Origin of the sequence: Burkholderia sp. IDO3, assembly GCF_003366075.1 — a bacterium.
GTDB classification, from domain to species: domain Bacteria; phylum Pseudomonadota; class Gammaproteobacteria; order Burkholderiales; family Burkholderiaceae; genus Burkholderia; species Burkholderia anthina.
Map to the genome: position 1 here is coordinate 2,689,373 of NZ_CP028962.1, position 57,671 is coordinate 2,747,043.

General features: G+C 66.6%; 42 protein-coding genes (2 of these 42 running past the window's edge). 20 read left to right on the forward strand and 22 right to left on the reverse strand.

What is annotated here, in order from left to right; translation table 11 throughout:
- The 7 genes from DCN14_RS12380 to DCN14_RS12415 form a co-directional block, all read left to right on the forward strand.
- On the forward strand, nucleotides 1-10,990 hold the 3' portion of the coding sequence (locus DCN14_RS12380; protein WP_115531409.1) for an ESPR-type extended signal peptide-containing protein. The gene continues 587 nt to the left of window position 1, outside the view; only the last 10,990 of its 11,577 coding nucleotides appear in the window; its start codon lies beyond the left edge, outside the window; its stop codon occupies nucleotides 10,988-10,990.
- 124 nt (nucleotides 10,991-11,114) lie between these two features.
- Nucleotides 11,115-11,786, forward strand: a complete 672-nt coding sequence (locus tag DCN14_RS12385) for an OmpA family protein (protein ID WP_096507698.1) — start codon at nucleotides 11,115-11,117, stop codon at nucleotides 11,784-11,786.
- Nucleotides 11,787-12,203: 417 nt separating this feature from the next.
- Nucleotides 12,204-13,349: a DUF2827 domain-containing protein gene (locus tag DCN14_RS12395; RefSeq protein ID WP_096507699.1), complete on the forward strand. Its 1,146-nt coding sequence runs from the start codon at nucleotides 12,204-12,206 to the stop codon at nucleotides 13,347-13,349.
- Nucleotides 13,350-13,363: 14 nt separating this feature from the next.
- Nucleotides 13,364-14,518, forward strand: coding sequence for a DUF2827 domain-containing protein (locus tag DCN14_RS12400; protein ID WP_096507700.1), 1,155 nt, complete (start codon nucleotides 13,364-13,366; stop codon nucleotides 14,516-14,518).
- A 25-nt stretch (nucleotides 14,519-14,543) separates the two neighbouring features.
- Entirely contained in the window at nucleotides 14,544-15,011 is a 468-nt protein-coding gene (locus tag DCN14_RS12405; protein WP_096507701.1) for a DUF4019 domain-containing protein, read from the forward strand.
- Nucleotides 15,012-15,039: 28 nt separating this feature from the next.
- Nucleotides 15,040-16,176: a DUF2827 family protein gene (locus tag DCN14_RS12410; RefSeq protein WP_096507702.1), complete on the forward strand. Its 1,137-nt coding sequence runs from the start codon at nucleotides 15,040-15,042 to the stop codon at nucleotides 16,174-16,176.
- A gap of 25 nt (nucleotides 16,177-16,201) precedes the next feature.
- Nucleotides 16,202-16,465 (forward strand): hypothetical protein, encoded by a 264-nt coding sequence (locus DCN14_RS12415; RefSeq protein WP_240327211.1) that lies wholly within the window; start codon nucleotides 16,202-16,204, stop codon nucleotides 16,463-16,465.
- A gap of 48 nt (nucleotides 16,466-16,513) precedes the next feature.
- Here DCN14_RS12415 and DCN14_RS12420 read toward each other — a convergent pair whose 3' ends face one another.
- The 11 genes from DCN14_RS12420 to DCN14_RS12470 all read right to left on the reverse strand — a co-directional run bounded on the left by DCN14_RS12420 (nucleotide 16,514) and on the right by DCN14_RS12470 (nucleotide 29,703).
- Nucleotides 16,514-16,930: a hypothetical protein gene (locus tag DCN14_RS12420; protein WP_096507703.1), complete on the reverse strand. Its 417-nt coding sequence runs from the start codon at nucleotides 16,928-16,930 to the stop codon at nucleotides 16,514-16,516.
- Nucleotides 16,931-16,979: 49 nt separating this feature from the next.
- Nucleotides 16,980-17,783: an EAL domain-containing protein gene (locus DCN14_RS12425; RefSeq protein WP_096507704.1), complete on the reverse strand. Its 804-nt coding sequence runs from the start codon at nucleotides 17,781-17,783 to the stop codon at nucleotides 16,980-16,982.
- Between the two features lie 788 nt (nucleotides 17,784-18,571).
- Nucleotides 18,572-19,714, reverse strand: a complete 1,143-nt coding sequence (locus tag DCN14_RS12430; RefSeq protein ID WP_096507705.1) for a DUF2827 domain-containing protein — start codon at nucleotides 19,712-19,714, stop codon at nucleotides 18,572-18,574.
- Between the two features lie 321 nt (nucleotides 19,715-20,035).
- Nucleotides 20,036-22,150 carry a phospholipase C, phosphocholine-specific gene (locus DCN14_RS12435; RefSeq protein WP_096507706.1) on the reverse strand — a complete coding sequence of 705 codons (2,115 nt, stop codon included), beginning with the start codon at nucleotides 22,148-22,150 and terminating at the stop codon, nucleotides 20,036-20,038.
- A gap of 42 nt (nucleotides 22,151-22,192) precedes the next feature.
- Nucleotides 22,193-22,396 carry a hypothetical protein gene (locus tag DCN14_RS12440; RefSeq protein ID WP_096507707.1) on the reverse strand — a complete coding sequence of 68 codons (204 nt, stop codon included), beginning with the start codon at nucleotides 22,394-22,396 and terminating at the stop codon, nucleotides 22,193-22,195.
- 337 nt (nucleotides 22,397-22,733) lie between these two features.
- Complete coding sequence (locus DCN14_RS12445) at nucleotides 22,734-23,072, reverse strand: DUF1493 family protein (RefSeq protein ID WP_096507708.1); 339 nt, start codon at nucleotides 23,070-23,072, stop codon at nucleotides 22,734-22,736.
- Nucleotides 23,072-23,503 (reverse strand): STM2901 family protein, encoded by a 432-nt coding sequence (locus DCN14_RS12450; RefSeq protein WP_096507778.1) that lies wholly within the window; start codon nucleotides 23,501-23,503, stop codon nucleotides 23,072-23,074. The genes DCN14_RS12445 and DCN14_RS12450 overlap by 1 nt, the downstream gene beginning before the upstream one ends.
- A gap of 537 nt (nucleotides 23,504-24,040) precedes the next feature.
- Nucleotides 24,041-26,041 (reverse strand): acetyl/propionyl/methylcrotonyl-CoA carboxylase subunit alpha, encoded by a 2,001-nt coding sequence (locus tag DCN14_RS12455; RefSeq protein ID WP_096507709.1) that lies wholly within the window; start codon nucleotides 26,039-26,041, stop codon nucleotides 24,041-24,043.
- A gap of 36 nt (nucleotides 26,042-26,077) precedes the next feature.
- Nucleotides 26,078-26,863 carry an enoyl-CoA hydratase/isomerase family protein gene (locus tag DCN14_RS12460; RefSeq protein ID WP_096507710.1) on the reverse strand — a complete coding sequence of 262 codons (786 nt, stop codon included), beginning with the start codon at nucleotides 26,861-26,863 and terminating at the stop codon, nucleotides 26,078-26,080.
- A 19-nt stretch (nucleotides 26,864-26,882) separates the two neighbouring features.
- Complete coding sequence (locus tag DCN14_RS12465) at nucleotides 26,883-28,490, reverse strand: carboxyl transferase domain-containing protein (RefSeq protein ID WP_096507711.1); 1,608 nt, start codon at nucleotides 28,488-28,490, stop codon at nucleotides 26,883-26,885.
- Nucleotides 28,491-28,521: 31 nt separating this feature from the next.
- On the reverse strand, nucleotides 28,522-29,703 hold the full coding sequence (locus tag DCN14_RS12470; RefSeq protein ID WP_096507712.1) for an isovaleryl-CoA dehydrogenase: 1,182 nt from the start codon (nucleotides 29,701-29,703) through the stop codon (nucleotides 28,522-28,524).
- A 171-nt stretch (nucleotides 29,704-29,874) separates the two neighbouring features.
- Between DCN14_RS12470 and DCN14_RS12475 the strand changes: the two genes are divergently transcribed.
- Complete coding sequence (locus DCN14_RS12475; protein WP_096507713.1) at nucleotides 29,875-30,621, forward strand: TetR/AcrR family transcriptional regulator; 747 nt, start codon at nucleotides 29,875-29,877, stop codon at nucleotides 30,619-30,621.
- A gap of 69 nt (nucleotides 30,622-30,690) precedes the next feature.
- Here DCN14_RS12475 and DCN14_RS12480 read toward each other — a convergent pair whose 3' ends face one another.
- Nucleotides 30,691-31,179, reverse strand: a complete 489-nt coding sequence (locus DCN14_RS12480) for a MarR family winged helix-turn-helix transcriptional regulator (protein WP_096507714.1) — start codon at nucleotides 31,177-31,179, stop codon at nucleotides 30,691-30,693.
- A 198-nt stretch (nucleotides 31,180-31,377) separates the two neighbouring features.
- Between DCN14_RS12480 and DCN14_RS12485 the strand changes: the two genes are divergently transcribed.
- The 5 genes from DCN14_RS12485 (at nucleotide 31,378) to DCN14_RS12505 (ending at nucleotide 37,229) form a co-directional block, all read left to right on the forward strand.
- Entirely contained in the window at nucleotides 31,378-32,457 is a 1,080-nt protein-coding gene (locus DCN14_RS12485; protein WP_096507715.1) for an aromatic ring-hydroxylating dioxygenase subunit alpha, read from the forward strand.
- Complete coding sequence (locus DCN14_RS12490) at nucleotides 32,454-33,419, forward strand: PDR/VanB family oxidoreductase (protein ID WP_096507716.1); 966 nt, start codon at nucleotides 32,454-32,456, stop codon at nucleotides 33,417-33,419. The genes DCN14_RS12485 and DCN14_RS12490 overlap by 4 nt, the downstream gene beginning before the upstream one ends.
- Before the next feature lie 48 nt (nucleotides 33,420-33,467).
- Nucleotides 33,468-34,529 carry an aromatic ring-hydroxylating dioxygenase subunit alpha gene (locus DCN14_RS12495; RefSeq protein WP_096507717.1) on the forward strand — a complete coding sequence of 354 codons (1,062 nt, stop codon included), beginning with the start codon at nucleotides 33,468-33,470 and terminating at the stop codon, nucleotides 34,527-34,529.
- A gap of 150 nt (nucleotides 34,530-34,679) precedes the next feature.
- Nucleotides 34,680-36,023, forward strand: a complete 1,344-nt coding sequence (locus tag DCN14_RS12500) for an MFS transporter (protein WP_096507718.1) — start codon at nucleotides 34,680-34,682, stop codon at nucleotides 36,021-36,023.
- Nucleotides 36,024-36,128: 105 nt separating this feature from the next.
- Nucleotides 36,129-37,229: a porin gene (locus tag DCN14_RS12505; RefSeq protein ID WP_096507719.1), complete on the forward strand. Its 1,101-nt coding sequence runs from the start codon at nucleotides 36,129-36,131 to the stop codon at nucleotides 37,227-37,229.
- A gap of 20 nt (nucleotides 37,230-37,249) precedes the next feature.
- Here DCN14_RS12505 and DCN14_RS12510 read toward each other — a convergent pair whose 3' ends face one another.
- A complete protein-coding gene (locus DCN14_RS12510) occupies nucleotides 37,250-37,696 on the reverse strand; it encodes a hypothetical protein (protein ID WP_096507720.1) in 447 nt (148 codons plus the stop codon).
- A 410-nt stretch (nucleotides 37,697-38,106) separates the two neighbouring features.
- On the opposite strand from DCN14_RS12510, the gene DCN14_RS12515 reads away from it, so the two are divergent.
- Nucleotides 38,107-40,299, forward strand: a complete 2,193-nt coding sequence (locus tag DCN14_RS12515) for a TonB-dependent siderophore receptor (protein WP_096507721.1) — start codon at nucleotides 38,107-38,109, stop codon at nucleotides 40,297-40,299.
- Between the two features lie 84 nt (nucleotides 40,300-40,383).
- On the opposite strand, the gene DCN14_RS12520 is transcribed toward DCN14_RS12515, so the two are convergent.
- The 5 genes from DCN14_RS12520 to DCN14_RS12540 all read right to left on the reverse strand — a co-directional run bounded on the left by DCN14_RS12520 (nucleotide 40,384) and on the right by DCN14_RS12540 (nucleotide 46,008).
- Nucleotides 40,384-41,673 carry an MFS transporter gene (locus tag DCN14_RS12520; protein ID WP_096507722.1) on the reverse strand — a complete coding sequence of 430 codons (1,290 nt, stop codon included), beginning with the start codon at nucleotides 41,671-41,673 and terminating at the stop codon, nucleotides 40,384-40,386.
- 109 nt (nucleotides 41,674-41,782) lie between these two features.
- Nucleotides 41,783-42,817, reverse strand: a complete 1,035-nt coding sequence (gene yiaK, locus DCN14_RS12525) for a 3-dehydro-L-gulonate 2-dehydrogenase (protein WP_096507723.1) — start codon at nucleotides 42,815-42,817, stop codon at nucleotides 41,783-41,785.
- Between the two features lie 168 nt (nucleotides 42,818-42,985).
- Nucleotides 42,986-44,017, reverse strand: a complete 1,032-nt coding sequence (locus DCN14_RS12530; protein ID WP_096507779.1) for a Zn-dependent oxidoreductase — start codon at nucleotides 44,015-44,017, stop codon at nucleotides 42,986-42,988.
- 29 nt (nucleotides 44,018-44,046) lie between these two features.
- Complete coding sequence (gene manD / locus DCN14_RS12535) at nucleotides 44,047-45,255, reverse strand: D-mannonate dehydratase ManD (protein WP_096507724.1); 1,209 nt, start codon at nucleotides 45,253-45,255, stop codon at nucleotides 44,047-44,049.
- 21 nt (nucleotides 45,256-45,276) lie between these two features.
- The gene (locus DCN14_RS12540; RefSeq protein WP_096507725.1) at nucleotides 45,277-46,008 is read right to left on the reverse strand and encodes a GntR family transcriptional regulator; all 732 of its coding nucleotides are present in this window, start codon (nucleotides 46,006-46,008) and stop codon (nucleotides 45,277-45,279) included.
- Between the two features lie 158 nt (nucleotides 46,009-46,166).
- On the opposite strand from DCN14_RS12540, the gene DCN14_RS12545 reads away from it, so the two are divergent.
- From DCN14_RS12545 to DCN14_RS12570, 6 genes are all read left to right on the forward strand, one after another.
- Nucleotides 46,167-47,630 (forward strand): mannitol dehydrogenase family protein, encoded by a 1,464-nt coding sequence (locus tag DCN14_RS12545; RefSeq protein ID WP_096507726.1) that lies wholly within the window; start codon nucleotides 46,167-46,169, stop codon nucleotides 47,628-47,630.
- Nucleotides 47,631-47,766: 136 nt separating this feature from the next.
- On the forward strand, nucleotides 47,767-49,047 hold the full coding sequence (locus tag DCN14_RS12550; protein ID WP_096507727.1) for an MFS transporter: 1,281 nt from the start codon (nucleotides 47,767-47,769) through the stop codon (nucleotides 49,045-49,047).
- Nucleotides 49,048-49,262: 215 nt separating this feature from the next.
- Nucleotides 49,263-50,054 (forward strand): transcriptional initiation protein Tat, encoded by a 792-nt coding sequence (locus DCN14_RS12555; RefSeq protein ID WP_096507728.1) that lies wholly within the window; start codon nucleotides 49,263-49,265, stop codon nucleotides 50,052-50,054.
- 8 nt (nucleotides 50,055-50,062) lie between these two features.
- Nucleotides 50,063-51,115: a substrate-binding domain-containing protein gene (locus DCN14_RS12560; RefSeq protein WP_096507780.1), complete on the forward strand. Its 1,053-nt coding sequence runs from the start codon at nucleotides 50,063-50,065 to the stop codon at nucleotides 51,113-51,115.
- A gap of 53 nt (nucleotides 51,116-51,168) precedes the next feature.
- Nucleotides 51,169-51,852, forward strand: a complete 684-nt coding sequence (locus DCN14_RS12565; protein ID WP_096507729.1) for a c-type cytochrome — start codon at nucleotides 51,169-51,171, stop codon at nucleotides 51,850-51,852.
- Nucleotides 51,849-52,781: a c-type cytochrome gene (locus DCN14_RS12570; protein WP_096507730.1), complete on the forward strand. Its 933-nt coding sequence runs from the start codon at nucleotides 51,849-51,851 to the stop codon at nucleotides 52,779-52,781. The genes DCN14_RS12565 and DCN14_RS12570 overlap by 4 nt, the downstream gene beginning before the upstream one ends.
- Before the next feature lie 25 nt (nucleotides 52,782-52,806).
- On the opposite strand, the gene DCN14_RS12575 is transcribed toward DCN14_RS12570, so the two are convergent.
- From DCN14_RS12575 to DCN14_RS12590, 4 genes are all read right to left on the reverse strand, one after another.
- Complete coding sequence (locus DCN14_RS12575) at nucleotides 52,807-54,729, reverse strand: SMP-30/gluconolactonase/LRE family protein (protein WP_096507731.1); 1,923 nt, start codon at nucleotides 54,727-54,729, stop codon at nucleotides 52,807-52,809.
- A gap of 514 nt (nucleotides 54,730-55,243) precedes the next feature.
- On the reverse strand, nucleotides 55,244-55,675 hold the full coding sequence (locus tag DCN14_RS12580) for a GFA family protein (RefSeq protein ID WP_096507732.1): 432 nt from the start codon (nucleotides 55,673-55,675) through the stop codon (nucleotides 55,244-55,246).
- 89 nt (nucleotides 55,676-55,764) lie between these two features.
- Nucleotides 55,765-56,958: a porin gene (locus tag DCN14_RS12585; protein ID WP_096507733.1), complete on the reverse strand. Its 1,194-nt coding sequence runs from the start codon at nucleotides 56,956-56,958 to the stop codon at nucleotides 55,765-55,767.
- 269 nt (nucleotides 56,959-57,227) lie between these two features.
- Nucleotides 57,228-57,671, reverse strand: partial view of a hypothetical protein gene (locus DCN14_RS12590; RefSeq protein WP_096507734.1) — the 3' portion only. Its footprint extends 303 nt past the window's final position; only the last 444 of its 747 coding nucleotides appear in the window; its start codon lies off the right edge, out of view; the stop codon is at nucleotides 57,228-57,230.

Genomic DNA, 57,671 nt, shown 5'->3' on the forward strand with positions numbered 1-57,671 from the left:
CAACAGCGTCGCAATCGGACAGGGCAGCGTCACCGGCACGGCAGCGCCGACCGGAACCGGCTACCTGACCGGCAGCACGGCGCCTACGTCGGAAATGTCGATCGGCAGCTCGACGAATCTTCGCCGCATCACCAACGTCGCCGACGGCTCCGCTCCCCACGATGCGGTCACCGTGGCTCAGCTCAGCACCGGAATGAGCACGACGACGAGCGCGATCAGCAGCCTGTCGTCGTCGACGTCGACGGGGTTGTCGTCGGCTACCAGCTCCATCGGGTCGTTCTCGACCGGTCTCAGCTCGACCAATAGCAACGTCACGTCGCTTTCGTCGTCCACGTCGACGGGGCTCTCGTCGGCCACCAGTTCCATCGGCTCGCTCTCGACCGGCCTCAGCTCCACCAATAGCAACGTCACGTCGCTTTCGTCGTCCACGTCGACGGGGCTCTCGTCGGCTACCAGCTCCATTGGCTCACTTTCGACCGGACTCAGCTCGACCAACAGCAACGTCACGTCGCTGTCGTCGTCCACGTCGACGGGACTCTCGTCGGCCACCAGTTCCATCGGGTCGCTCTCGACCGGCCTCAGCTCGACCAACAGCCACGTCACGTCGCTTTCGTCGTCCACGTCGACAGGGCTGTCGTCGGCCACCAGCTCCATCGGGTCACTGTCCACCGGACTCTCGTCGACCAACAGCTCCGTCGGTTCGTTGTCCACCGGCCTCAGCTCGACCAACAGCAATGTCACGTCGCTTTCGTCGTCCACGTCGACGGGGCTCTCGTCGGCCACCAGTTCCATCGGGTCGCTTTCGACCGGACTCTCGTCGACCAACAGCTCCGTCGGTTCGTTGTCCACCGGCCTCAGCTCGACCAACAGCAACGTCGCTTCGCTTTCGTCGTCGACTTCGACAGGGCTCTCGTCGGCGACTAGCTCCATTGGGTCGCTCTCGACTGGCCTCAGCTCGACCAATAGCAACGTCACGTCGCTGTCGTCGTCCACGTCGACGGGGCTTTCTTCGGCGACCAGCTCGATCGGTTCGCTGTCCACCGGCCTCAGCTCGACCAACAGCAACGTCACGTCGCTGTCGTCCTCGACGTCGACGGGGCTCTCGTCGGCCACCAGTTCCATCGGTTCGCTGTCCACCGGACTCTCGTCGACCAACAGCTCCGTCGGTTCGTTGTCTACCGGCCTGAGTTCGACCAACAGCAACGTCGCTTCGCTGTCGTCGTCGACTTCGACGGGGCTTTCGTCGGCCACTAGCTCCATCGGCTCGCTCTCGACCGGTCTCAGCTCGACCAACAGCAACGTCACCTCGCTGTCGTCGTCCACGTCGACAGGTCTCTCGTCGGCCACCAGCTCGATCGGTTCGCTCTCGACGGGGCTGAGCTCGACCAATAGCAACGTCACCTCGCTGTCGTCGTCGACTTCGACGGGCCTCTCGTCGGCTACCAGTTCCATCGGGTCGCTTTCGACCGGTCTCAGCTCCACCAACAGCAACGTCACGTCGCTGTCGTCGTCGACTTCGACGGGGCTTTCGTCGGCTACCAGTTCCATCGGCTCGCTTTCGACCGGTCTCAGCTCCACCAACAGCAACGTCACGTCGCTGTCGTCGTCCACGTCGACCGGTCTCTCGTCGGCTACCAGCTCCATCGGCTCGCTCTCGACCGGCCTCAGCTCCACCAATAGCTCGGTTCTGTCGCTGTCCACGTCCACGTCGACCGGTCTGTCGTCGGCGACCAGCTCGATCGGTTCGCTGTCCACCGGCCTCAGCACGGTCACGACCAAGACCGACAACCTCGGCAGCAGCACAGCTGCGGCGCTCGGCGGCGGTGCGAAATATGATTCGACGACCGGAACGGTTTCCGCTCCGGCATACACGACCTACAACGCGAACGGCACGACGTCGACCGCCAATAGCGTCGGCTCGGCGATCGACAACATCAACAGCCAGGGCATCAAGTACTTCCACGCGAATTCGACGGCTGCCGACAGCCAGGCGCTCGGCACCGATTCCGTTGCGATCGGCCCGAATGCCGTCGCCAACAATACCGGCGATGTCGCGCTCGGCAGCGGCTCCGTCACCGAAGCACCCAATCCGACGCCGACCGGTACCGTCGGCGGCGTGACGACCACGTTTGCGGGTGGCAACCCGAGTAGCGTTGTCAGCGTCGGCGACGCAAGCAAGAACACCACGCGTCAGATCACCAATGTCGCGGCCGGTCAAATCACCTCGACCAGCACCGATGCGATCAACGGCTCCCAGCTCTTCGCGACCAATTCGGCCGTCGACTCGCTGTCGACGACGGTATCGTCGTCCAGCAACGTAATCTCGTCGCTGTCGACCGGGATCAACTCGCTGTCGACGGGCTTGAGCTCGACCGACAGCACGGTGACGTCGCTCTCGACTTCCACGTCGACCGGCCTCTCGTCGGCTGATAGCTCGATCAGTTCGCTCTCTACGTCGACTTCGACCGGGATCAATTCGCTGTCGACGGGGCTCAGCTCGACCGACAGCACCGTGACGTCGCTCTCGACTTCCACGTCGACTGGCCTCTCGTCGGCTGATAGCTCGATCAGTTCGCTCTCCACGTCGACTTCGACGGGGATCAATTCGCTGTCCACCGGCCTGAGTTCGACCGACAGCACGGTGGCGTCGCTCTCGACCTCCACGTCGACCGGCCTCTCGTCCGCTGATAGCTCGATCAGTTCGTTGTCCACCTCGACCTCGACGGGGATCAATTCGCTGTCGACGGGCCTCAGTTCGACCGACAGCACGGTGACGTCACTCTCGACTTCCACGTCGACTGGCCTCTCGTCGGCTGACAGCTCGATCAGTTCGCTGTCCACGTCGACTTCGACGGGGATCAATTCGCTGTCGACCGGTCTCAGCTCGACCGACAGTACGGTGACGTCGCTCTCGACCTCCACATCGACCGGTCTGTCATCGGCTGATAGCTCGATCAGTTCGCTCTCTACGTCGACTTCGACGGGGATCAATTCGCTGTCCACCGGCCTCAGCTCGACCGACAGCACGGTGACGTCGCTCTCGACTTCCACGTCGACTGGCCTCTCGTCGGCTGATAGCTCGATCAGTTCGCTGTCCACGTCGACTTCGACTGGGATCAATTCGCTGTCCACGGGCCTCAGCTCGACCGACAGCACGGTGACGTCGCTCTCGACTTCCACGTCGACTGGCCTCTCGTCGGCTGACAGCTCGATCAGTTCGCTGTCCACGTCGACTTCGACGGGGATCAATTCGCTGTCCACGGGCCTCAGCTCCACCGATAGCACGGTGACGTCGCTCTCGACTTCCACGTCGACCGGCCTCTCGTCGGCTGATAGTTCGATCAGTTCGCTGTCCACGTCGACTTCGACGGGGATCAATTCGCTGTCCACGGGCCTCAGCTCGACCGACAGCACGGTGACGTCGCTCTCGACTTCCACGTCGACTGGCCTCTCGTCGGCTGACAGCTCGATCAGTTCGCTGTCCACGTCGACTTCGACGGGGATCAATTCGCTGTCCACGGGCCTGAGCTCCACCGATAGCACGGTCGCTTCGCTCTCGACTTCCACGTCGACCGGCCTGTCGTCGGCCACCAGCTCGATCAGCTCGCTGTCCACCTCGACTTCGACCGGCATCAATTCGCTGTCCACGGGCCTCAGCTCGACCGACAGCACGGTGACGTCGCTCTCGACTTCCACGTCGACTGGCCTGTCTTCGGCCACCAGCTCGATCAGCTCGCTGTCCACCTCGACTTCGACCGGCATCAACTCGCTGTCCACGGGCCTCAGCTCGACCGACAGCACGGTGACGTCGCTCTCGACTTCCACGTCGACTGGCCTCTCGTCGGCTGACAGCTCGATCAGTTCGCTGTCCACGTCGACTTCGACGGGGATCAATTCGCTGTCCACGGGCCTGAGCTCCACCGATAGCACGGTCGCTTCGCTCTCGACTTCCACGTCGACCGGCCTGTCGTCGGCCACCAGCTCGATCAGCTCGCTGTCCACCTCGACTTCGACGGGGATCAACTCGCTGTCGACGGGCTTGAGCTCCACCGATAGCACAGTGACGTCGCTCTCGACTTCGACTTCGACGGGCCTCTCGTCGGCCACCAGCTCGATTAGCTCGTTGTCCACGTCGACCTCGACGGGTATCAACTCGCTGTCGACGGGCTTGAGTTCCACCGACAGCACGGTGACGTCGCTCTCGACCTCCACGTCGACTGGCCTCTCGTCGGCTGATAGTTCGATCAGTTCGCTGTCCACGTCGACTTCGACGGGGATCAATTCGCTGTCCACGGGCCTCAGCTCCACCGATAGCACGGTGACGTCGCTCTCGACTTCCACGTCGACTGGCCTCTCGTCGGCTGATAGCTCGATCAGTTCGCTGTCCACGTCGACTTCGACCGGCATCAACTCGCTGTCCACGGGATTGAGCTCGACCGATAGCTCGGTCACGTCGCTCTCGACCTCCACGTCGACTGGCCTCTCGTCGGCTGACAGCTCGATCAGTTCGCTCTCTACGTCGACTTCGACCGGGATCAACTCGCTGTCCACCGGCCTCAGCTCGACCGACAGCACGGTGACGTCGCTCTCGACTTCCACGTCGACCGGCCTGTCGTCGGCTGACAGCTCGATCAGCTCGCTGTCCACCTCGACTTCGACCAGCATCAACTCGCTGTCCACGTCGACTTCGACGGGGATCAATTCGCTGTCCACGGGCCTCAGCTCGACCGACAGCACGGTGACTTCGCTCTCGACTTCCACGTCGACTGGCCTGTCGTCGGCCACCAGCTCGATCAGCTCACTGTCCACCTCGACTTCGACCGGCATCAACTCGCTGTCCACGGGCCTCAGCTCGACCGACAGCACGGTGACGTCGCTCTCGACTTCCACGTCGACTGGCCTGTCTTCGGCCACCAGCTCGATCAGCTCGCTGTCCACCTCGACTTCGACCGGCATCAACTCGCTGTCCACGGGCCTCAGCTCGACCGACAGCACGGTGACGTCGCTCTCGACTTCCACGTCGACTGGCCTCTCGTCGGCTGACAGCTCGATCAGTTCGCTGTCCACGTCGACTTCGACGGGGATCAATTCGCTGTCCACGGGCCTGAGCTCCACCGATAGCACGGTCGCTTCGCTCTCGACTTCCACGTCGACCGGCCTGTCGTCGGCCACCAGCTCGATCAGCTCGCTGTCCACCTCGACTTCGACCGGCATCAATTCGCTGTCCACGGGCCTCAGCTCGACCGACAGCACCGTGACTTCGCTCTCGACTTCCACGTCGACTGGCCTCTCGTCGGCTGACAGCTCGATCAGTTCGCTGTCCACGTCGACTTCGACGGGGATCAATTCGCTGTCCACGGGCCTGAGCTCCACCGATAGCACGGTCGCTTCGCTCTCGACTTCCACGTCGACCGGCCTGTCGTCGGCCACCAGCTCGATCAGCTCGCTGTCCACCTCGACTTCGACCGGCATCAATTCGCTGTCCACGGGCCTCAGCTCGACCGACAGCACCGTGACTTCGCTCTCGACTTCCACGTCGACTGGCCTCTCGTCGGCCACCAGCTCGATCAGCTCACTGTCCACCTCGACTTCGACCGGCATCAACTCGCTGTCCACGGGCCTCAGCTCGACCGACAGCACGGTGACGTCGCTCTCGACTTCCACGTCGACTGGCCTGTCTTCGGCCACCAGCTCGATCAGCTCGCTGTCCACCTCGACTTCGACCGGCATCAACTCGCTGTCCACGGGCCTCAGCTCGACCGACAGCACGGTGACGTCGCTCTCGACTTCCACGTCGACTGGCCTCTCGTCGGCTGACAGCTCGATCAGTTCGCTGTCCACGTCGACTTCGACGGGGATCAATTCGCTGTCCACGGGCCTGAGCTCCACCGATAGCACGGTCGCTTCGCTCTCGACTTCCACGTCGACCGGCCTGTCGTCGGCCACCAGCTCGATCAGCTCGCTGTCCACCTCGACTTCGACCGGCATCAATTCGCTGTCCACGGGCCTCAGCTCGACCGACAGCACCGTGACTTCGCTCTCGACTTCCACGTCGACTGGCCTCTCGTCGGCTGATAGCTCGATCAGTTCGTTGTCCACCTCGACTTCGACGGGTATCAACTCGCTGTCGACGGGCTTGAGCTCCACCGATAGCTCGGTGGCGTCGCTCTCGACTTCGACTTCGACGGGCCTCTCGTCGGCCACCAGCTCGATTAGCTCGTTGTCCACGTCGACCTCGACGGGTATCAACTCGCTGTCGACCGGTCTCAGTTCGACCGACAGCACCGTGACGTCGCTGTCGACCTCCACGTCGACGGGGCTTTCGTCGGCCACCAGTTCGATCAGTTCACTGTCGACTTCGACTTCGACCGGCATCAACTCCCTGTCGACTGGCCTCAGCTCGACCGACAGCACCGTGACTTCGCTCTCGACTTCCACGTCGACTGGCCTCTCGTCGGCTGATAGCTCGATCAGCTCGCTGTCCACCTCCACGTCGACGGGCATCAACTCGCTGTCCACGGGCCTCAGCTCGACCGATAGCACGGTGACGTCGCTCTCGACTTCCACGTCGACCGGCCTCTCGTCGGCAACTAGCTCGATCAGCTCGCTGTCCACCTCCACGTCGACCGGGATCAACTCGCTGTCGACGGGCTTGAGCTCGACCGACAGCACGGTGGCTTCGCTCTCGACTTCCACGTCGACTGGCCTCTCGTCGGCTGACAGCTCGATCAGTTCGTTGTCTACCTCGACTTCGACCGGCATCAATTCGCTGTCGACCGGTCTCAGTTCGACCGACAGCACCGTGACGTCGCTGTCGACCTCCACGTCGACGGGGCTTTCGTCGGCCACCAGCTCGATCAGTTCGTTGTCCACCTCGACTTCGACGGGTATCAACTCGCTGTCGACGGGCTTGAGCTCCACCGATAGCTCGGTGGCGTCGCTCTCGACTTCGACTTCGACGGGCCTCTCGTCGGCCACCAGCTCGATCAGCTCACTGTCGACTTCGACCTCGACGGGTATCAACTCGCTGTCCACGGGCTTGAGTTCCACCGACAGCACGGTGACGTCGCTCTCGACCTCCACGTCGACCGGCCTGTCCTCGGCCACCAGCTCGATCAGCTCGTTGTCCACCTCGACCTCGACGGGCATCAATTCGCTGTCCACGGGCCTGAGCTCCACCGATAGCACGGTGACGTCGCTTTCGACCTCCACATCGACCGGTCTGTCGTCGGCCACCAGCTCGATCAGTTCGCTCTCTACGTCGACTTCGACGGGGATCAATTCGCTGTCGACCGGCTTGAGCTCCACCGATAGCTCGGTGGCGTCGCTCTCGACTTCGACTTCGACGGGCCTCTCGTCGGCCACCAGCTCGATCAGCTCACTGTCGACTTCGACCTCGACGGGTATCAACTCGCTGTCCACGGGCCTGAGCTCGACCGACAGCACGGTAACGTCGCTCTCGACCTCCACGTCGACCGGTCTGTCGTCGGCCACCAGCTCGATCAGTTCGTTGTCCACGTCGACCTCGACGGGTATCAACTCGCTGTCCACGGGCTTGAGTTCCACCGACAGCACGGTGGCGTCGCTCTCGACCTCGACTTCGACTGGTCTGTCGTCGGCGACTAGCTCGATCAGTTCGTTGTCCACCTCGACTTCGACCGGCATCAACTCACTGTCGACGGGTCTGAGCTCGACCGACAGTACGGTAACGTCGCTCTCGACCTCGACGTCGACCGGTCTGTCCTCGGCCACCAGCTCGATCAGCTCATTGTCCACGTCGACCTCGACGGGTATCAACTCGCTGTCCACGGGTCTCAGCTCGACCGACAGCACGGTGACGTCGCTCTCGACTTCGACCTCGACCGGCATCAACTCGCTGTCCACGGGCCTGAGCTCGACCGACAGCACGGTAACGTCGCTCTCGACCTCGACGTCGACCGGTCTGTCGTCGGCGACTAGCTCGATCAGTTCGTTGTCCACGTCGACCTCGACGGGTATCAACTCGCTGTCCACGGGTCTCAGCTCGACCGACAGCACGGTGACGTCGCTGTCGACCTCCACGTCGACTGGCCTCTCATCGGCCACCAGCTCGATCAGCTCGTTGTCCACCTCGACCTCGACGGGTATCAACTCGCTGTCCACGGGCTTGAGCTCCACCGATAGCTCGGTGGCGTCGCTCTCGACCTCGACTTCGACTGGTCTGTCGTCGGCGACTAGCTCGATCAGTTCGTTGTCCACCTCGACTTCGACCGGCATCAACTCACTGTCGACGGGTCTGAGCTCGACCGACAGTACGGTAACGTCGCTCTCGACCTCGACGTCGACCGGCCTCTCGTCGGCCACCAGCTCGATCAGCTCGTTGTCCACGTCGACCTCGACGGGTATCAACTCGCTGTCCACGGGTCTCAGCTCGACCGACAGCACGGTGACGTCGCTCTCGACTTCGACCTCGACCGGCATCAACTCGCTGTCCACGGGCCTGAGCTCCACCGATAGCACGGTGACGTCGCTTTCGACCTCCACATCGACCGGTCTGTCGTCGGCCACCAGCTCGATCAGTTCGTTGTCCACGTCGACCTCGACGGGTATCAACTCGCTGTCCACGGGCTTGAGCTCCACCGATAGCTCGGTGGCGTCGCTCTCGACCTCCACGTCGACCGGCCTGTCGTCGGCCACCAGCTCGATCAGTTCGCTGTCGACTTCGACTTCGACGGGCATCAACTCCCTGTCGACTGGCCTCAGCTCCACCGACAGCACGGTAACGTCGCTCTCGACCTCGACGTCGACCGGCCTGTCGTCGGCCACCAGCTCGATCAGCTCGCTGTCCACGTCGACTTCGACCGGCATCAACTCCCTGTCGACTGGCCTCAGCTCCACCGACAGCACGGTAACGTCGCTCTCGACCTCGACGTCGACCGGCCTGTCGTCGGCCACCAGTTCGATCAGCTCGCTGTCGACTTCGACCTCGACCGGCATCAACTCGCTGTCCACCGGCCTCAGCTCGACGAACAGCACGATCACGTCGTTGTCGACCTCGACCTCGACCGGCATCAACTCGCTGTCCACCGGTCTGAGTTCGACGAACAGCACGATCACGTCGCTGTCCACCTCGACCTCGACCAGCGTCAGCTCGCTGTCCACCGGCCTGAGTTCGACGAACAGCACGATCACGTCGTTGTCGACCTCGACCTCGACGGGCATCAACTCCCTGTCGACCAGCCTGAGTTCGACCGACAGCACGATCGTCTCGCTGTCCACGTCGACCTCGACGGGCATCGGCTCGCTGTCCACCGGCCTGAGCTCGACGAACAGCAACGTGGCCTCGCTGTCCACGTCGACCTCGACCGCGATCAACGACGCGAAGACGCACTACTACAGCGTCAACGACAACGGTACGCAGCAAGGCAACTACAACGACAGCGGCGCAACGGGCGTCAACTCGCTCGCAGCCGGCGTGAACGCCAGCGCGGCAGGCGCCAGCAGCGTCGCGGTCGGCGACGGCTCGAGCGCTGCGTCGGCCGGCGCGGTCGCGATCGGCCAGAACGCATCGGCCACCGGCGGCAAGGCGGTGTCGATCGGCTCCGGCAACACGGCAAGCGGCGACGGCGCGGTCGCAATCGGCGACCCGAGCGTGGCAACGGGCACGGGCGCCGTGGCAATGGGCGCGAACGACACGGCCAGCGGCGACGGCGCCGTGGCGCTCGGCAACGCGAACACGGCGAACGGCGCCAACGCCGTCGCACTCGGCGGCTCGAGCCAGGCGACCGCGGACAACACGATCGCACTCGGCAACAAGGCGACCGCGAGCGCCACGGGCGCGCAGGCCTACGGTTCGAACGCCTCGGCAACCGCGGCCGACGCTCTCGCGCTCGGCTCGAACGCCACGGCGAACGTCGCGAACTCGGTCGCACTCGGCGCGAACTCGGTCACGGGTACGGCAGTGGGCACGTCGAGCACAACGATCGGCGGCGTCACGTACTTCTTCGCGGGCAGCTCGCCGGTAGGTGTCGTGAGCGTCGGTCAGCCGGGCCAGGAACGCCAGATCACGAACGTCGCGGCAGGCCAGGTATCGGCCACCAGCACGGACGCGATCAACGGCAGCCAGCTCAACGCGACGAACCAGGCGCTCAACAGCCTGTCCACGTCGACCGCGTCGAACATCTCGTCGCTGTCGACCGGCATCGGCTCGCTGTCCACCGGCCTGAGCTCGACGAACAGCAACGTGGCCTCGCTGTCCACGTCGACCTCGACCGCGATCAACTCGCTGTCGACGGGCCTCAGCTCGACGAACAGCAACGTGTCGTCGCTGTCCACGTCGACGTCGACCGGCATCGGCTCGCTGTCGACCGGCCTGAGCACGACGAACAGCAACGTGGCCTCGCTGTCGACGGGCGTGACGAACATCAACAACACGCTGAACCAGCTGTCGACGACGATCAACAACAACCAGGCGCGTGCGGCGAACACCTCCGGCATCGCGGCCGACATGAACGGTACCGGCAACGACAAGCCGACCGTGACGACCGGCTCGAACTCGGTGGCGATCGGCGCGAATTCGACCGACGGCGGCCGTTCGAACGTGGTGTCGGTGGGTAGCGACACGCAGCAGCGCCAGATCACGAACGTCGCGCCGGGTACGGAAGGCACCGACGCGGTGAACGTGAACCAGCTGACGCAGGTGCAGACGACGCTGTCGACGGCACTGTCGGGCCAGCAGGCGCAGATCAACACGCTGGGTTCGCAACTGCAGCAGACCGACCAGATGGCAAAGCAGGGTATCGCGGCCGTCGGCGCGATGGCCTCGATCCCGCAGCTCGATCGCGATGCCAACTTCGGGATGGGTGTCGGTACGTCGACCTTCCTCGGCCAGAAGGCGATGGCGGTCAACATGCAGGCCCGCATCACGGAAAACCTGAAGGCGTCGATCAACGGCGGCTTCAGCGGCGGTCAGAAGGTGATCGGCGCCGGCATGCTGTATCAGTGGAAGTAACCCGTCGCGCCGCCACGCCGCCCGGCTCGCCAGCCGGGCCGGACGTGGCGGCTCCGACGGCAGGACGAACCCGCCGCGCCCCGCACGGCGGGCTTCGGTCAACCCAAGCCTTGAGGACGTAACCGTGAACAAACTCGCTCTCGCGCTCGCGCTTTCCGCAATGGGCCTCGCCGCGTGCTCGACCGCATCCGGCCCGACCTACAGCGCATCCGAACTGCAGCCGCGCGACGGCGTGCGCACGTTCCAGGTGGACTGCCACGGCCTGCTGTCGGGCCCGCAGACCTGCATGAAAGCCGCCCGCAAGATCTGCGGCGACCAGCCGGTGCGCACCGTCGATTCGGTCCGCGCGCTGCGCGACAGCTCGGATCCGGCGACGCTGGTGTTCCAGTGCGGCGCCGCGCCGGCGGAAACGGCGTCGGCCGCCGAACCGGCACCGGCTCCCGCGCCCGCGGTCGAGCACGTCAACCTGGCCGGCGACGCGCTGTTCGCGACGGGCCTGGCCACGCTGACGCCCACCGCGCGCGCATCGCTCGACAAGCTGCTGAGCGAACGCGAAGACCGCACGTACTCGCAGGTGACGGTGACCGGGTATACGGATTCGACGGGCAACGATGCATCCAATCTCGCGCTGTCGAAGCGCCGCGCGCAAACCGTCGCGGGCTACCTGAAGACACACGGGCTGAACGCGCAATCCGTGTCGGTGACGGGCCGCGGCAGCGCCGATCCGGTCGCGTCCAACGCGACGGCCAAAGGCCGCGCCAGCAACCGCCGCGTCGAAATCTCGCTGCAACGCTGAACGGCAGCCGTCGCGGCCCCCCCGGGCGCCGCACGCGTCCGCCCGCGACGGCCGCGAACCGTGGCGGGCACATCCGCCCCGCCGGCAGCCCGCCGGACCGTTCCGGCACCGCTTCGCCGGGGCGCCGCGACGGCGTCGGCGCTATGTCAAAGTTCGTCATGCCCCTCCACAAACCGGCGACTTCCGTGCCACAATCGGCGCAGACAGTTGCCGGGCGTTCCGCCCGCATCGCGCGCCGTGCCAATCCCGCGCGACGGCATTCCGGAACCCGGCGGCCGCCCCGCGCTCCGCGCCGCTCGACTTGTTTTGCAGCGCACGCCGGCGCACACGCAACCATGACAATCCACGGCGCGCCGTTTTCGGGCCGCTCGCTCGACGCCACGGCCGCACGCACGACGCCGCAGAGGAAACCAACCGGTGACGGACATCAATCAAGCCGCCTCGGGTCGCACCCGCAAGCAACGGCCGGCCGTCGGCATCTCGCTGTTTGCGCGGGACGGCCAGGCGATCTGGGAAAACGGCATCCATCAGAACATCGCGTTCCTCGCGATGATGCTCAAGCGCTCGGACCGAGTCGGCCCCGTCTATTTCCTGAACGGCGGCGACGCCAACGCGCTGCCGGCCGGGCTCGACCTCGACGGCCTCGACATCCCGCTCGTGAAGCCGACCGACGTGACGCATGAGCTCGACGTCGTGATCGAGATGGGCGCCCAGCTGCCGGTGGAATGGATGAAGCACATGAAGGCGCTCGGCAAGAAATGCGTCGCGTGCTACGTCGGCCACACATATAGCGGCCTCGCTGAAACGCCGATCTTCGGGAAGCCGTCGGGGCACGTCTTCAACGGCACGTCGTTCGACGAAGTGTGGGTGCTCGAGAAATCGGAGAAGATCGACGCGCCGCTGCTGCGCACGCTGCTGCGCGCGCCGGTCTACACGATTCCGCACCTGTGGTCGCCATACTTCCTCGAGCGCCGCATCGCCGCGCTCGCGGCCGAGGGCGTGACCTTCGGCTACCGGCCCGGCCAGCGGCCGTGGCATCTCGCGACGCTCGAACCGAACATCTCGGTCGTGAAGTCGTGCCATTACCCGATGCTCGCGTGCGACGAGCTCTACCGCGCGCGCCCGGACGCCGTGCAGCACATGTTCGTCGTCAACTCGATGCACATGAAGGAACACCCGACCTTCGTGCACTTCGCGAACAGCCTCGACCTGGTGCGCCAGCACAAGGCGACCTTCGAGCCGCGCATGGACCTGCCCGGCTTCATGGCGCGCCATGCGGACGCCGTCGTGTCGCACCACTGGGAAAACGCGCAGAACTATCTGTACTACGACGTGCTGTACGGCGGCTATCCGCTGATCCACAACTCGACGATGCTCGGCGACGCCGGTTACTACTACCCGGACTTCGACGCCGCCGCGGGCGGCCGCGCGCTGCTCGATGCGTGGCTGCATCACGACGAACGGCTCGACGACTATCGCGCGAAAGCCGGCCGGCTGCTGCAGTCGGTCTCGATCGACAACCCCGCGAACCTGGACGCGTTCGTCGCGCGCCTGGTCGCCTGAACCGGAGCATACGCATGTCGGACTCCAATGCCCGTCAAGCGCCCGGCGAGGGCAAGCGTCTCGTCGTCGGCGTCTCGCTGTTCGTGCGCGGCGCCGGCCAGTCGCTGTGGGAAAACGGCATTTTCCAGAACTGCCTGCTGCTGATCCTGCTGCTGCGCCAGTCGCCGCTCGTAGCCGAAGCCGTGATGGTGAACGGCGGCGAACAGCTCGCCGATCCGCAGATGATGCTCGGCGAGTGGGACGTGCCGCTCCTGTCGATGGACGAAGCGCTGCAGCGCTGCGACGTGTTGATCGAAATGAGCGCGCAGTTCGGCGCGGACTACCTGCGCACGTTCCGCGATCGCGGCGGCAAGGTGGTCACGATGCGGGTCGGCAACGACTACGTGATCGACATCGAGCGCGCGATGTTCAACAAGCCGTCGGGCTTCCTGTTCTCCGGCGCGCCGTACGACGCGGTGTGGACGATTCCGGAATTCGAGCGCTCGTGCCTGCACTATTACCAGACGGGCCTGCGCGCGCCGGTCACGATCGTTCCGCACATCTGGCATCCGATGCTGTTCGACAAGGCGCGCGCGACGCTCGGCGCCGGTTTGTCGTTCGGCTACCGGCCCGGCAAGCCGCGCTGGCGCGTGACGATGTTCGAGCCGAACATCTGCATGGTGAAGACGAGCATCGTCCCGATGCTGGTGACCGAGGAAGCGTATCGCGCGAAGCCCGATTTCGTGGAGTTCGTGCGCGTGTGCAATACCGTGCACCTGAAGGAGCATCCGACGTTCGTCCACTTCGCGAAGAGCCTCGACATCGTGAACCACGGGATCACGACGTTCGAAAGCCGCTACGCGGTGTACGAATTCATGGCGGCCTACGGCGATGCGGTGGTGTCGCATACGTGGGAAAACGCGCAGAACTACCTGTACTACGAACTGCTGTACGGCGACTATCCGCTGATCCACAACTCGCCGTTCCTCGGCAAGGCCGGGTATTTCTATCCGGACTTCGATTGCCAGGCCGGCGGCCGCGCGCTGCTGCAGGCGTTCGCCGAACACGACGCGAACCTGGACGCGTATCGCGAGCAGTCGAAGCACGTGCTCGACTCGGTCAGCATCTACAACCCCGACAACGTCGCCGCGTATTCCGACGCGATCGCGTCGCTCTATCGCGACGCGTAACGCGCCGCGCTCCCCGGACTCCGACATGCATGCACTCCCGCCCCTCTCCCGCGCGAAATGGCTGATCGGCTGCGCGCTCGCGTCGATCGCGATCGGCGCGCACGCACAATCCGACGGCGAATCGGCCGACGCACTGCTGCACGACGCGGACATCGTCTTCAAGCTGCTCGACGCCGGCCAGTACCGCGCGGTGTGGGCCGATTCCGCCGCGTTCGTGAAGGCGCGCATCCAGCCGGACCAGTTCGTGGCCGACATCCAGCACGCGCGGCAGTCCGTCGGCACGGTCACCCACCGCGGCTGGGCGCAGATCACGCGCATCCGCTACGCCAACGTCGCGACGATGCCCGACGGCCTGTACGCGAACCTCGACTACGCGACGACGCTCACGAGCGGCGCGACCGTGTTCGAGAAACTGAGCTTTCGCCTCGACGACGACGGCCGCTGGCACCTGACCGGCTACGTGCCGCGCCAATCGCAGAATTACGCGCCGTAACCCGCGCATCGCCCGCCCGGAGCCGCAGATGAAAATCAATGTCGCGATTACGATGAACGTGCAGCGCGACGCGACGCAGTCGATCTGGTACAACGGCGCGAACCAGCACTGCGTGTACCTGTACATGCTGCTGAAAAGCTCGCCGCTGATCGGCGAAGTCTGGCTCGCGCACGACGACGGCATCGCCGAATACCCGCAGGCGCTGATGATGGACGCGTTCGGCGATGCGCTGCGCCCGCTGTCCGCGGTCGTCCACCAGACCGACCTGCTGATCGAGATGAACGCGTTCATCGACCCGTCGCACGCGGACGCCGTGCGTGCGCGCGGCGGCAAGTGCGTGTCGTACCGCTTCGGCAACGACTACGTGATCGCGGTCGAGACGATCAACTTCGAGAAGAACAACTGGCGGCCGAACCCGCACCGCGTGCAGTTCGACGAAATCTGGACCAACCCGCAGCACATGCACACGTGCGCGGCCTATTTCCAGGCCGTCTACCGCGCGCCGGTGATCGCGCTGCCGCACATCTGGTCGCCGTACTTCATCGAACGCAGCCTCGACGCCGATCCCGACCTGAAGGCACGCTTCGGCTACCGCAACCACGGCCCGGCCAAGCGCATCGCGTTCTTCGAACCGAACCTGAACGTCGTGAAGAGCGCGATCGTGCCGATGCTCGCCGCGAACGCGTGCTACGTCGAACACCCGGAACTCGTCGAACACGTGTACATGACCAACACGTTCGACAAGAAGGAAAACGTCGCCTTCAAGCATCTCGCGCTGGGGCTCGAGATGGTGCGCGACGGCAAGGCAACGGCCGACGTGCGCGCGCCGTTCATCGCGTGGGCCGCGCACCATACCGACATCGTCGTGTCGCACCACTGGGAAAACGGGCTGAACTACCTGCTGTACGACGCGCTGTACGGCAACTACCCGCTCGTGCACAACTCGCCGTTCCTGCGCGACGTCGGCTATTACTACCCGGACTTCGAGATCTTCGATGCGGCGCGCGCGATCGCGACCGCCGCGCAAACGCACGACGCGCGGCTCGACGATTACGCGGCAGCGGCCCGCCGCTGCCTGCATCAGGTCGACGCGCTTGCCGAACACAACGTGCGCGCGTATTCGGAACAGATCCAGCGGCTGTTCGCCGGGCGCGCGCTCGGCTGAGCGTCTTCGCACGCGTTCCCCGCCCATGAATCAGGCCGTCCGCAGTTTCGTCGTGATCGATTCGATTCACGGCCCGTTCGTCATCAACCGGCACTGCGAGCGTCAGGCCGAGACCCTGATCAAGACCGGCCGGCCGCCTATCCAGGACGAGCTCGACACGAGCCTGCAGGTGATCGACCAGTTGCCCGACGACGCGATCACCGTCGACGGCGGTGCGCACGCGGGGCGGTGGGACGATGCGGCCGACCGCGCATTGGCGCTCGTGCTCGGCGGTTTCGGAAAAGATTGACCACCGGCTTGCCGGACGTCGCAAGCCCGTTATTAGCGTAAACAGGCCCTAAGCTGGCACCTTGTCGCCGCGCTGCGCGGCGAACGCGAGGCCATGCCGGCGGCCGACTCGCGCCAGCGCCGCGAAACAGCGGTTCGCCTGGCGGCTGACGCGGCCGGCGTGGCGCGCCACGCTGCCGGACACGCCGCGCGCGATCGCCGAATCGTCGCCGCACGCGCCCGCGATCACGCCGCCGTAATAGTGCCGCGCCGCGAGTTCGCGGCTCTCGGCGTCGAGCGGCTTCATCCGCTGAATACGACGGGCAACCGCGTTCAGACCGTCGAGAAACGGCACGACGTCGAGCGGCGCATCGGCCGCGTCCGCACCGAGCTGCCGCAGCATGTCGGCGAGCTCGGCGATTGCGACGAGCGCGCGCCCGTCGGCCGCCTGCGTGCCCGTTCCAGGCCCGGCCTTCATGTGCGACATGTTCGCCCCTTCGCGATCCAGGATTGCCCGATACCGGTGCGCCGCGCCGTCATGCGGCAGCCGGCGAGCGCCATGAAAACCGGATGCCCTGCGCCCATGCGACGCCGGAATCCAGGATGATCTGCCGGTCGACCTCGTTCTCCACGCCTTCGACGACGACGTGCCGCGCGCTCTCGTGCGCAAACGCGATCAGCCGGCGAAACTGGTAGCGCCCGATCGCGTTGCGCTTGATCAGCGACAACACCGACCGGTCGAGCTTCACGATATCGGGATTGCCGATCACCAGACTGTTCAGCGCGCTGAAGCCAACGCCGAAGTCGTCGATCGCGACGCGGCATCCGGCCTGCCGGAACCGATTCACGAACGAACGGCCCGCAACGGGGTTCAGCGGCCCCGTCTCGGTGATTTCGACGACCAGCCGCGCCGCGACCGACGGCTCGCGCTCGAGCCGCCTGATGATGGTCATCCACGCGTCGTCGACGACCGCGCTCGCCGCCGCGATATTGCAGCCGTACACGGCTTTCGGATCGGCGCGCAACGCGTCGATCGTCCGGTTGACCACGAGCCGGTCGAACCAGCGCATCAGCCCGAGCGCTTCGAGACGCGGCAGGAATGCGAGCGGCGGCAGCGCGTCGCGCCCTCCCCACCGCAATCGTGCGAGGCATTCGTGATACAGCACGCCGCCCGACAGATCGGCCCGGCATACCGGCTCGCGCGCGAACCCGAGCCGGCTTTCGACGAAACTGCGTACCGACGCGAGGTCGGGGTGATCGTCAGCGGCACCGAATACGAGATCGATCTCGTCCCGATACGCTTCCCTGTTCGCCTCAAGGCGAGGTTCGACCGTACTCATCCGGCGCTCCGGCAAATGTCGGGCCGCCGATAACGGCCCGCGCTCAAGATACATGTGGAGCAAACCGGCAACGACATGCTCCACCGCCTACCCGGCCCATCCTCTTATTTCGATCTTTTCCGGGAGCGTACTTTTCATTTCGGCGCGCCGTCAAATCCGATATTGTCAACGACATTCAAACAGAGAAAATACACCATACCGACACCCTGCCGACAGTGCGACAGGTTACACAAACTGCCAGGGCAATTTCAGTCGATCCTGTTTATTAACCGGCTCCAAACGTCTTCGGCCTCATTATTTATTCTCGACACGCGTTTCAAAGATCGGGCGTTGGTCATTTGATGTGACGAATAGCCGCCGACGACGCTGTACCGCCAACCGGCGTCGAGCCCGCCTGGCGTGGCTTTCCGGCCACATCGCCGAGCGCGATTCGGTCGCCGCAGAATTCAATTTCACCGTTTCAAACGATATTACGAAGACCCGAAGCGGAATCGATCCGAATTCCGTCGGCAATTGCGAGCCGAATTATATGACAGCCCGCTTCTGTAAGATATTTAACAATCTTTCCGACTTGTTAACCTATAAAATTATTTTCGACGGACTTCCCTCGGAGCCGTCAAATTCGTGCCTTCAAAAACCGTCGAATCTCCCCGGTTCGACGGTTTCTTTTTTAACGGCACCATTTCTTCATACTTTAACTCCGGGACAACCCGAATGACGGCATGCGCAGCCGCCGCGAATCGTGCCGATCGCGAACGAACGCGGGCCCCGGATCGCCTTCGGCGCAGCTACGCGGCCGTCGCGCCGGTCAGGTTCGCGAGCAGCGCGTCGTATTCGGCGACCAGCGCCGGGTTCGCCGACGTATAGCGGGCGAGGATGTCGCGCTGACGCCGCGTATAGCCTTCCCAGTCGTCGTCGTGCGTGTGCAGCGCGTGCAGCAGCGCATCGGCGCCCTTCTGCACGTCGTTGTCCGGATAGTAGTAGCCGAGTTCGGGCGCGAGGCTTGCGTTGTGCACGAGCGGATAGCCCTGCCAGCACACGTCGAAATAGAAGTAGTTCAGCGGGTTCGACCATTGATGCGACACGACGATGTCGGTCAGGTCGGCCAGGAACAGCGGCGTGTCGAAGCGCCCGACGAAGCTCGCCTTGCCCGCGCGCACGATGTCCAGGTAGTTCATCAGCATCACGAACTCGGGGCTGTCGTGCGCGAGGCGATCGGCGTTGGTCACGTGCGTGAAGCAGATCGCGTCGGGGTCGCGGCGATACGCTTCGTCGATGATCAGCATCGGATACACGCAGAACTTCACGACGTTGTGGTTCGGCTCCATCACCGTGAGCCGCTTGCCCGGCTCGCTGCGCGGCCGGTATTCGCCGTGCCCGGGCAGCGACTGCGCCCGCGCGCTCAGGAACATCGGATCCCACACGAACGGCACGACGCGCCCGGGGCAGCGGCGCAGCGACTGCAGGAACGGCAGCGACGACGGCGCGATCTGCGGAATCGCCCACACCTCGTCGTAGCCGCGGTTGATGAACAGCGAATCCCACAGACGGCGGCCGAACAGCATCGATTCCATCGCGTTGATGTATTCGACACCGCAGCAATAGCTGACGATCTTCGCGCCGCGCGCCTTCAGGTAGGCCGTCTGCTCGCCGTCGATCTGGCCGCCGAGTTCGATCACGACGTCGAGCGCGTCCTTCATGTCGGCGAACGCGCGCGTGTCGTACACGCTGCGATCCCACGGCAGGGCATCGGTGAGTGGCACGTCGGTCGTGTTGACCAGCGTCACGCGGTAGCCGTGCGGCGACGCCATCAGCAGCTTCGCGAGAAACAGCGCGTTCTGCTTGATGCCGTTGATCCACAGGCTTTCGTCGGGGGTGCGCAGTCCGATGGTGATACCGATGCGCAGGCCGTTCAGGGCAGGAGACGTCATCGTCGGCGGGATGGGAAGTTGGATGGGGCTGGAATCCACGCAGTGTAGCGCGCGCAGCGCCGCCCCCGTCAAGCCGCGGCACATGCCGGCGGCAGCCGGGCATTCTAGCGGAGCGCCAGTCGCACAGTGTCAGGAATGGTCAGCACCCGACCGGTTCGCCGCGCGGGCGGCTGCAACGGACATGACGAAGGGATGGAGAGACGATGCGCGCGCCGATGAGGACGCACGGTGACGGGTGCTGGCCCGACGTACCGCCGCCCCCTTCGACATCGCCCGCGCGTGCGCCGGCCGGTGTCGACCGGCGGCGCACGCCGGTTGCCGTCAGATCGCGGTGATCGTCGGCGCGACGGCGGCGGGGTCGGTGATGCTGGCCTTGCCGGTTTCGACGTGCCCCGCGATGCGGCGCACCCAGCCCGCATTGCCCGCGACCGCGAACTGCAGGTCGTACCAGCGGCGGCTGCACGACAGGTCCCAATGCGCCTCGACGCGCTGTCCCGCCGAAATCGTCAGCGTGCGCGGTGCCCCGCCGTACGCGACATCGGTCGCCGTGACCGTGAGCGCGCTGGCCCCGGCATTCGCGATCGTCACGTACACGTCGCCGTTGGCGACGTCATAGCACGGCGTGATTTCCGGCTTCGCGCCGGCGTCCGCCGCGGCCGAGCCCGCGAAGCGCCGGAAATAGCCGTTCGGGCCCCACACGCTCACGAGATAGTTGCCGCTCGCGTCGAGCGCCCACGTATCGGTCAGTTGCTTGCCCGCTTCGACCGTATAGCGACGCGGCATCGCGGCCGGATCGCCCGTATAGACCCAGAAGTGCGCGCCTTGCGTGCCGGTATTCGCAAACGTCAGCGCGTAGCCTTGCGCCTGGAGCTGCCCGGTGACGTGCAACTCGTACGGCAGCGCGCGCGCCGGCCGCGTGCCCGATTCCTGCGCCGTCACGACCTGCTGCGCGGTGCTGGCCGGCGCCGTCTGCGACGACGCACGCGAACACTGCAGGTCGGCCTGCGCGACATACGACTGCGTGCTCGGCAAGGTCGGCAGCGTGGCGTCCGACTTCGAGAAGTCGAGCGCCGACGTCAGGTCGCCGCAGATCGCCCGGCGCCACGGCGAGATGTTCGTTTCCATCACGCCGAAGCGCTGCTCGATGAATTGCAGCACCGACGTGTGATCGAAGACCTGCGAGCAGACGAAGCCGCCCTTCGACCACGGCGACACGACGAACATCGGCACGCGCGGGCCGAGGCCGTACGGCAGGTTGTCGGCCGTATACGTGCCGGTTTGCGTCGACGTCACGTGGTCGTGCCGCTCGAGCGACACGTCGACGGTGCTCATGCCGGAGCCCGGCAGCGTCGGCGCCGACGGCGGCACGACGTGATCGAAGAAGCCGTCGTTTTCGTCGTACATGACGAGCAGGACAGTCTTGCTCCACACCTCGGGATTGGACGTCAGCGCATCGAGGATCGTCGACAGGTAGTAGGCGCCGTACAGCGGCGTGAACTTCGGATGCTCGGAATACGCGGCGGGCGGCAGCAGCCACGACACCTGCGGCAGCGCGTTCGCCTGCACGTCGGCCTTCAGCTGCGTGACCGGTCGCGTGCTCATCCCGCGCGTCTGCAGCGACGAACCGGCCGGCGCGTTCACGAAGTTGTTGAAGCACGCCAGCATGTTCGTGCCGTAGTTGCCGGTGAAATTGTCGAACCCGGTGCCCTGCTGGTAGATCTGCCACGAGATACCGGCCTTCTCCAGCCGCTCCGGGTAGGTCGTCCAGCTGAAGGGCGGCAACTGGATCGTGTCGAACGGGTTGTCGATGTAGTCGGTGTTGTCGAGCAGCGGGCCGCCGCCCGTGCCGAGCGGGTCGACCATGCCCGTCATCAGGTACATCCGGTTCGGATGCGTGTTGCCGGGAATCGAGCAGAAATAGTTGTCGCACACGGTGAACGCATCCGCGAGCGCGTAATGGAACGGGATATCGTCGCGGACGTGGTAGCCCATCGTCATGTTGGATTTCTGCACCGCCCATTGATCCGCCCGGCCGTTGTCGATCGCGCCGTGCGTCGTCGCCCACGTATGCGGCAGGCCGCCGATGCACTGCGCGTTGACGCCCGGGTCGGTCGTGTCGTAGCGGAACGGCGCGATCACGCTCGCCTGGTCTTCCTGTCGCGGCTGGAACCAGACCGGCTTGCCGTTCGGCAGCGTGACCGGGAAGCGGTCGTTGTAGCCGCGCACGCCGCTCAGGTGACCGAGGTAGTGGTCGAACGAGCGGTTTTCCTGCATGAACACGACGATGTGCTCGACATCCTGGATCGTGCCCGTCACGGTATTCGGCTCGATCGCAAGCGCCTTGCGGATCGACTCGGGAAGCAGCGCGGTGGCGGCGGTCGCACCGGCTAGGCCGGCGGAGAATTTCAGAAAATCGCGTCGCGAATGGATGGCCATGCTGAGTGCTCGTGATTGGATTTCTGGTGGAATCGGCCGGTATCAGGATGCGGGCGAGGAAGCCGGGGCGGTGAAACCCGGCGGGCAGCGCATCTGCGCGGTGGCGACCGTGCCGCCGCCGCACGCGGCCTTTTGCTGCGCGACGGGCGCAGGGGTTGCAGTCAGGTCGTCGTTGCAGGCGCTCAGGAGTGCGATCAGCGTGAGCAGGCCGGCGACCGCGAAAGGCCGCAGGGCCGACTTTCGCATAACGGTTCTCCGTGGATGGGATGACGTGACGCGGACGCGAAGCCGCGCCGGTCATATCGACGCCGAAATGCTAAGTTTGACGTGTTACACGACAGTGTCGGGCGACAGGGATCGACGTGCGTGTGAATGCACGCGTTGGTGCGTGTGTGGCGGGTGCGCCGGCGATCGAAAGGCGGGAGCGGTCATCGTCGGCGGGAGGGGAGATTCGAAGGGCCCAGTGTAGCGCGCATGGCGGCGCACATCGGGAAAAGCGCGCCATTTCAGCGGACCGCCGACCGGCGCGCTGTCATGGATGGCCAGCCACGAACCGGGCGATGCCCCGCCCTTTTTCGAGCGGTTACATCGTCCATCGCCCAGTTTCGATCGCCGCCTCCATCATTTTGACGGTGAGCGGACGCTCCAGTATTTTGTCCCGGGCGTTGGCACTAAATGGCGACCTGAATACCGCCATCAAGAATCGACCCAATCCCAGTTTCCGGGAAGGGTAATAGTAGTCAATGTCGAAATCGGCAATATCAACGCCAAAGGTTTCCGAAAATCTCCGCATCAATCTCAACATGGCCCTGTCGGAGATTTCAAGATCGATGCAGAGATCCGTGTCCGGGGTAATCTCGAGCGCGCCGTGCAATGGCGAATCAGCCTCATCCCGCACCATCTCTATCAGACGACCGTCCATTAAAAGCGATCCTCCTGCTTGACCAAGCCATTGTACGTGACCGTAGAGCGATACATGATGATTGATATATCGATAGCGGTAATGGCCCAACCGACCACCGGTACGGCCCGCCCGACAAAGGCGCCGAGCTCCCTGGTAAATTTGATCTTGAGCAGCAGGAGACTCTTGAATGACGTTACCGTTGGCAGAATTTTGTACTTGAGTTCATAGGGCAGCACCTTTCTCGATACCCTGGATGCGATCGAGGTTCCCTTGACCGCTCCGCCGAACTTCCCTCTGGTCGGCACGAACCTTTGACCCAACAAAATCATCGCGATCCCGACAGCATCATCGATACCCAATTCATCACAGGCTACGTCGATAACAATCAGGCAGAAAAGTTCTGGCGGGGTAAGGTCGATGTGAATTCCGTATTTATATTTGTTCGCCATCTCGGTCTTTCTCTCAGCTACGTTCATTCGATCATTGCGCAGGACACCGGGCCGCACATCCCGGCGGTTACGCTAACGCAGCCATGTCGAGCATGGGCAAGAACGCGCAGCTGTTGCTCTGGTCGAGCCTGATTTTCCGGACGCCCCGGAAAGTAGCCGCCATTGCGCTTCCCCTTTCTGCACAAGAGGAAGCGGCCAGTTCATTTCGGCGAAGAGGTCCGGACGGGTCCGGTTTCGATCTTTGAACAACTGTTGCAACGGGCAAACCGGTGCAAGGCCGCGCAACAGCACGTGTCGAGCTGCCGCTCACCGGCGAGGATCACTGGACGATTCAAATATCTTGAAGACGCCACACGCAGATTATTTATTATTGTCTACGCGCAACGAGAACGACAATCACAACACAAGAATGCTGTGTCGTCCCGATGCATGCACATCAGGCATTCGCAACCGGATGTCGTCGGGCCTTTCCTGCCTTGAAGCACGGCCCTGGTCCCGCGCGTGAGAGCCGCCACCGGCCCTCACGCGCCGCACCGCTCAGTCCTCCGCCATCACCAGCAACTGCGCACCGTCCGCGACCTGGTCGCCGACGCCGTACAGCACCTCCGCGACGACCCCCGCGCCCGGCGCGCCGATCGTGTGCTCCATCTTCATCGCTTCCATCACGATCAGCGGCGTGCCGGTCTCGACCTTCTGCCCCGGCTCGACCAGCACCGCGATGACCTTGCCGGGCATCGGCGCGGTCAGGCGGCCGCCGCCATGCTCGACATCGCCCGCGTGCGCCAGCACGTTGCGCCATTCGAGCGTCTCGGCCACGCCCTGCGTGAACACGTGGAAACTGTCGCCGTCCGCGTACACGCGGCCGCTGCTGCGCACGCCGTCGAGCGTCACGTCGAAGTCGAGCGGCGTTGCGCCGCGCGCCCACGCGAACGGCTGCGCGGCCGCATCGCCGGCGGCAATCCGTGCGCCGCTGCCGTCGTCTTCATAAGTCGCCGTCAGGTCCGCTTCGCGATCGGGCGCATGCCAGTCGAGCGTGCGGCGATAGCCGCCGTTCAGCCGCCAGTCCGGCAGCGAACGCCACGGCGACGCCCCTTCCCGCGCGGCCGCCCCGCGTTCGCGTGCGAACAATGCGGCGCAGGCCAGCGCGAGCGTCGCGCGCGGCAGCGGTTGCGGCGCGAACAGCGCATCGTGGTTGCGCTCGATCAGGCCCGTGTCGAGATCGGCGATCGCGAACGGCTCGCACGCGACGATCCGCTGCAGGAACGCGGCGTTGGTGTGCAGGCCGACCACTTCGCATGCGCGCAGCGCGCGCAGCATCCGGCCGAGCGCCTCCGCACGGTCCGCGCCGTGCACGATCAGCTTCGCGATCATCGGATCGTAGAACGGCGTGATCGCATCGCCTTCGCGCACGCCGCTGTCGACGCGCACCGGCGCGCCGATCGCGAACTCGACGCCGTGCGGCAGCCGCAGGTGCTTCAGCGTGCCCGTCGACGGCAGGAAGCCGCGCGCCGGGTTCTCGGCGTACAGACGCGCCTCGAGCGCATGACCCTGCACGCGCAACGCTTCCTGCTTCAGCGGCAGCGGCTCGCCGGACGCGACGCGCAGTTGCCACTCGACGAGATCGAGCCCCGTGACCATCTCGGTGACCGGGTGCTCGACCTGCAGCCGCGTGTTCATCTCCATGAAGTAGAACGCTTCGCCCGTCATGATGAATTCGACGGTGCCCGCACCGACGTAATTCACCGCGCGCGCCGCCGCGACGGCCGCCTCGCCCATCGCGCGGCGCACGTCGTCGTGCAGGCCCGGCGCCGGCGCTTCCTCCAGCACCTTCTGGTGACGGCGCTGCACCGAGCAGTCGCGATCGAACAGGTAGACGGTGTTGCCGTGCGTGTCGCCGAACACCTGCACTTCGACGTGGCGCGGGCGCGTCAGGTATTTCTCGATCAGCACGCGGTCGTTGCCGAAGCTGCTCGCCGCCTCGCGCTGGCACGACGCGAGCGCCGCCGGGAAATCGTCGGAGCGCTCGACCACGCGCATCCCCTTGCCGCCGCCGCCCGCGCTTGCCTTGAGCAGCACCGGATAGCCGATCTCGTCGGCTTCGCGATGCAGGTTGCCCGCATCCTGGTCGTCGCCGTGATAGCCGGGCACGAGCGGCACCGCGGCCGCGTGCATCAGCGCCTTCGCGGCCGCCTTCGAGCCCATCGCCGCGATCGCGTCGACCGGCGGCCCGATGAACGCGATGCCGGCCGCTTCGCACGCATGCGCGAAATCCTCGTTCTCCGACAGGAAGCCGTAGCCGGGGTGAATGGCCTGCGCGCCCGTGGCGCGCGCGGCCTCGATGATGCGCTCGATGCGCAGGTAGCTGTCGGCGGCGGCCGAGCCGCCGATGTGCACGGCTTCGTCGCACGCGGCGACATGCTTCGCGTTCGCGTCCGCGTCGGAATAGACGGCAACGCTCGCGATCCCGAGACGTTTGCACGTCGCGGCGACGCGGCAGGCGATTTCGCCGCGGTTGGCGATCAGAATCTTGTCGAACATGGCTTCGGTGTCGTCCGGAAAGTTATGGGCACGCCATCATTCACGCCACGAAGGCGTGCGCTTTTCGAGGAACGACGCGATCCCTTCGCGCGCTTCCGCGCCCGCGCGGGTGCGCGCGATCCAGTCGGCGGTCTGCTCGATCAGCGTCGCGTCGAGCGGGCGGCCGGCCACGTCCGCGACGAGCCGCTTGCACGCCCGCACCGCGTCGGGGCCGTTCGCGACGAGCGCCGCCGCCAGCTTCGCGACCGTTTCGTCGAGCGCGTCGGCCGGCACCGCGTCGTGAATGAAGCCGAGCGACGCGGCGCGCGTGCTGTCGAACACCTCGGCCGTCGTGAAGTAGCGGCGCGCGGCGCGCTCGCCCATCGCGCGCACCACATACGGCGCGATCGTCGCGGGAATCAGGCCGAGCCGCGCTTCGGACAGACAGAACTTCGCGCCGTCGACGGCGATCGCGATGTCGGCCGCGGCGACCAGGCCCACGCCGCCCGCATACGCGTCGCCGTGCACGCGCGCGATCACCGGCTTGCCGCAGCGGTGGATCGCCTCGAGCATCCGCGCGAGCTTGCGCGCGTCGGCGCGGTTCTCGTCGTCCGAGTAACCGGCCATCTTCTTCATCCAGTTCAGGTCCGCGCCCGCGCAGAACGCCGGGCCTTCGGCCGCGAGCACGATCGCGCGCACGCCTTCGTGCGCATCGAGCCACTCGAACGCGGTGGTCAGCTCGGCGATCGTCGTCTCGTTGAACGCGTTGCGCACGTCGGGGCGTGCGAGCGTGACGGTCGCCACGCGGCCGGCTTCGCTGACCTTGATCGTTTCGTATCGCATCGGTGAATTCTCCCGGCCGTTACATGCGGAACACGCCGAAACGCGTGTCGTCGATCGGTGCGTTCAGCGATGCGGCCAGGCCGAGCCCGAGCACGTCGCGGGTCTGCGCGGGGTCGATCACGCCGTCGTCCCACAGCCGCGCGCTCGCGTAGTACGGATGCCCTTGGCGCTCGTACTGGTCGCGGATCGGCTGCTTGAACGCATCCTCTTCCTCGGCGGACCACGAACCGCCCTTCGCCTCGATGCCGTCGCGACGCACCGTCGCGAGCACCGACGCGGCCTGCTCGCCGCCCATCACCGAGATCCGCGCATTCGGCCACATCCACAGGAAGCGCGGGCCGAACGCACGGCCGCACATCCCGTAGTTGCCGGCGCCGAACGAGCCGCCGATGATCACCGTGAACTTCGGCACCTTCGCGTTCGACACGGCCGTCACCATCTTCGCGCCGTGACGCGCGATGCCTTCGTTCTCGTACTTGCGGCCGACCATGAAGCCCGTGATGTTCTGCAGGAACACGAGCGGAATCTTGCGCTGGCAGCACAGTTCGATGAAATGCGCGCCCTTCACGGCCGATTCGGAGAACAGGATGCCGTTGTTCGCGATGATCCCGACCGGATGGCCCCAGATGTGCGCGAAGCCCGTGACGAGCGTCGTGCCGAAACGCGCCTTGAATTCGTCGAATTCGGAATCGTCGACGATGCGCGCGATCACCTCGCGCACGTCGAACGGCTTGCGCGTATCGACGGGAATCACGCCGTACAGGCTCTTCGCGTCGTAGCGCGGCGGCTTCGGTTCGCGCAGCGCCACCGGCGGTGCAATCTTAGGCGCCAGGTGATCGACGATGTTGCGGGCGATCGACAACGCATGCGGGTCGTTCTGCGCGAGATGGTCGGCCACGCCCGACAGGCGCGTGTGCACGTCGCCGCCGCCGAGATCCTCGGCGCTCACTTCCTCGCCGGTCGCGGCCTTCACGAGCGGCGGGCCGCCGAGGAAAATCGTGCCCTGGTTCTTCACGATGATCGACTCGTCGCTCATCGCCGGCACATACGCGCCGCCCGCCGTGCACGACCCCATCACGACCGCGATCTGCGCGATGCCGGCCGCCGACATCGTCGCCTGGTTGAAGAAGATGCGGCCGAAGTGGTCGCGATCGGGGAACACGTCGTCCTGGTTCGGCAGGTTCGCGCCGCCCGAATCGACGAGGTACACGCACGGCAGCCGGTTTTCCGCGGCGATTTCCTGCGCGCGCACGTGCTTCTTCACGGTCATCGGGTAGTACGTGCCGCCTTTGACCGTCGCGTCGTTGCACACGATCATGCATTCGCGGCCCGCAATCCGGCCGATGCCGGTGATCACGCCCGCGCCCGGCGCGTCGTCGTTGTACATGCCGTTCGCCGCGAGCTGCGACAGCTCGAGGAACGGCGCACCCGGATCGAGCAGTTGCGCGATCCGGTCGCGCGGCAGCAGCTTGCCGCGCGACAGGTGCTTGTCGCGCGCGGCCTGGCCGCCGCCTTGCGCGAGCTGTTCGATCTTCGCGCGCAGGTCGGCGACGACCGCCTCCAGCGCCGCGGCGTTCGCGCGGAATTCTTCCGAACGCGGATTCAGTTTCGATTCGATGATCGGCATCGACGGGGCTCCGTTCGCGTGACGTGGGGCGTTACAGCGTTTCCGCGAACAGCTCGCGGCCGATCAGCATCCGGCGGATCTCGCTCGTGCCGGCGCCGATCTCGTACAGCTTCGCATCGCGCCACAGGCGGCCGACCGGGTATTCGTTGATGTAGCCGTTGCCGCCGAGGATCTGGATCGCCTCGCCGGCCATCCACGTCGCCTTCTCGGCCGTGTAGAGGATCACGCCCGCGCAGTCCTTGCGCACCTGGCGAATATGGTCGCTGCCCGCCGAGTCGAGATGGCGGCCGACCGCGTACAGGTACGCGCGGCATGCCTGGAACGTGGTGTACATGTCGGCGACCTTGCCCTGGATCAGCTGGAATTCGCCGATCGCCTGGCCGAACTGCTTGCGGTCGTGGATATACGGCACCACCGCGTCGAGACACGCGGCCATGATGCCCGTCGGGCCGCCCGACAGCACCGCGCGCTCGTAGTCGAGACCGCTCATCAGCACCTTCACGCCGCCGTTGAGCTGGCCGAGGATGTTCTCTTCCGGCACCTCGACGTCCTGAAACACGAGCTCGCCCGTGTGCGACCCGCGCATGCCGAGCTTGTCGAGCTTCTGCGCGACCGAGAAGCCCTTCATCCCCTTCTCGACGATGAACGCGGTGATGCCGCGCGCGTTCGCTTCGACGTCGGTCTTCGCATAGACGACGAGCGTGTCGCAGTCGGGGCCGTTGGTGATCCACATCTTCGTGCCGTTCAGCACGTAGCGATCGCCGCGCTTGTCCGCGCGCAGCTTCATGCTGACCACGTCGGAGCCGGCGTTCGGCTCGCTCATCGCGAGCGCGCCGATGTGTTCGCCCGACACGAGCTTCGGCAGGTATTTCTGTTTTTGCGCGTCGGTGCCGTTGCGGTGAATCTGGTTCACGCACAGGTTCGAATGCGCGCCGTACGACAGGCCGATCGACGCCGATGCGCGCGAGATCTCCTCCATCGCGACCATGTGGGCGGTGTAGCCCATGGCCGAGCCGCCGTACTCTTCGGCCACCGTCATGCCGAGCACGCCGAGATCGCCGAACTTCTTCCACAGATCCATCGGAAACTGGTCGGTGCGGTCGACCTCCGCCGCGCGCGGCGTGATTTCCTTCGCCGCAAACGTCGCGACGGCGTCGCGCAGCATCTCGATGTCTTCACCGAGCATGAATTGCACGCCGGGCAGGTTGATCATGTCTCCTCCGTCTCCAGAAAGTGGGTCGCATGCGCCGATTTCTGAGTTTCGCTCAAATCGGATCAATGCGTCGATTCATTAAGCCAATACAGCGGAAATTTTGCACAGTTTCGCGCCTCGTCCGGCCTGCCGTCAATAGTTTTTTGAGTGACACTCAGATATCATGGCGACATGACAGCCGCTACCGCCGACACCATGACCGCCACCGCCAAAGCCGACCGCGCCGACACGTCGCGCGCACCCGCCGGGCGCAAATCCCAGCAGCGCGTGCAGGACATCCTGCGCGCCGGCAGGGAAGTGTTCGCCGAAAAGGGTTACGAGCATGCGACGGCCGCCGAGATCGCGCAGCGCGTCGGCGTGTCGGAGGCCACGGTGTTCAGCTACTTCCGCGGCAAGCGCGAGCTGTGCGCGCGCGTGATCGCCGATTGGTATGACGAAATCATTGCCGCGTTCGAACACGGGATGCCGCTGGAGGCGTCGGTACAGCAGCAGTTCGCATTCATCGTGCGCACGCACTTGCGGCTGATGCTGGTGAACGGCACGGGGCTGTGCGCGCTGGTGCTGTCGGAAGGCCGTGCGAAGCAGCATGCGCTGAGCGACGAGCTCACCGCGCTGCAGCGCCGCTACACGGCGCCGCTGATGGACGTGCTCGCGCGCGGCCAGGCGGTCGGGCAGGTGCGGAACGACATGCCGCTGAGCCTGCTGCGCTCGATGGTGTTCGGGCCGATCGAGCACGTGCTGTGGGATGCAATCCTCGGGCACCGCAAGCTCGACACGGAAACGACGGCCACGCAACTGATCGACATGCTGTGGGCCGCCGTGCAGCCGCCCGCGCCGGAGCAGGCGGCGCTGGTGCGCTTCAGGAATGAAGTCGCGGAAGCGGTGCGGCGCCTGGAAGGGGAAGCGTCACGCGCATGACGCAGGCGCGGGCGACGCGCCCGCCGCCCTGCCCGCACCTCTTCGCCGCCGCGCGGGAATCAGCAAACGCTACGCATCCTCGCCGACCCGCAGCGGCGCGCGGCTCTGCTCGTTGTTCAGATGCACGAACTTGCGCAACAGCCGCACCAGCTCCTGCGAATCGTCCTCGCCCATCCCGTCGAACAGGCCGGCACGCAACTCCTTCACCGACGGAATCAGGTGCGTGAGCAGTTCCACGCCCGCCGGCGTCAACAGCAGCCGCCGCTGACGCCGTGGCAGCACTTCGCGCACGATCAATCCTTTCGCTTCGAGCCGGACCGCGAGGTCCGCCGTCGTCGACGTGTCGAGCGCCACCCGCTGCGCGAGCGTCACCTGGTCGAGCCCCGGACACTCGTAGAGCATCCGCAGGACCGCGTACTGCACCGGCGTCACGTCCCGGCCCAGCTTCTCGTAAAACATCGCGACGGCGATCTGGTGCGCACGCCGGATCAGGTGCCCGGGCTCGTCGTACAGATCGAGCGGGAAGGTCGGCATGTCGGCGGAATTCGTTTTTTCCATGAATGAGCGATGACAGAGGCGGCGCACGCCGGTTGCGTGCGCCCACGGCATGGCGCTGCCTCGCGCCATTTCCCGGGAAAACCAGTATACCGCCCGGCTTGCCCGCGCCAATCTCAATGAGTACACTGAATCTCATTCAGTACACGGAATGAAGAGGCGCCGCGTACCGGCGGCACCGACCTGAAGGAGACGACGAACGTGTTTCTCAAGAACGCTTGGTATGTGGCGGGCACGCCCGACGAAATCGACGGCAAGCCGCTGGGCCGCAAGATCTGCAACGAATCGATGGTGTTTTACCGCGCGGCCGACGGCCAGGTGGCCGCGCTCGAGGACTTCTGCCCGCACCGCGGCGCCCCGCTGTCCCTCGGGTTCGTGCGCGACGGCGTGCTCGTGTGCGGCTATCACGGGCTCGAAATGGGCTGCAACGGCAAGACGGCCGGCATGCCGGGCCAGCGCGTCGGCGGGTTTCCGCCGATTCGCAGCTTTCCGGTGGCGGAGCGCTACGGATTCATCTGGGTCTGGCCCGGCGACGCGTCCGAAGCCGATCCCGCCAAGCTGCCCACGCTGGCATGGGCCGAGGATCCGGCCTGGGCGCACGGCGGCGGCCTGTATCACATCCGCTGCGACTACCGGCTGATGATCGACAACCTGATGGATCTCACGCACGAGACTTACGTGCATGCGTCGAGCATCGGCCAGAAGGAAATCGACGAAGCGCCGCCGAAGACGACCAGCCACGGCGACGAAGTCGTCACGAGCCGTTTCATGGAGAACGTGATGCCGCCGCCGTTCTGGCAGATGGGGTTGCGCGGCAACGGCCTCGCCGACGACGTGCCGGTCGATCGCTGGCAGATCTGCCGCTTCACGCCGCCGAGCCACGTGATGATCGAAGTCGGCGTCGCGCATGCCGGCCACGGCGGCTACGACGCGCCGGCCGAGCTGAAGGCGTCGTCGATCGTCGTCGACTTCATCACGCCCGAGACGGACACGTCGATCTGGTACTTCTGGGGAATGGCGCGCAACTTCCGGCCCGACGATCCCGCGCTGACCGCCGAGATCCGCGAAGGCCAGGGCAAGATCTTCGCCGAGGATCTCGAGATGCTCGAGCGCCAGCAGCTCAACCTCGAGAAGTGGCCCGATCGCACGCTGCTGAAGCTCAACATCGACGCCGGCGGCGTGCTGTCGCGCAAGGTGATCGACCGGCTGCTCGCCGACGAACGCGCAGCGGGCGCACAGCGGCCCGTGATTCCGGTCGTGCCGGTGAAGGAGGCGTCATGAGCACCGCGACGTTGACGGTCAGGGTCGCCCGCAAGTGGCAGGAAGCGCGCGACATCTGCGGCTTCGAATTCGTCAGCGACGACGGATCGCCGCTGCCGCGCTTCGACGCGGGCGCCCATATCGACGTCCATTTGCCGGGCGGGCTCGTGCGCCAGTACTCGCTGTGCAATCACCCCGAACATGGCGACCGCTATCAGATCGCGGTGCTGCGCGATGCCGACGGACGCGGCGGCTCGCGCGCCATTCACGACGAAGTCCGGCAAGGCGATACCGTGAAGATCGGGATGCCGCGCAACCATTTCCCGCTCGCGCCGAACGTGCCGCATCACCTGCTGCTCGCGGGCGGGATCGGCGTCACGCCGATTCTGTGCATGGCGGAACGGCTGTTCTCGTCCGGCATCGCGTTCGACCTGCATTACTGCGCGCGCTCGACCGATCGCATGGCGTTCGTCGAACGGATCAACGCCGCCGGGTTCCGCGATCGCACCCGCTTCCATGTCGACGACGGCGATCCCGCGCAACGCTTCGACCTCGCCGCCACACTCGCCGCGGCGCCGGACGGCACGCATCTGTATGTCTGCGGCCCGCGCGGCTTCATGGATGCGGTACTGGCCGAAGCCCGCGCCCGCCACTGGGCCGACGCGCGCCTGCACTACGAATTCTTCGGCGGCGCGATCGAGTCGTCCGACACCGATCGCGCGTTCCAGGTTCGCATCGCGAGCAGCGGCCAGGTGATCGACGTGCCGGCCGCATGCACCGTCGTCGCGGCGCTGGCCGCAAACGGCGTCGACGTGCTGACGTCGTGCGAGCAAGGCGTATGCGGCACGTGCATGACGCGCGTGCTGCAAGGCGAGCCCGATCATCGCGACGCGTATCTGACCGACGACGAAAAGGCAGCCGGCGACCAGTTCATGCCGTGCTGCTCGCGATCCAGAACCGACATGCTGGTACTCGACCTGTAGACGGGCCGCGCAACGCGCGGCGGCACAACACGATATTGGAGACGATCAATGGAACAACACGCCGGATCACCGATCAATACTGCTCGATTCCCGGTCGACCGATGGTGGGTCGCGGCCCTGTCATCCGAACTGACGGACACCCCCGTCGCGCGCACGCTGCTCGGCCGCCCGGTCGTGCTGTTCCGGCTGCCGTCCGGCGAAATCGGCGCGCTGGAGGATCGCTGCTGCCACAAGTCGCTGCCGCTGTCGTGCGGCTCGCTCGAACCGCGCGGCCTGCGCTGCGGCTATCACGGCCTGCTGTTCGACCGTGACGGCGCCTGTGTCGAGATTCCCGGCCAGGACCGGATTCCCGCAAAGGCATGCGTATCGTCGTATCCGGTGCAGGAGCAGGACGCCATCGTCTGGATCTGGATCGGCGCCGACCCGCATGCGCAACCCGCCTGCGCGCCGCCGCGCTACGCGTTCCACGCGGATCCGCACTATCGCTTCGGCGGCGGCCGCTACCACTACGACGCGCCGTATCAGCTCATTCACGACAACCTGATGGACCTGAGCCATCTCGGCTACGTGCACCTGAAGACGATCGGCGGCAACGCGCCGCTGCACATGGGCGCGGAAACCCGCGTCAGCAGCGACGGCGACACGGTGTCGCTGGTCCGCCGGATGCCGGATTCCGAACCACCGCCGACCTACACGGCCGCATGGCCGTTCGCGGGCCGTGTCGATCGCTGGCAGGAAATCGAATTCCACGTATCGCATATCCGGATCTGGACCGGCGCGATGGACGCCGGCACCGGCGATCTGCTCGATCCGTCGCGCGGCGGCTTCCACATGCGCGGTTTTCACGGCATCACGCCCGAAACCGACGCGACGACGCACTACTTCTGGACCGTCGCGACCAATCCGCAGCACGACGTCGAGCGGGTCGCGCAAACGGTCATCGAGCAATCGGCGGCGACGTTCGACGAGGACAAGACCGTAATCGAAGCGCAATACCGGAACCAGCTGCGGTTTCCGGGCGGCCGGCAGATCGACATCCACGTCGACGCGGGCCCCAATCGCGCGCGGCGCGTGATCGAGCGCCTTCTGCTGCAAACCGAACCCGCGTAAGCGTCGCACCGGCGCGCGCACAAGCGGGCAACGGCCGCAGACAGCCTCGGGCGCCGCGGCCGCCCCTCCATCCTCAACCCCGTTCAATACCGCCGGCTTCGATTCAATTCCATTTAATTAGTCATACTATTTTAATAAAGGGTCTTTGACGTGAGTGCAAATATCCGCAATACGATTGACGTATCCCCAATGAGTGCGTTTCAGACGATGGCGGTGACGGCCTGCGTCGTGCTGAACATGCTCGACGGCTTCGACGTGCTGGCCATCGCGTTCGCCGCCCCGCATCTGGCGGCCGAGTGGAAACTGAGCGGCAAGGAAATCGGCCTGCTGCTCAGTGCCGGCCTTGCCGGCATGGGCATCGGCTCGGTGCTGATCGCACCGCTCGCCGACCGCGTCGGCCGCCGCCGGATCATCCTGCTCTGCCTCGTCGTGATCTCGACCGGGATGCTCGCGTGCGCCGCCACGCACGACACGCTGCAACTCGCCGCCGCGCGTGCGTACACGGGGCTCGGCATCGGCGGAATGCTCGCGAGCCTGACCGTCATCAGCGGCGAGTACGCATCGAACAAATGGCGCAGCGCCGCGATCGGCATGCAGTCGACCGGCTATGCGATCGGCGCCACCGCGGGCGGCGTCGTGGCCGGCTACCTGCTGTCGACATGGGGATGGCGCAGCGTGTTCGCGTTCGGCGGCGTCCTGACCTTGCTGTCGATCCCGATGGTGCTCGCACTGCTGCCGGAATCGCTCGACTTCCTGCTCGCGAAACGCCCGGACGACGCGCTTCGGAAAATCAACCGCATCCTCGCCAGAATGAAGCGCGCGCCGATCGACGCGCTGCCGGCCGTTGCCTCGTCCACCGATGCCGGCGCGTCCGCGTCGAGCTGGACGGCGGTGCTGCGGCCGCCGCTCACGCGCCGCACGATCGCGCTGTGGATCGCGTTCTTTCTCGTGATGGGCAGCTTCTATTTCGTCGTGAGCTGGACGCCCAAGCTGCTGGTCCAGGCCGGGTTGTCGGCATCGCAGGGCGTGACCGGCGGCGTGCTGCTCAATCTCGGCGGCATCGCGGGTGCGTCGCTGTTCAGCCTGCTGTCGACCCGTGTCGGCCTGCGCAACCTGCTCGGCGCCACGCTGCTGCTGGGCGGCGCACTGATGGTCGTGTTCGGCGCGAACACCGGCTCGCTCGGCATCGGGTTGACGGTCGGGGTGTTTCTCGGCGCCGTCATCAACGCGTGCGTGGCCGGCATGTACGCGCTGTCGCCGACGCCCTACCCCGCCGAAATCCGCACCACCGGCATCGGCCTCGCGGTCGGCATCGGCCGCCTCGGCGCGATTCTGTCGCCGATGACGGTCGGCGCGCTGCTGGACGACGGCTGGTCCGTGTCGCATCTCTATCTCGCGTTCCTCGTGCCGATGGCCGGCGCGGCGATCGCCGTCGCCGTGGCCTGCGGGCCCGCCCGGGCCCTGCGCGGGCAGCGCGATCCGGCCATGTCGTAACGCACCACGGCTGCCGTTGCGCCGACACCCGTCAGCGCCCCGGGTCGTCACCGCACGATCCGATAAAAATCGATAAGTACATCTATATACTGTTTGGAGACAGCAATGAAAAAGAAACTGGGCGTCGCATGCTCGACGGCGCTGACGCTGGCCCTCGCCGGCCCGGCGTGCGCGCAAAGCAGCGTCACGCTGTACGGGATCGTCGACACCGGCGTGTCCTACTACAACAATGCCGCGCACGGCGGGTCGTTCACCGGGATGCCGACGCTGACCGGCGAAGTGCCGTCACGCTGGGGGCTGAGAGGCACGGAGGATCTCGGCGGCGGCTACCAGGCCTTCTTCGTGCTCGAGAACGGCTTCCAGCCCGGCACCGGCGCGCTGAACTACGGCGGGCGCCTGTTCGGGCGGCAGGCCAACGTCGGCGTGAACAGTCCGTTCGGCACGCTGACCCTCGGCCGCCAGATGAACATGTCGATGATCGTGCTGACCAATGCCGACGTGATCGGCCCGTCGATTCACTCGATGGCGGATTTCGACTCGTACCTGCCGAATGCGCGCAGCGACAATGCGATCGGCTACAAGGGCACGTTCCACGGCGTGACGCTCGGCGCGACGTACAGCTTCGGCCGCGACGCGGCCGGGCCGGCAGGACCGTCGGCGACGGGCTGCGCGGGCCAGGTGGCGGGCGACATCGTCGCGTGCCGCCAATACACGGCGATGATCGCGTACGACGCGAGCAATTTCGGGCTCGCCGCGTCGCACGACGTGATGCGCGGCGGCGGCGGCGCGCTCGCGCCGCTGAACAATCCGGCCTACACCGACACGCGCGACATCGTCGCCGGCTACGTGAAGATCGGCCCCGCGAAACTGGGCGCCGGGTGGATCCGCCGCAACCTCGCGGCGGCCGAACACCTGCAGGCCGACATCGTGTTTGCCGGCGGCACCTATTACGCGACGCCGTACCTCGCGCTCGACCTCCAGGGCGTGCGCTACCTGCAGCGCAGCGAAAGCGCCGACGGCGGCGCCAACGCCACGCTGCTCGTCGGCCGCGCGAACTACTTCCTGTCGAAGCGGACAACCGTCTATACGTCGGTGGGCTACATGTTCAACAGCGCGCTGGCCGCGAACGCGGTCGCCGCCGGCGGGACGGTCGGCACCGGGATGAATCAGCTCGGCGTGATGGCCGGCATCCAGCAGAAGTTCTGAGCGCCGGCCACGGCGCCACGTCAATCGGCGAGCCGGCAATGCACGAGCTTCAACCCCGGCAGCACCGGCGCGTCGATATAGCCTTCGTTCACGCAACTGAAGCGGAAATTCGCGGAGGCCGTGAACGGCTTGATCTCGCCGCCGGGAAATTTCGGCTTCAGCGCATCCTGGTCGGCCACGTCGAAGTGCGTGTCGAACTGCTCGCCGTCGGTCGTCAACGCACCGAAGTACGTGCCGCCCGGGTCGCTGCCCATCCGGATCACCGCGCCGACGAACGCGAGGCGCTTGCCGTCGTATTTCGTCTTCGCGGTGCTCATGTCCTGCGTGTAGGCCTCGATCACGGTGCCGTAGTGCGCATCGATCGCGGGCTCGGCCGCCGGCGCGGCATCAGCCGTCTGCTGAACGCCGGCCAGCATCGCACATGCCGCGAGCGCGGCCGCCGCAAACGGCGCGGAAATCTTTTTCATGGGTGGTCTCCCGTCAAACGTGGTGGTTGAAGTGATTGAAGGCGACGCTGCGCCGGCTGCCCGGCGCAGCGCGCAATGCACGCGCACGCGTTTTAATCGTTCGAATCGTGGAATACGGCTGCGATCACTTCACCACCCGCATGGTCGGCTGCGGTGCGCGGCGTCGCGCTGCACGCGACGTGACAGGTAGATGGCATGGTGCGGCCCCCGGCTCTCGTTGAATTTCACTGCTTCTGATTTTGGGCGCTACGGTAGCAGACGGCCGCCGGCCCGGCAATCGCCGCACGCATTCGGAATCAGCCTCATTACAATTGAAAATGATTCTCATTACATATATCATGCACACCCTGCCGTGGCGAAGCCGCCGCGGCCCGCGACCCGATTCTTAGCACTCCGCCACTCACCGATTCATGCCATCCCGTCGACTGCCCCGCCGCGCCCGGACCTTGCGTCCGTGGCGCACGAGCCTGCCCGCCCTGATCACCCTTTGCGTCGCAAGCGGCGCGCATGCGGCCGCCGACGAACGCGCGCCGGCCGCCCCTGCCGCGACGGCATCGTCGCCCGCGCCCGCATCGTCGCCCGTCGAGCGCGAGCTGCCGGCGATCAGCGTCAGCGCCTCGGCCACCGCGGACCCGACCGTCGGCTATCAGCCGCGCACCAGCAGCGTCGCCGGCGGCGACGACCGGGCGATCAAGGACATTCCGCAATCGGTCGCGGTGGTCAGCAGCAGCGTGATGCAGGACCAGCAGGCGCGCTCGCTCGACGACGTGCTCGGCAACATCAGCGGCGTCACGCAGACCAACACGCTCGGCGGCACGCGCGACGCGTTCATCAAGCGCGGCTTCGGCTCGAACAACGACGGCTCCGTGCTCGTCGACGGCGTGCGCACGCCGGTGCTGCACAGCTATCTCGCGACGATCGACCGCGTCGAAGTGCTGAAGGGTCCGGCTTCGCTGCTGTACGGGATGCAGGATCCGGGCGGCGTGATCAATCTCGTCACGCGCAAGCCCGAAGAGACGCTCGGCGGCTCGATCTCGGCGTCGCGCACGAGCCACGGCGGCAGCAGCGCGCAGTTCGACCTGACCGGCCCGCTCGGCAAGCCGGGCCAGGTCGCGGGCGGCACGCTCGCGTTCCGGCTCACCGGCGAATACGACACGAGCCGCTACTGGCGCAGCTTCGGCCGCGAACGCGACGCGCTGATCGCGCCCGCGCTGTCGTGGCACGACGCGAACACGTCGATCGACGTCAGCTACCAGTACGTCGACTACACGACGCCGTTCGATCGCGGCACCGTGCTCGTAAACGGCCGCCCCGACGATGCGCTGCGCTATCGCCGCTACGAGGAAGCGTGGGCGCAAAGCAGCGGGGTCCAGGAAACGCTGCGCGCGCGCATCGAGCACCGCTTCTCCGACGCATGGCGCGTGCGCGCGACCTACGGCTGGGGCCGCGACCGCTACGCCCAAAACATCACCCGCGCGACCGCGTTCAACAGCACGACCGGTGCGATGACCCGTTCAGCCGATGCGAACCTCGGGCGCAACGACGCCGACCAGATCGCGACGCTCGGCCTGCTCGGCAACCTGACGCTCGCGGGGATGAACCACGCGCTGTACGTCGGCGGCGAATACGAACGGCAGCGCAGCTTCCGCGGCGACACGATCCGCGGCACCGCGACGAAGGGTTTCGATCTCTACGATCCCGTCTACGGCCTGCTCGCGCCCGGCGGCACGGCGAATGCGAAGCAAAGCGATTCGCTTTCGAAGGTGCACACGTACTCGATGATCGTGCAGGACTCGGTGAAGCTCACCGACCGGCTGACCGCGGTCGCCGGGCTGCGCTGGGAAGACTGGCAGCAGGAATCGGGGATGGGCCGGCCGTTCGTGTTCGCCGACCGCTCGCACGGCAACGTGTGGCTGCCGCAGTTCGGGCTCGCGTATGCGCTCACGCCGTCGCTGACCGCGTATGCGAACGTGAGCCGCTCGTTCAAGCCGAACGTCGCGTCGAACGTCACGTCGCCGCTCGCGCCGGAATTCGGCCGCGTGCTGGAAGCCGGCCTGAAGTTCAGCGTGAAGCCCGGCATCACCGGCACGCTCGCGGCTTACCAGATCGACAAGCGCAACGTCGCGGTCACGGTGGGCGACATCACGTCGACGATCGGCACCGCGCGCTCGCGCGGGATCGAACTCGACGTCGCCGGGCAGATCACGCGCCACCTGAGCCTGATCGGCAGCTATGCGTACACGAACGCGAACGACCGCGACAGCAACACACCGCTCGTCAACGTCGCGCGCCACACCGGCAGCCTGTTCGCGGTGTACGACACGGCCATTGCGAACCTGCCCGGACGCTGGCGCTTCGGCGGCGGTGCGCGGCTCGTCGGCGCGCGGCCCGGCGACACCGCGAACAGCTTCACGCTGCCCGGCTACGTGACCGTCGATGCGTTCGCGGCGTACGAAACGACGATCGGCAAGTTCCCGACGCGCATCCAGCTCAACGTGAAGAACCTGCTCGACAAGACCTACTATCCGTCGAGCAACAGCAACCTGATCGTCGCGGTCGGCGAGCCGCGGCTCGTCACGCTGACGACGACGGTGTCGTTCTGACCATCCTGCACGCGATGAAACGGCGCGGCGGCGGACCGCCCTGACCCGCCGCGCGCCGCTACGGGCCGCGCAGCCGCCTCGACACTATTCCGCGGTAGCGGGACAGACCCGATAGAACACGACGCTGCACAACAACAGCGCGCCCGCCAGGATGGTCATGCCGATCCGCAGGCCCGCATAACCGATGATCATCGCGCCCAGGATGCCGGACAGGCTCCCGCACGCATTGATCAGCGCGAAGCCGGCCGCCGCCGCCGGGCCGGACAGCACGCGTCCGGGCAGCGTCCAGTAGATCGGCATCAGCGACAGGATGCCCGACGTCGCGACGGTCAGCATCACCAGCGCGAGCCAGAAGTTGTCGTGCGCCACCGTCGCGACGAACAGGCCGATCGCGGCCAGCGCGACGGGCACCACGCCGTGCCGGCGCAGCCGCCCGGAGCGCTCGGCACGCCGCGCGTTCACGTACATGCAGAGCGCGGCGACGCCGAACGGGATGGCCGTCAGCAGCCCGACGTCCAGGCTGTTCGCGACGCCCGCGTCGTGGAACAGCGTCGGCATCCAGAAGGTGAGGCCGTAGAACCCGGTGTTGAACAGGATCATCACGGCGATCAGCGCATAGATCTTCGGCGAGCGGAACGCATCGGCCACGCGATGCGACTTGAAGGCCGCCTCCTTCGCGACATTCGCCTCGATGATCTGCTTCTCGCGCGGGCTCAGCCAGTCCACGTCGGCCGGCTTGTTCCGCAGCAGCATCAGGATCACGACGCCCAGCACCACCGACGGCAGCCCTTCGAGCAGGAACAGCCACTGCCAGCCGTGGATGCCGGCCACGCCGTTCATCGTCTCCATGATCGCGCCGGAGAGCGGCGCACCGAACACGACGGCGATCGGCAATGCCATCAGGAACAGCGAGTACATGCCGCTTTGACGCCGGGCCGGCAGCCACGTGTTCGTGTAGTACATCACGCCCGGGACGAAGCCGGCCTCGCACACGCCGAGCAGGAACCGCAGCGAGTAGAACGCCGCCGCGTTCCGCGAGAAGACCATCAGGATCGACACGATGCCCCAGGTGACCATGATCCGGGCGATCCATGCCCGCGCGCCGACCCGCCGCAGGATCAGGTTGCTCGGAATCTCGAACAGCATGTAGCCCCAGAAGAACACGCTCGCGCCGAGTGCAAACGACGCATTCGTCAGGCCGAAATCGGCCGCCATCTGCAACTTCGCGAAGCCGATGTTGACGCGGTCCAGATAGGACATGATGAACCCGAGGAAGAACAGCGGGACGATCCTCAGTATCACCTTCCGGTACAACGCGTCTTCGTTCCGTGCCTCGATGCCTGCGTCGAGCGCAAGCGCGACATCCGCCGTCATGGTCAGTTCTCCCGATGAAAACACGCGTCTATGCAGCGATGAACCCGCCTGCACGCTCGTTCCGGCAACGGCCGGCACGCGCCGGTCCGGCGTGCCGGCCGCCTTCCCGTCAGGAACGCGGCGTCGCCCGCCGCTCCGCGAGCGCGAGCACGTCGGCCCAGATCCCGTCGTCGACGACGATGCCGTCGCGCCGCTGCGCGATCCGCGTGCGCAGCGCGCTCTGCCCCGGATAGAGCACTTCGCGGCTGTCCTCCGCCAGCTCGGACGTATTCACGTAGTCGGCCACGCCGTCGGCGACGTGGTTCGTGAATGCTTCGCCGCCGAGCTTGCGCGGGTCGATCACGATGAAGACCTGCGAGCAGCCCGTGCAGCTTCCCTGCTGAATCGCATCGATCCCGTTCGTCGCGAGCCCTTCGGACAGCACCGCCGCGAGCACGTCGAGCATGATCGCGAAGCCCGAGCCCTTCCAGTAGCCCATCGGCAAGATGCGCATCGACGCTTCGATCGGGCCGGGCTCGGCAGTCAGCTTCCCGTCGCCGTCGAAGCCGGCGGGAAACGGCATGTTCCTGCCCTTGAGGCGGGTGGCCTGCAGCTTTCCGTACGAGTATTGCGACATCGCCATGTCGAGCACGATATGGCCCTGCGCGCGCGGCACCGCCATCACGAACGGGTTGTTGCCGACGCGCGTGTTCTTGCCGCCCCAGCCGGGCATGCACGCTTCGGTGTTGGTCCAGCAGATCGCGATATAGCCGCGCTCGGCCGCGTGCCAGCCATAGGTGCCGCCCCGCATCCAGTGAGTCGCGTTGCGCATCGCGACGATGCCGACGCCTTGCACGTCGGCAATCTCGATCGCGCGGTCGGTCGCGGACAGCGCGTTGAGAATGCCCGGGCCGCGATGGCCGTCGCACACCTCGATCGCACCGAATTGCTTGACCCGCTCACGCGCGCCGTCGACGTTCACCCATCCCTTGTCGAGATAGTCGACGAAGCGCGCCACGCGGTTGATGCCGTGCGAATTGACGCCGTCACAGGTCGATTCGGTATGCACCCGCGCACAGATTCCGGCGTCGCGTTCGCGCATCCCCGCGTTCACGAGCGCCGCGTGGATCGCGCGCTGCATTTCGTCGAAGGCAATCCGGGTCACGATGCATGTCTCCTGATGTTGGATATCGTTGTGTTCGATCCCGCTACTGCCTTCGAAGCGGCGCGCGGGATTCGCGCCGCTCCGGCTCGCCGGCGGCGAGCGATCGCATCGTGCGGCCGGCGCGACGCGACACGCGCGACACGCCCCGGCCGTCGATACGAACCGGTATCAGCCGCCCGCGAAATCGAGCAGGATCTTGCAGCTTTCCGCGGGATTGTGCTCGGCCATCTCGAACGCGCGCGCGACGTCGCGAAAGCCGACCTTGTGCGTGACGATGTGCTCGGGTTCGATCAGCCCGCGGCTGATCCAGTCGATCACCTGCGGGAACATCGCGCAATTGAGCCGCGACGCGGCCAGCGTCAGTTCCTTCTTCGTCAGCTCCGCCTGCACGATCGCCGACGGCTCCGACGAAAACCCGAGCACGCCGATCCGGCCCGCCGGCGCGGCGAGCCTCACGGCTTCCTCGAGAATCGACGGATGGCACACCGCATCGAAGATCAGCGTCGGGCCGCCGTCGACGCCGCGCCGTTCCAGCGCCTCCGGCAGCGGCTCGACGCTCGTGTTGATGATCTCGTCCGGCGCCGCGCCGCACTTGCGCGCGAGCTGCAGCCGCGCGTCGAGCCGGTCGGTGATGAACGCGCGAATGCCGTACACGCGCTTGAGCACCTGCAGGATCGTCAGCCCGACGGTGCCGGCGCCGTAGATCAGCGCGACGTCGCCCGGCAGCACGCCGGTGCGCGACGTCGCGTTCGCGGCCACCGCGAACGGCTCGACGATCGCCGCGCAGGTGTCGGCGATCGCTTCCGGAATCCGGTACGCATTGCCGGCCGGCACGCACGTGTACTGGCTGAAGCCGCCGTCGCGATGCACGCCGAGCACGCTCAGGTGCCGGCACACGTTGCGCCGGCCGATCGTGCACGCATGACACTGCCCGCAACTGATCACCGGATCGACCGCGACGGTCTCGCCGAGCCGCGCGGCGTCCACGCCGTCGCCGACCGACTCGATCGTGCCGACGAATTCGTGGCCGATGATGCGCGGGTACGACACGAACGGGTTCTTGCCGTGAAAGATATGCAGGTCCGACCCGCAGATGCCCGCATAGCGCACCTTCACGCGCACTTCGCCGGCGGCGGGCGCGGGCAGCGGCACTTCGCGCACGCCCATGCTGTTCGGACGATCGACAACGACGCTCAACATTTCGGTTCTCTCCTTCGGATCTTCGCCGCTCACCAGTTCCACATCGAACCGTCGCGCAGCCGGGCGACCGGCAGGTATGCGCGCTCGTACGGATATTTCGCGGCCAGCGTCTCGTCGATGTCGACGCCGAGGCCCGGCACGTCGTCCATCACCAGATAGCCGTCCTCGAAGCGGTAGCTGTGCGGAAACACTTCATCGGTCAGCGGGCTGTGCGGCATCAGTTCCTGGATGCCGAAGTTCGGCGCCCACAGCCCGAAGTTCACGGCCGCCGCCATGCAGACGGGCGACAGGTCGGTCGCGCCGTGGAAACCCGTGCGCACCTGGTACATCGCCGCGTAGTCGGCAATGCGGCGCACGTGCGTGATGCCGCCCGCGTGCACGATGGTCGAGCGGATGTAGTCGATCAACTGGTCGCGGATCAGGTCCTTGCAATCCCAGATCGAGTTGAACACCTCGCCGACCGCGAGCGGCGTCGTCGTGTGCTGGCGGATCAGCCGGAACGCGTCCTGGTTCTCCGCGGGCGTCGCATCCTCGAGCCAGAACAGCCGGTGCGGCTCGAGATCGCGGCCGAGGCGCGCGGCCTCGATCGGCGTCAACCGGTGATGCGCGTCGTGCAGCAGGTGCGGCGCATCGCCGACGGCGTCGCGCACCTTGCGGAACAGGTCCGGCGTGTGGCGCAGGTAGAGCGCGGTGTCCCACGGCTCCTCGGGCGGCAGCCCCTTCTCGGCCGGCTCGTACGCGCCGGCCGTCTTGCCGACGCCGTACACCTTGTCGAGCCCCGGCACGCCGGACTGCACGCGAATCGCGCGGTAGCCGGCCTCGATGTGCTCGCGCACCGCGTCGACCGCTTCTTCATGATCGCGCCCGTTCGCGTGGCCGTAGACCATCAGGCCGTCGCGGCTCTTGCCGCCGAGCAGCTGATAGACGGGCATGCCCGCCAGCTTGCCCTTGATATCCCAGAGCGCCATGTCGATCGCGGCGATCGCCGTCATCGTCACGGGCCCGCGCCGCCAGTACGCGCCGCGATACAGGTATTGCCAGATGTCCTCGATGTTGCGCGGATCGCGGCCGACGAGGCACGGAAACACGTGGTCTTCCAGATAGGCGCGCACCGCGAGCTCGCGCCCGTTGAGCGTCGCGTCGCCGAGGCCGTACACGCCTTCGTCGGTCACGATCTTCACCGTCACGAAGTTCCGGCCCGGACACGTGACGATGGTCTGCAAACGTTCGATTTTCACTGCGCTCCTCCAGCGGGCGTTTCAGTCGACAAAGTAATGCGGCGCGCGGCTGCGCACTTCCGGCAGATGCGAGCCGATCCGGTCGACGTGCATCGCGACCGACGCGCCGAGCAGCGCCATGTTGCGCGACGCGATGTGCGCGAGGATCTGCTCGTGCTCCTGCAGCGCGCGGCGCGCGTGATCCTCCACGCGATCGAGCAGCAGCCAGCGCACGCGGTCGAACTGGCGCTTCATCGGCTGCAGCATTTCCCACACGTGCGGCCGGCCCGCGAACGCGAACATCCGGCCGTGCATCGCTTCGTCGAGATCGAAGAACGCCTCGACGTCGCCGGCGGCCACCGCGTCGCGCTGCGCATCGATGATTCGCGACAGCTCCGCGAGCTGCGCCGGCGTGATCTTCTGCGCGAGCTCGACGTGGTTCGCGCATTCGAGCGTGCTGCGCGCGAAGCGCCCTTCCTCGAGGATCGACACCGGAATCGGCGCGACCAGCGTGCCGACCTTGCGGATGATCTGCACGAGCCGCTCGTCGGCGAGCTGCGCGAACGCCTCGCGCACCGGCGTGCGGCTGACCTTGATCGTCGCGGAGATCACCGCCTCCGACAGCGCGGTGCGCGGCGGCAGCGCGCCGCGCACGATCGCGTGGCGCAGCAGCGCATGCACCTGCTCCGTATACGACCGGCTCTCGTCCAGCGAGAACCCCTGCAACGCCGTAACGACGACGTCCTCTTCTTCCAGTGCTGCCGTTTCGCTCATGGTGGTGGCTTGATCCGACTCGATATCGATAACTACCATGGTACAGAAGCGATCCGATTCGGGCGATATAGCGTTTACACCGATAACTTCATCGATAAACTCGAAATAATCTGCACGGACTCCACCATCTACCATGGTACAAACCCGTTCAGATCGTCATGTCATCCGCCCCCGATTTCCTGCGCACCGCGCCGCCCGGCACGCGCCGCCCCCGTTACGACCGGCACGCGGTCCGCACGGGCATCGTCCATCTCGGCCTCGGCGCGTTTCATCGCGCGCACCAGGCGCTCCATACGGAGACCGTGCTGGAACAGGGCGACCTGCGCTGGGGGATCGTGGGCGTCGAGCTGCGGCGGCGCCATACGGTCGACCTGCTCGCCGCGCAGGATCATCTGTACACGGTGACCGAGCGCGACGGCGACGGCGCGCGCACGCGTATCGTCGGCGCGGTGCACGGCGCGCTGTTCGCGCCCGAATCGCTGCCCGCGCTGCTGGCGCTGATCGCCGATCCGGCCGTGTCGATCGTCAGCCTGACCGTGACGGAGAAAGGCTATTGCCGCCGGCCCGGTGGCGGTCTCGATCTCGACGATCCCGCGCTCAAGCAGGATCTCGCGACGCCCGATACCCCGCGCACCGCGCTCGGCGTGATCGCCGCCGGCCTGCGGCTGCGGCCCGCGCATGCGCCGCTGAGCATCGTGTGCTGCGACAACATGACGTCGAACGGCGACACGCTGCGCGCATTGCTGATCGACTACGCGGAACACGTCGACGGCGCGCTCGCCCGGCGCATCCGCGACGACGTCGCATTCCCGAACAGCATGGTCGACCGGATCGTGCCGGCCGCCACGCCCGAATCGCTCGACTGGGCGGAAACGCATCTCGGTGCGCGCGATGCGGCCGCGATCGTCTGCGAGCCGTTCTCGCAATGGGTGATCGAGGATCGCTTCGCCGGGCCGCGCCCGCGCTGGGAAGACGCCGGCGCGTACCTCGTCGCCGACGTGCGGCCGTACGAAACGATGAAGCTGCGACTGCTGAACGGCTCGCATTCGGCGATCGCGTATGCGGGGCAGTTGCGCGCACGCGCGACCGTGTCCGATGCGATGGCCGATCCGGGCATCGCGGCGCTCGTCGACGGCGTAATGACGCGCGACCTGCTCGCGACCGTCGACGTGCCGCCGGGTTACGACGCGCGCGGCTATTGCGCGACGCTCGTGCAGCGCTTTCGCAATCCGGTGCTCGCGCATCGCACCGAACAGATCGCGATGGACGGCACGCAGAAGGTGCCGCTGCGCTGGCTGCCCGCGCTCGGCGAAAGCGCGGCGGCCGGCATCGAACGGCCGTATCTGGAGCGTGCGCTGGCGCTCTGGCTGCACTACGTCGCCACCGCGCGCGACGAAGCGGGCCGCGCGCTCACGATCAGCGATCCGGGCGCGGCCGCGCTCAGCGCGGCGCTGTCGGCGGCCGGCGATGCCGCCGGCGCGGTCCGGGCCGCGCTCGGCAGCGCCGCGCTCGCCGGTGACGTCGCGTGGCCCGACGCGCTGATCGCCCGCGTCGGCATGCATCTGGCGACGCTGCGCGCGCACGGCACCGACGCGCTGCTCGCGCCGCTGCACGCGCGCTGAACACCCGCCCGGTTCGCCGCAGCCGTGCGAACCGCGCAATGCCCCCGCCCGCCGACGTCGTTGCCGACGCGGCGGACGATCGACGAGAACGAGACACGAACATGATGGCCGGCCCACCGGCACGAAGGAGACGGAGATGAAGCAGAAGTCGCAGGCGTGGTTCACGGTGTTCCTGTTGTTCCTGGTGTACGGCATCAACTATCTCGACCGCGTGGCGCTGTCGATCGTGGCGCCGATCGTGCAGACCGATCTCGGCATCGATGCCACGCAGATGGGCCTCGTGTTCAGCACGTTCTTCGTCGGCTATGCGCTGTTCAATTTCATCGGCGGGCTCGCGTCCGACCGGCTCGGGCCGAAGCTCGTGTACGTGCTGTCGGTCGGGCTGTGGTCGGTGTTCTGCGGAATGACCGCGCTGACCGTCGGCTTCGTGAGCCTGCTGATCGTGCGGCTGCTGTTCGGGATGGCCGAAGGGCCGCTGTGCTCGGCCGCGAACAAGATGGTCAACAACTGGCTGCCGCGCGACGCCGCCGCCACCGCGATGGGGCTGCTCAGCGCCGGCTCGCCGCTCGGCGGCGCGATCGCCGGCCCGATCGTCGGGCTGCTGGCCGCGCAGTTCGGCTGGCGGCCCGCGTTCTGGATCGTCTGCGCGATCGGGCTCGCGTGGGTCGTCGCGTGGACGATGTCGACGTCGGACCGTCCGGCTACGCCGGTCAACGCGGCACCGGGCGCGCCCGCCGCGGCGTCGGCCCACGCGGCGTCTGCCGGCGCGGCGACCCCGGCGCACACGCTGTCGCACTACGTGCGCCAGCCGCGCATCCTCGCGACGGCCGCCGCGTTCTTCAGCTACAACTACGTGCTGTTCTTCTTCCTGAGCTGGTTCCCGAGCTACCTCGTGCGCGCGCACCATCTGAACATCAAGGAGATGAGCGTGGCCACCGTCGTGCCCTGGCTCGTCGGCACGGTCGGCCTCGCATGCGGCGGCGCGATCTCGGATGCGCTCTACCGGCTCACCGGCAACCTGCTGCTGTCGCGCCGGATCGTGCTCGTCACCTGCCTGCTCGGCGCCGGCGCGTGCGTGGCCGTCGCGGGCGCAGTGCAGTCGACGCAGGGCGCGGTTGCGCTGATGTCGGTATCGCTGTTCTTCCTGTACGTGACCGGCGCGATCTACTGGGCGATCGTGCAGGACGTCGTGCATCCGGCCCGCGTCGGCGGCGTCAGCGGTTTCCTGCATTGCATGGGCAGCCTGTCGGGCGTGATCGGGCCGGCCGTGACGGGCTTCATCGTCGATCGCAGCGGCTCGTTCGCGTCCGCGTTCGTGCTGGCCGGCGCGATCGCACTCGCGGGCGCGGTGCTGGCCGGCGTGTTCGTGCGCAACGCGCGGCCGTCGGAAGTGCTGCGCGAGCGCGCCGCACACTGACGTCGCGCCGTTGTCCCGCGCAGCGCGAAGCCGCATTCGCTGGCGTCGCGCCGCGCGGTCGTGTCAGCCAATCATCGGACCCTCGAATATCTCCCATCCGATATCGCGATTTCCGCTATCGGTCGCGCGCCTCTAGACTGGCAGCGCGATGGCATGCTCCGCCGCGGCACGGCGCAGCGGCACGCCCCCAACAAAAACGATATCGGGAGAGCTCCATGTCCGACCGGCATGCGCGCCGCGACGCGCTCAAGACCCTCGGCCTCGCGGCCGGTTCCGCGCTGCTCGGCGCATCGCGCGTCGCGCAGGCGGCGACGCCCGAACCCGGCGCGCTGCTGCCCGGCGGCGCGACGCGCCTCGCCGACCTCACGCGCCGCCTGGCGGCCGCGCCGCGACGGCGTGACTTCAAGACGGTGCCGATGATTCTCGAACGGCCCGACCAGTGGGATCACGCGGCGCTCACCGAGGTGATCGGCTATCGCGGCGGCCCGAAGCAGGCATGGGACAACACCGAGCTCGGCGGCCCGTGGCTGAACCTGATGCGCAACGCGCTGAACGCGCAGATCTGGTCGTTCCGTCATCCGGACTTCCTCGTCGTGTCGGCCACGCACGGCACCGCGCATCTCGCGCTGTTCGACCAGACGGCGTGGGACAAATACGGTCTCGCGACATTCGCCGGCGCCGCATTCGCGACCAACACGCTGCTCGCCGCGAAGCCCGCGCAAGCCAAAGACCCCAGCGATCACGAGCTGGCCGACGGCGCGTTCTCATCGCACGACAACAGCATCGCGGCGCTGCTGCAGCGCGGCGTCGTGTTCCTGTCGTGCCACAACGCCATCTGGGAACTCGCGCAACGGCTCGACGGCGCGAACGCGAACCCGGACAAGCTGCCGCTCGACGCGCTCGCGGCCGACCTGACCAATCACGTGATTCCGTCCGCCATCGTCACGCCGGGCGCGGTCGGCACGCTGCCCGAGCTGCAGCTGGCCGGTTTCACCTACGCGAAGTGACGCGCACGATGACATCGATCCCCACGCATTCGCCGTCGCGACGCCGCTGGCGCGCCGCGCTGCCTGTCGCGCTCGCCACGCTCTGCTGCGCGTCGGCGGTATCGCTCGCCGCACCGGCCGCCACGGGCGACAGCGTCTTTCCGCCGTGGCAGGACGGTCGCAACAACGACGCGGCACATCGCGGCCTCGAATTCACGGTGCCGCAGGTCGACGTGCTCGCCGACTTCCACGGCGACCTCACCGCGCCGAAGCTCGTGCTGTACGTCGGCGGCAACTATTTCTTCGCGATGGCGCCGCTCGTCGCGCAGTTCGAGGCTGACCATCCCGAATACCGCGGCCGCATCTACTGGGAAACGATCCCGCCGGGCCTGCTCGCGAAGCAGATGCAGGCCGGCGGCACGATCACCGTCGGCAACATGACGTGGACGGTCAGGCCCGACGCGTATTTCGCGGGGCTCGGCAAGGTCAATGCGCTGATCGCGAACGGCACGCTCGAAGGCCCGGCCGTGCCGTACGTGACGAACCGGCTGACGATCATGGTGCGCGCCGGCAATCCGAAGCACATCGCGTCGCTGAACGATCTCGCGCGGCCCGACGTGAAGCTCGCGATGCCGAACCCGGCATTCGAAGGCGTCGCGCGGCAGATTCGCGCGTCGCTCGTGAAAGCCGGCGGCGATGCGCTCGCGCGCACCGTCTACGACGACAAGGTGCGCGACGGCACGACCGAACTCACGCACATCCATCATCGCGAAACCGCGCTGTTCCTGATGCAGGGCCGCGCGGACGCCGGCGTGCTGTGGCAATCGGAAGCCGCGCTCCAGGAACAGGTCGGGCATCCGCTGATGCACATCGACATTCCATCCGCGCACAATACGACGGCGATCTACGCGGGGGCGATGGTCAAAAATGCGCCGCACCGGGAAGCCGCGCGCGCGTGGCTCGCGTTCATCCGGTCGCCGGACGCGTTCCGGATCTTCGAGCGCTACGGCTTCGGCCGCTACGACGCGAGCGCACCGACACCGCCTGTCGCGCCGCAGCAGGCCCCGCCCGACGCGGGCTGACGCGCTGCGGCACGGCTGCGCGCGCAACAAGACAGACAACAAGGAGGGGACACGTGAACGATTCGTTCGACACACCGCGACGCCCGTTCGCGCCGCTGCTGCTCGCCGCCGCGGCGCTGCTGGCCGGCCGCGCGTACGCGGACGACGCGACGCTCGGCAAGACGCTCGCCACACAGGGCTCGGCCACGGGCGTGGCCGCATGCATCGGCTGCCACGGCGCGCAGGGCGAAGGCAATGCGGCCGCCGGCTTTCCGCGGCTCGCCGGCACGCATGCCGCGTACCTGTCCGCGCAACTGGCCGCGTTCGCCGACGGCAGCCGCCAGAATCCCGTGATGCAACCGCTCGCGAAACTGCTGTCGGCGCACGAGCGCGACGCGGTCTCCGCATATTTCGCGAGCCTGCCCGCGCCGGCCGCGATCGCAGCCGGCACCGCGTCGATCGAGCCGGCGAACACCGGTGCATGGCTCGCGACGCGCGGACGCTGGTCGGACGGCCTGCCCGCGTGCGCGCAGTGCCACGGCGCGGGCGGCCTTGGCGTGGGCACCGCGTTTCCGCCGCTCGTCGGCCAGCCGGCCGCGTACATCGCCGGCCAGTTGAACGCGTGGAAGCACGGCACGCGTGCCCCGGGGCCGATGGCGCTGATGCCGATGGTCGCCGGCAAGCTGTCCGATGCCGATATCGACGCGGTGGCCGCCTACTATGCGCGCGGCGGCGCCACGACCGGAGACAAACAATGATCGACCGCACGAAGCTGATCCGCCGCGCCCGCGCCGCGCTGCTCGGCGCGGCCTGGATGCCCGCGCTCGCGTACGCGGCCGCGCAGGACACGCCGGCCGCGGCGTCCGCACCGGCGGCCGCCCAACCCGCCGCCACGGCGAAGCCGTTCACGCCGCCCGCCGAAGCCGCGCTTCCCGCCGACGACTTCGGCAAGACCGTGAAGCTCGGCGAACAGATCTTCCTCCACACGCCCGAATACGCGGGCAAGTACGTCGGCAACAAGCTGACCTGCGCGAGCTGCCACCTCGATGCGGGCCGCCGCCCCGATTCGAGCCCGATGTGGGCCGCGTACCTGCTGTATCCGGCCTACCGCAGCAAGAACGGGCACGTGAACACCTTCGCCGAACGCCTGCAGGGGTGCTTTCGCTACAGCATGAACGGCAAGGCGCCGCCGGCCGGCGACCCGGTCCTCGTCGCGCTCGAAACCTATTCGTACTGGCTCGCGAAAGGCGCGCCGGTCGGCACGAAACTGCCGGGACAGGGTTTCCCGAAACTGCCGCCGCCCGCGCAGAAGGCCGATTACGCGCGCGGCGCCGCCGTCTACTCGCAGCACTGCGCGCTGTGTCACGGCGCGGACGGCCAGGGGCAATCGAGCGGCGGTCAGCCGGCGTTCCCGCCGCTGTGGGGCGCGCGCTCGTTCAACTGGGGAGCGGGGATGGGCGACATCCGCAACGCCGCCGGCTTCATCAAGGCCAACATGCCGCTCGGGCTCGGCGGCACGCTGACCGATCAGCAGGCGTGGGACGTCGCAACCTTCATGGACAGCCACGAGCGCCCGCAGGATCCGCGCTTCACCGGCACGGTGCAGGACACCCGCGCGAAGTTCCACGACACGCCCGACTCGATGTACGGGCGCGAGGTGAACGGCCGCGTGCTCGGCGCGCCGTGACGCGCGAGCGGCGCGGCCTGCGTGGTCACGGATGCCAGCGATAGACGACGATGCTCGACCCGTTGTAGTTGTCCTTCGTGATCACGTATTCGCCGGTCGAGCGCAGGTACGCACGGACGCCGTACATCGAGTCGACGTCGTTGCCGACGTCCATCGCCGACGTGTTCGAGTTCGTCAGCGTCGTGACGAGGTTGCCGGTGTTCAGGTCGTAGACGTCGATGTTCGGCACCGTGTGCACGTAGCCGACGAACAGGTAGTGGCCGGCCGCCGCGATCGACTTCGGGTTCGCGCTCGTCAGGTCGATCACCGGGTTTGGCGCGCTCGTGTTGCCGCCCTTCCAGCCGTGATAGACCTCGATGTGTCCGTTCATCGCGGTCCAGTCCCAGCTGCCCGAGATGCCCTGCGCGAGGATCATCGTGTCGCTGTCGGCCTGGTAGATGATCCGCGTGAGCGGCAGCACGGTGCGCGGAATCTGGATCTGCGCCGGCTTGCCCCATGACGGCTTGCCGGTGGCGTCGAAGCCGGTCATCGGATAGTGCGAAATGGTGTTGGTGCGGTCGAGCCCGGCCCACACGTCGCCGTTGTCGTCGATCGCGAAACCGGCCGTCACCTGCAGGTTCGTGTTGAACGGCTTGCCGGGGATCGAGCCGTCCGGAATCGCGATGTAGCCGCTCGCGCTGTTGAAGTGATAGAAGTTGAAGTTGCCCGGATTCTGGCCCGATGCGACGAGGATCCGGTTGCCGCCCACCATCGCGAGCTGGCCGAAATGCTGGCCGCGCTGGTAGTCGTTCATGTCGAGGCGCGGGTCTTTCGGATAGGTGAACGGATCGACCGTGTTCGCGACGAACGTGCCGCCCGCCGTGCCCGTATAGACGTTGTTGCCGCTGTAGAACAACGTGCCGTCGGTGACGGGGTCCGGCGCGGCGATCGCCTCGAAGTTCAGCGCCTGCAGCTTCCATTGCAGCGCGCCCGTCGGGCCGTACGCATGCAGGTCGGTGCTGCCGTTGCGCCCGAGATCCCAGCCGCCGCCCCACGCGTTGTTCAGCACGTACAGGTTGCCGGCCGCATCCTTGCCGATGCCCGCGACGCGCGTGAAACGCTTGTCGCCCACCTGCCCCTTGATGCCCGACGTGGTGTCGAGATAGCCGCCCTGCACGCCGAACGTGCCGACCTGCGTCGGCTGGCCGGCGAGCGTGTACATCTTGATGTTCATGTCGGGCCCTTCGTCGCCCACCAGCAGTCGCCCGTTCGGCGCATCGAAGTACAGCGACGCCGGCCGCGCCCCCGCGGCCATCTGGATCGTGCTCATCGCCGCGCCGGCCGGGCTGAACTGCGCGACCACGCCGGCGCTCTGGCGCGCGACCCACAGGTTGCCCGACGCGTCGAGCGCCAGCGCGCCGGGCCCCGCTACGCCGATGTCGCGCTGCCACACGCCGTCGGTCGTGTAGACGCGCACGCGGTTGCCGTAGAAGTCGCTCACGTACAGCAGGTTGCCGCCCGTCGCGAGGCCCGTGATCACGTCCGCGTACTGGATGCCCGTCCACGTGCTGACCGGAATGCGCAGGTCGCGCTGGTTCGTGCCGCGGTTGTAGCGCCCCACCGAGCCGCTGCCGAACGTGCGGTTGTAGCCGAGCGCGACGAACAGCGACGTCGCGTTGCCCGTGATCGCGCCGCCCTGGAATTCGTCGTGAATGCCGATCGTGCCGAGCGTCTGCCCGTTCTGGTAGATCGCCACGCCGCCCGCGTTCTCGTCCCAGCGCGACGCCGTGTAGATCACGCCCTCGGGCGCGACCCACAGCGAACGCGCGCCGTTGCCGACGTGCGTGCTCAGCGTGCCGAACGTGTTGGCGAGCCAGTCCGTCGAATACGACGTCTGCGCGTGACTCACCGACGCCAGCATGGCAATGCATATTCCGGGCAATACTGCGCGGATTCGTTTCACTAACATGAATGATGCTCCCGGACGATTGTTTCTCGATACTGTAATTCGCCGCATATGAAACATTGGTGATTTCTTAAAAATCCCGTTCAATCCCGCCGCGAATTAACTGTTACGTTCTTTTACCGCGCAATCTGTTTTCACCGATGCAGTGCAAGACCGGGAATGGCACCGCTACGCGCCGTCAGACGGCACGTCCGGAGCCTGAACTTCCCGGAATTTTCTTCCGGATCATTCAATGCGGGCGCGTCATTTTTTCTGATACATACGCATTGCTTTTTCATTGCCGGCAAATCGCCTCGATGATTACAAATCGAAATTGAAATGAAAGAGGAAAAATAATGTCCGCGCATTCGGCATTGCGCATCCGAATGCGCGCGACGCGTGCCGGGTGACTGCGGAAATCGTGAAGAGGTGAAGTAATGCGATGCGTCGCGCGAGGCAATGGCCGCGGAGGAAGGTGCCGTGTATGCGGCGAGCGAAGAGACGGCCGCACGCCGGCCGCGCGTGCAGCCGGTGCGGATCAGTGCGCGCTGTCGAGCGTCGGGCCGTCCCAGCCGTCGAGATACTTGGGCAGTGCGTCGACGACGTCGATCACGCGCTGCCGGTAGAACAGGTGCATCGTCGGCTGCAGTACATCGGGCAGTTGCCCGCCATGCGCACGCGCGGCGAGGCTGTTCGGCACGACCCGCATGCCGAGCCGGTTCGTGCCGAACACGATCTCGCCGCACGCCGGGCACCACGTGCGCGACATCGACTTCGACGGATGCGGAAACGTCGCGTCGGCGCCCGTGGCGGACACCTGCTCCGGCTGCCATGCGGTCGCGGACAGCATCGGCGTGCCATAGAAATCGCGGCATGTCGCGCAGTGGCAATTCGCACGCGCCGCCGGCTCGCCGTGCAGCGTGACGGTGACGGCGCCGCACAGGCAGCTCGCGGAACGGGTTCGGGTCATGTCGCCTCCAGAAAGGGAGGCGACAGTATAGAGGCGAGCCGCGCGACCGGTGCCACGCCTCCCGGGCGGGCCGCCGGTCGCGCGTGGCGTCAGAACTTCTGGCGCAGGCCGAGGCTCACGATCGCCTGCGACCGCGAGTCGGACGAGTGGCCGTTCGCCTTGTCGGACACCGACGCGGTCGCGGCCACCGGCTGGCCGAGCGCGTCGAGCGTCGTGCCGGACGCGTGCTGGTACGCGCCGAGCAGATACACGCTGGTGCGCTGCGACAGGTCGTACACCGCGCCGAGCGTGACGTTGTGATACTGCGCGCGGTCGTCGATGCCGTCGACGCTGCTGCCGCGCGTGTAGCTGTAGCCGGCGAACAGCTGCGTCTGCGGCCGCACGTTCCAGCGCGTGAACACGCCCGCGACGTTGAAGGTCGCATGCCCGCTGAACAGCGACTGCGCGCCGCTGCGGTACTGCACGTTGCTGTAGTTCACGCCGACGACGGCCGGGCCGAAGTCGTACGTCGCGCCGGTCGCGATGACCTGCTGCGACTGCGCGCTTGCGTAGCCTTCGTTGATCGACGAGTTGAACAGCCCGTCGTCGGTGCTCTGCCAGGTGCCGGACGTCGGGTCGGTCGCGCCCGTCTTGCTGTTGTCCGAGCGCTCGTAGCCGACGCCCACGCGCAGCGGCCCCGCCGCGTACGCCGCGCCGACGCTCCACGTGTTGCGCTGCTTCATGCTGCCCGGCTGGCTGCCGAAGCCGTACAGCGCGCCGAACGTGAAGCCCGCGTAGTTCGCGCTCGTGTACTTGATCGAGCTGTCGACACGCGCCGTCTGGTCGAGGTCGTCGATGTCGCCCGGATGCGCGCCGAAGCCGCCGATGAAAGACGACGGGCCGACCGGGCTCACGAAGTCGTCGAGCGACGTGTACTGGCGGCCGAGCGTGATCGTGCCGTAGCGGTCGCTGCCGACGCCGACGAACGCCTGGCGGCCGAACTGGCGGCCGCCCTGGCCCGACGTGCCGTTGGTGATGTCGAAGCCGTTCTCGAGCACGAACAGCGCGCGCATCCCGCCGCCGAGATCCTCGGAACCCTTGATGCCCCAGCGGCTGCCGGACAGGTTGCCGGTGGTCAGGCCGACATCCGAATGCCCGGTGTAGGCGCCCGGCGAGCCGACCCGTTCGTTGCTGCGGTAAGTCACGCCCGCGTCGACGATGCCGTACAGCGTGACGGAGCTTTGTGCGGAGGCGATGCCCGCGAGCGAGAGCAGCAGCGGTGCTGCGATCAGTTGCTTGTTCATGGCTTTTAGCGTCTCCGGGCGCTCGGCCCGTTGTTCTGTGCGAGTAGCGCGTGCGGTCGGCGAGATCCGCCGACGGGGCGAGGCCGGCCGTGCCCGCACGCGGGGACGCGCCCGTGCGATACGCGCGCGATGCCGCGGCAGCCCTGCCCGCCGCGACGCCGCCATGGTAGTTGGAACCGGTTCCGTTCGAAAGCGCAATAATGAAAACAGCCTCTTGCCAATATCGAGATAATCGGCCGCCGGGTAAATGCCCGCGACTCGGTGCTACGTCAGTTCCTGGCGGGAGCGGCAGAACGTTCGAGCGTCCGCACTTCGATGCCGTCCAACTGCATCTGGCGCACGGCCCCGCCCAGGTAGATCGCGATACGCGACGGCGATTGCACGACCACATAGCCACGAGCGACCTCTTTTCCGTCCTTCAATAGAACCTGGCAGCGTGTTCTCGATTTTTCACACCCTTTGTCGAAGTCCTGCTTCATATCGGTCGCCACGCTTGCCCCGACGGCCTCGCCGATGCCGGACGGTATCGACGCAACCACCGGCAGGAAGATCGCCAGCAACGTTACGTTGATGCCCCAGAACAGCGACCAAAGTACGAAGTCGCGATATCGCTTGAGGGCCGGTGGCAGGTTGAACGACCTCGTCGAGCCGTCCTTCCGCTTGCCGATCTTCTCGATGACCCAGCGAAGAAACTTCTCGAGCGTCACACAAAC

What these genes read in the sequence shown, in the direction of transcription:
- DCN14_RS12400 (WP_096507700.1), top strand. Translation starts at nt 13,364, where the DNA reads ATGTCGGACTCCAATGCCCGTCAAGCGCCCGGCGAGGGCAAGCGTCTC.
- DCN14_RS12405 (WP_096507701.1), top strand. Translation starts at nt 14,544, where the DNA reads ATGCATGCACTCCCGCCCCTCTCCCGCGCGAAATGGCTGATCGGCTGC.
- DCN14_RS12410 (WP_096507702.1), top strand. Translation starts at nt 15,040, where the DNA reads ATGAAAATCAATGTCGCGATTACGATGAACGTGCAGCGCGACGCGACG.
- DCN14_RS12415 (WP_240327211.1), top strand. Translation starts at nt 16,202, where the DNA reads ATGAATCAGGCCGTCCGCAGTTTCGTCGTGATCGATTCGATTCACGGC.
- DCN14_RS12420 (WP_096507703.1), bottom strand. Translation starts at nt 16,930, where the DNA reads ATGTCGCACATGAAGGCCGGGCCTGGAACGGGCACGCAGGCGGCCGAC.
- DCN14_RS12425 (WP_096507704.1), bottom strand. Translation starts at nt 17,783, where the DNA reads ATGAGTACGGTCGAACCTCGCCTTGAGGCGAACAGGGAAGCGTATCGG.
- DCN14_RS12430 (WP_096507705.1), bottom strand. Translation starts at nt 19,714, where the DNA reads ATGACGTCTCCTGCCCTGAACGGCCTGCGCATCGGTATCACCATCGGA.
- DCN14_RS12435 (WP_096507706.1), bottom strand. Translation starts at nt 22,150, where the DNA reads ATGGCCATCCATTCGCGACGCGATTTTCTGAAATTCTCCGCCGGCCTA.
- DCN14_RS12440 (WP_096507707.1), bottom strand. Translation starts at nt 22,396, where the DNA reads ATGCGAAAGTCGGCCCTGCGGCCTTTCGCGGTCGCCGGCCTGCTCACG.
- DCN14_RS12445 (WP_096507708.1), bottom strand. Translation starts at nt 23,072, where the DNA reads ATGGACGGTCGTCTGATAGAGATGGTGCGGGATGAGGCTGATTCGCCA.
- DCN14_RS12450 (WP_096507778.1), bottom strand. Translation starts at nt 23,503, where the DNA reads ATGGCGAACAAATATAAATACGGAATTCACATCGACCTTACCCCGCCA.
- DCN14_RS12455 (WP_096507709.1), bottom strand. Translation starts at nt 26,041, where the DNA reads ATGTTCGACAAGATTCTGATCGCCAACCGCGGCGAAATCGCCTGCCGC.
- DCN14_RS12460 (WP_096507710.1), bottom strand. Translation starts at nt 26,863, where the DNA reads ATGCGATACGAAACGATCAAGGTCAGCGAAGCCGGCCGCGTGGCGACC.
- DCN14_RS12465 (WP_096507711.1), bottom strand. Translation starts at nt 28,490, where the DNA reads ATGCCGATCATCGAATCGAAACTGAATCCGCGTTCGGAAGAATTCCGC.
- DCN14_RS12470 (WP_096507712.1), bottom strand. Translation starts at nt 29,703, where the DNA reads ATGATCAACCTGCCCGGCGTGCAATTCATGCTCGGTGAAGACATCGAG.
- DCN14_RS12475 (WP_096507713.1), top strand. Translation starts at nt 29,875, where the DNA reads ATGACAGCCGCTACCGCCGACACCATGACCGCCACCGCCAAAGCCGAC.
- DCN14_RS12480 (WP_096507714.1), bottom strand. Translation starts at nt 31,179, where the DNA reads ATGGAAAAAACGAATTCCGCCGACATGCCGACCTTCCCGCTCGATCTG.
- DCN14_RS12490 (WP_096507716.1), top strand. Translation starts at nt 32,454, where the DNA reads ATGAGCACCGCGACGTTGACGGTCAGGGTCGCCCGCAAGTGGCAGGAA.
- DCN14_RS12495 (WP_096507717.1), top strand. Translation starts at nt 33,468, where the DNA reads ATGGAACAACACGCCGGATCACCGATCAATACTGCTCGATTCCCGGTC.
- DCN14_RS12505 (WP_096507719.1), top strand. Translation starts at nt 36,129, where the DNA reads ATGAAAAAGAAACTGGGCGTCGCATGCTCGACGGCGCTGACGCTGGCC.
- DCN14_RS12510 (WP_096507720.1), bottom strand. Translation starts at nt 37,696, where the DNA reads ATGAAAAAGATTTCCGCGCCGTTTGCGGCGGCCGCGCTCGCGGCATGT.
- DCN14_RS12515 (WP_096507721.1), top strand. Translation starts at nt 38,107, where the DNA reads ATGCCATCCCGTCGACTGCCCCGCCGCGCCCGGACCTTGCGTCCGTGG.
- DCN14_RS12520 (WP_096507722.1), bottom strand. Translation starts at nt 41,673, where the DNA reads ATGACGGCGGATGTCGCGCTTGCGCTCGACGCAGGCATCGAGGCACGG.
- DCN14_RS12530 (WP_096507779.1), bottom strand. Translation starts at nt 44,017, where the DNA reads ATGTTGAGCGTCGTTGTCGATCGTCCGAACAGCATGGGCGTGCGCGAA.
- DCN14_RS12540 (WP_096507725.1), bottom strand. Translation starts at nt 46,008, where the DNA reads ATGAGCGAAACGGCAGCACTGGAAGAAGAGGACGTCGTCGTTACGGCG.
- DCN14_RS12545 (WP_096507726.1), top strand. Translation starts at nt 46,167, where the DNA reads ATGTCATCCGCCCCCGATTTCCTGCGCACCGCGCCGCCCGGCACGCGC.
- DCN14_RS12550 (WP_096507727.1), top strand. Translation starts at nt 47,767, where the DNA reads ATGAAGCAGAAGTCGCAGGCGTGGTTCACGGTGTTCCTGTTGTTCCTG.
- DCN14_RS12555 (WP_096507728.1), top strand. Translation starts at nt 49,263, where the DNA reads ATGTCCGACCGGCATGCGCGCCGCGACGCGCTCAAGACCCTCGGCCTC.
- DCN14_RS12560 (WP_096507780.1), top strand. Translation starts at nt 50,063, where the DNA reads ATGACATCGATCCCCACGCATTCGCCGTCGCGACGCCGCTGGCGCGCC.
- DCN14_RS12570 (WP_096507730.1), top strand. Translation starts at nt 51,849, where the DNA reads ATGATCGACCGCACGAAGCTGATCCGCCGCGCCCGCGCCGCGCTGCTC.
- DCN14_RS12575 (WP_096507731.1), bottom strand. Translation starts at nt 54,729, where the DNA reads ATGTTAGTGAAACGAATCCGCGCAGTATTGCCCGGAATATGCATTGCC.
- DCN14_RS12580 (WP_096507732.1), bottom strand. Translation starts at nt 55,675, where the DNA reads ATGACCCGAACCCGTTCCGCGAGCTGCCTGTGCGGCGCCGTCACCGTC.
- DCN14_RS12585 (WP_096507733.1), bottom strand. Translation starts at nt 56,958, where the DNA reads ATGAACAAGCAACTGATCGCAGCACCGCTGCTGCTCTCGCTCGCGGGC.